The organism is Enterobacter cloacae complex sp. 2021EL-01169 (assembly GCF_020733125.1).
Lineage (GTDB): Bacteria > Pseudomonadota > Gammaproteobacteria > Enterobacterales > Enterobacteriaceae > Enterobacter > Enterobacter roggenkampii.
This window is the reverse complement of the sequence record NZ_JAJFTC010000012.1, coordinates 1-57,671: the sequence shown is the minus strand read 5'-3', so window position 1 is coordinate 57,671 and position 57,671 is coordinate 1. Positions and strand designations below refer to the sequence as shown.

55 protein-coding genes (1 of these 55 running past the window's edge) are annotated in these 57,671 nt (G+C 55.4%); 28 read left to right on the top strand and 27 right to left on the bottom strand.

Annotated features, from left to right (window positions below):
- The 3 genes in view from LLF79_RS21310 to LLF79_RS21300 are tightly spaced (at most 10 nt apart) and all read right to left on the bottom strand, a layout consistent with a single transcriptional unit that may run on beyond the window.
- Nucleotides 1–122 carry the 5' portion of a DUF4761 family protein gene (locus LLF79_RS21310; protein WP_080461359.1) on the bottom strand. Its footprint begins 85 nt before the window's first position, so only the first 122 of its 207 coding nucleotides appear in the window; the start codon lies at nt 120–122; the stop codon falls past the left edge of the window.
- Between the two features lie 10 nt (nt 123–132).
- The gene (locus LLF79_RS21305; RefSeq protein WP_016246742.1) at nt 133–336 is read right to left on the bottom strand and encodes a hypothetical protein; all 204 of its coding nucleotides are present in this window, start codon (nt 334–336) and stop codon (nt 133–135) included.
- Between the two features lie 10 nt (nt 337–346).
- Nucleotides 347–628: a Cox family DNA-binding protein gene (locus LLF79_RS21300; protein ID WP_063217255.1), complete on the bottom strand. Its 282-nt coding sequence runs from the start codon at nt 626–628 to the stop codon at nt 347–349.
- A gap of 134 nt (nt 629–762) precedes the next feature.
- Between LLF79_RS21300 and LLF79_RS21295 the strand changes: the two genes are divergently transcribed.
- Both LLF79_RS21295 and LLF79_RS21290 read left to right on the top strand, forming a co-directional pair.
- Nucleotides 763–1,056, top strand: coding sequence for a helix-turn-helix domain-containing protein (locus LLF79_RS21295; RefSeq protein ID WP_088902886.1), 294 nt, complete (start codon nt 763–765; stop codon nt 1,054–1,056).
- A 66-nt stretch (nt 1,057–1,122) separates the two neighbouring features.
- Nucleotides 1,123–2,103, top strand: coding sequence for a tyrosine-type recombinase/integrase (locus LLF79_RS21290; protein ID WP_063857880.1), 981 nt, complete (start codon nt 1,123–1,125; stop codon nt 2,101–2,103).
- Between the two features lie 165 nt (nt 2,104–2,268).
- On the opposite strand, the gene cpxP is transcribed toward LLF79_RS21290, so the two are convergent.
- Nucleotides 2,269–2,775, bottom strand: a complete 507-nt coding sequence (gene cpxP, locus LLF79_RS21285) for a cell-envelope stress modulator CpxP (RefSeq protein WP_045336228.1) — start codon at nt 2,773–2,775, stop codon at nt 2,269–2,271.
- A 150-nt stretch (nt 2,776–2,925) separates the two neighbouring features.
- Between cpxP and cpxR the strand changes: the two genes are divergently transcribed.
- The gene (gene cpxR / locus LLF79_RS21280) at nt 2,926–3,624 is read left to right on the top strand and encodes an envelope stress response regulator transcription factor CpxR (RefSeq protein WP_006179159.1); all 699 of its coding nucleotides are present in this window, start codon (nt 2,926–2,928) and stop codon (nt 3,622–3,624) included.
- On the top strand, nt 3,621–4,994 hold the full coding sequence (gene cpxA / locus LLF79_RS21275; protein WP_003862003.1) for an envelope stress sensor histidine kinase CpxA: 1,374 nt from the start codon (nt 3,621–3,623) through the stop codon (nt 4,992–4,994). Before cpxR ends, cpxA begins: the two co-directional genes overlap by 4 nt.
- A 53-nt stretch (nt 4,995–5,047) precedes the next feature.
- Here cpxA and yiiM read toward each other — a convergent pair whose 3' ends face one another.
- The 6 genes from yiiM to LLF79_RS21245 form a co-directional block, all read right to left on the bottom strand.
- A complete protein-coding gene (gene yiiM, locus LLF79_RS21270) occupies nt 5,048–5,722 on the bottom strand; it encodes a 6-hydroxyaminopurine reductase (RefSeq protein ID WP_008501820.1) in 675 nt (224 codons plus the stop codon).
- 71 nt (nt 5,723–5,793) lie between these two features.
- Nucleotides 5,794–6,414 carry a superoxide dismutase [Mn] gene (gene sodA / locus LLF79_RS21265; protein ID WP_003861999.1) on the bottom strand — a complete coding sequence of 207 codons (621 nt, stop codon included), beginning with the start codon at nt 6,412–6,414 and terminating at the stop codon, nt 5,794–5,796.
- 162 nt (nt 6,415–6,576) lie between these two features.
- Entirely contained in the window at nt 6,577–7,842 is a 1,266-nt protein-coding gene (locus tag LLF79_RS21260) for an MFS transporter (RefSeq protein WP_021242800.1), read from the bottom strand.
- Nucleotides 7,843–7,886: 44 nt separating this feature from the next.
- Nucleotides 7,887–10,010 carry an alpha-galactosidase gene (locus tag LLF79_RS21255; protein ID WP_227880375.1) on the bottom strand — a complete coding sequence of 708 codons (2,124 nt, stop codon included), beginning with the start codon at nt 10,008–10,010 and terminating at the stop codon, nt 7,887–7,889.
- A gap of 103 nt (nt 10,011–10,113) precedes the next feature.
- On the bottom strand, nt 10,114–11,109 hold the full coding sequence (locus LLF79_RS21250; protein WP_227880373.1) for a LacI family DNA-binding transcriptional regulator: 996 nt from the start codon (nt 11,107–11,109) through the stop codon (nt 10,114–10,116).
- 17 nt (nt 11,110–11,126) lie between these two features.
- Nucleotides 11,127–11,675: a helix-turn-helix domain-containing protein gene (locus LLF79_RS21245; protein ID WP_046092212.1), complete on the bottom strand. Its 549-nt coding sequence runs from the start codon at nt 11,673–11,675 to the stop codon at nt 11,127–11,129.
- A 102-nt stretch (nt 11,676–11,777) separates the two neighbouring features.
- Between LLF79_RS21245 and LLF79_RS21240 the strand changes: the two genes are divergently transcribed.
- On the top strand, nt 11,778–12,437 hold the full coding sequence (locus LLF79_RS21240) for an AzlC family ABC transporter permease (RefSeq protein ID WP_008501825.1): 660 nt from the start codon (nt 11,778–11,780) through the stop codon (nt 12,435–12,437).
- On the top strand, nt 12,437–12,760 hold the full coding sequence (locus LLF79_RS21235; protein ID WP_021242796.1) for an AzlD domain-containing protein: 324 nt from the start codon (nt 12,437–12,439) through the stop codon (nt 12,758–12,760). The genes LLF79_RS21240 and LLF79_RS21235 overlap by 1 nt, the downstream gene beginning before the upstream one ends.
- Nucleotides 12,761–12,800: 40 nt before the next feature.
- Here the strand turns inward: LLF79_RS21235 and LLF79_RS21230 are convergent, their stop codons facing one another.
- Nucleotides 12,801–13,013: a DUF1471 domain-containing protein gene (locus LLF79_RS21230; protein WP_021242795.1), complete on the bottom strand. Its 213-nt coding sequence runs from the start codon at nt 13,011–13,013 to the stop codon at nt 12,801–12,803.
- A gap of 114 nt (nt 13,014–13,127) precedes the next feature.
- Nucleotides 13,128–13,964, bottom strand: coding sequence for a formate dehydrogenase accessory sulfurtransferase FdhD (gene fdhD, locus LLF79_RS21225; protein ID WP_227880371.1), 837 nt, complete (start codon nt 13,962–13,964; stop codon nt 13,128–13,130).
- A 371-nt stretch (nt 13,965–14,335) separates the two neighbouring features.
- Between fdhD and fdnG the strand changes: the two genes are divergently transcribed.
- The 5 genes from fdnG (at nt 14,336) to LLF79_RS21200 (ending at nt 20,999) form a co-directional block, all read left to right on the top strand.
- Nucleotides 14,336–17,386: a formate dehydrogenase-N subunit alpha gene (gene fdnG, locus LLF79_RS21220; protein ID WP_088728449.1), complete on the top strand. Its 3,051-nt coding sequence runs from the start codon at nt 14,336–14,338 to the stop codon at nt 17,384–17,386.
- 12 nt (nt 17,387–17,398) lie between these two features.
- Entirely contained in the window at nt 17,399–18,301 is a 903-nt protein-coding gene (gene fdxH / locus LLF79_RS21215) for a formate dehydrogenase subunit beta (RefSeq protein ID WP_008501831.1), read from the top strand.
- Entirely contained in the window at nt 18,298–18,933 is a 636-nt protein-coding gene (gene fdoI / locus LLF79_RS21210; RefSeq protein ID WP_008501832.1) for a formate dehydrogenase cytochrome b556 subunit, read from the top strand. Before fdxH ends, fdoI begins: the two co-directional genes overlap by 4 nt.
- The gene (gene fdhE / locus LLF79_RS21205) at nt 18,930–19,859 is read left to right on the top strand and encodes a formate dehydrogenase accessory protein FdhE (protein WP_008501833.1); all 930 of its coding nucleotides are present in this window, start codon (nt 18,930–18,932) and stop codon (nt 19,857–19,859) included. The genes fdoI and fdhE overlap by 4 nt, the downstream gene beginning before the upstream one ends.
- 219 nt (nt 19,860–20,078) lie before the next feature.
- The gene (locus tag LLF79_RS21200) at nt 20,079–20,999 is read left to right on the top strand and encodes an alpha/beta hydrolase (protein WP_045352972.1); all 921 of its coding nucleotides are present in this window, start codon (nt 20,079–20,081) and stop codon (nt 20,997–20,999) included.
- Between the two features lie 8 nt (nt 21,000–21,007).
- Here the strand turns inward: LLF79_RS21200 and fabY are convergent, their stop codons facing one another.
- The 6 genes from fabY to LLF79_RS21170 all read right to left on the bottom strand — a co-directional run bounded on the left by fabY (nt 21,008) and on the right by LLF79_RS21170 (nt 25,201).
- Nucleotides 21,008–21,949 (bottom strand): fatty acid biosynthesis protein FabY, encoded by a 942-nt coding sequence (gene fabY / locus LLF79_RS21195; RefSeq protein WP_023326334.1) that lies wholly within the window; start codon nt 21,947–21,949, stop codon nt 21,008–21,010.
- A gap of 44 nt (nt 21,950–21,993) precedes the next feature.
- A complete protein-coding gene (dtd, locus tag LLF79_RS21190; protein ID WP_008501836.1) occupies nt 21,994–22,431 on the bottom strand; it encodes a D-aminoacyl-tRNA deacylase in 438 nt (145 codons plus the stop codon).
- Complete coding sequence (locus LLF79_RS21185; RefSeq protein ID WP_227880370.1) at nt 22,428–23,309, bottom strand: virulence factor BrkB family protein; 882 nt, start codon at nt 23,307–23,309, stop codon at nt 22,428–22,430. Before LLF79_RS21185 ends, dtd begins: the two co-directional genes overlap by 4 nt.
- Nucleotides 23,303–23,902, bottom strand: a complete 600-nt coding sequence (yihX, locus tag LLF79_RS21180; protein WP_008501839.1) for a glucose-1-phosphatase — start codon at nt 23,900–23,902, stop codon at nt 23,303–23,305. The genes LLF79_RS21185 and yihX overlap by 7 nt, the downstream gene beginning before the upstream one ends.
- 88 nt (nt 23,903–23,990) lie before the next feature.
- A complete protein-coding gene (locus tag LLF79_RS21175) occupies nt 23,991–24,494 on the bottom strand; it encodes a hypothetical protein (RefSeq protein ID WP_227880367.1) in 504 nt (167 codons plus the stop codon).
- Nucleotides 24,458–25,201, bottom strand: coding sequence for a winged helix-turn-helix domain-containing protein (locus LLF79_RS21170; RefSeq protein WP_032654221.1), 744 nt, complete (start codon nt 25,199–25,201; stop codon nt 24,458–24,460). Before LLF79_RS21170 ends, LLF79_RS21175 begins: the two co-directional genes overlap by 37 nt.
- Before the next feature lie 547 nt (nt 25,202–25,748).
- On the opposite strand from LLF79_RS21170, the gene LLF79_RS21165 reads away from it, so the two are divergent.
- Together LLF79_RS21165 and LLF79_RS21160 are read left to right on the top strand one after the other, a co-directional pair.
- The gene (locus LLF79_RS21165; protein WP_227880365.1) at nt 25,749–26,366 is read left to right on the top strand and encodes a helix-turn-helix transcriptional regulator; all 618 of its coding nucleotides are present in this window, start codon (nt 25,749–25,751) and stop codon (nt 26,364–26,366) included.
- 71 nt (nt 26,367–26,437) lie between these two features.
- Nucleotides 26,438–29,302, top strand: a complete 2,865-nt coding sequence (locus LLF79_RS21160) for an autotransporter outer membrane beta-barrel domain-containing protein (protein ID WP_227880362.1) — start codon at nt 26,438–26,440, stop codon at nt 29,300–29,302.
- Nucleotides 29,303–29,342: 40 nt separating this feature from the next.
- Here LLF79_RS21160 and LLF79_RS21155 read toward each other — a convergent pair whose 3' ends face one another.
- Nucleotides 29,343–30,137, bottom strand: coding sequence for a DeoR/GlpR family DNA-binding transcription regulator (locus tag LLF79_RS21155; protein WP_021242785.1), 795 nt, complete (start codon nt 30,135–30,137; stop codon nt 29,343–29,345).
- A 34-nt stretch (nt 30,138–30,171) separates the two neighbouring features.
- The gene (locus LLF79_RS21150; protein WP_126289396.1) at nt 30,172–31,068 is read right to left on the bottom strand and encodes a sugar kinase; all 897 of its coding nucleotides are present in this window, start codon (nt 31,066–31,068) and stop codon (nt 30,172–30,174) included.
- Between the two features lie 155 nt (nt 31,069–31,223).
- On the opposite strand from LLF79_RS21150, the gene yihU reads away from it, so the two are divergent.
- The 7 genes from yihU (at nt 31,224) to ompL (ending at nt 39,960) form a co-directional block, all read left to right on the top strand.
- Nucleotides 31,224–32,114, top strand: a complete 891-nt coding sequence (gene yihU, locus LLF79_RS21145; RefSeq protein WP_087450096.1) for a sulfolactaldehyde 3-reductase — start codon at nt 31,224–31,226, stop codon at nt 32,112–32,114.
- A gap of 17 nt (nt 32,115–32,131) precedes the next feature.
- Nucleotides 32,132–33,007: a sulfofructosephosphate aldolase gene (gene yihT / locus LLF79_RS21140; RefSeq protein WP_227880359.1), complete on the top strand. Its 876-nt coding sequence runs from the start codon at nt 32,132–32,134 to the stop codon at nt 33,005–33,007.
- Between the two features lie 14 nt (nt 33,008–33,021).
- The gene (gene yihS / locus LLF79_RS21135; RefSeq protein WP_023295642.1) at nt 33,022–34,263 is read left to right on the top strand and encodes a sulfoquinovose isomerase; all 1,242 of its coding nucleotides are present in this window, start codon (nt 33,022–33,024) and stop codon (nt 34,261–34,263) included.
- A gap of 16 nt (nt 34,264–34,279) precedes the next feature.
- Complete coding sequence (locus LLF79_RS21130; protein ID WP_227880358.1) at nt 34,280–36,304, top strand: alpha-glucosidase; 2,025 nt, start codon at nt 34,280–34,282, stop codon at nt 36,302–36,304.
- Between the two features lie 45 nt (nt 36,305–36,349).
- Nucleotides 36,350–37,732 carry an MFS transporter gene (locus tag LLF79_RS21125; protein WP_227880352.1) on the top strand — a complete coding sequence of 461 codons (1,383 nt, stop codon included), beginning with the start codon at nt 36,350–36,352 and terminating at the stop codon, nt 37,730–37,732.
- A 42-nt stretch (nt 37,733–37,774) separates the two neighbouring features.
- The gene (locus LLF79_RS21120) at nt 37,775–39,199 is read left to right on the top strand and encodes an MFS transporter (protein WP_063435676.1); all 1,425 of its coding nucleotides are present in this window, start codon (nt 37,775–37,777) and stop codon (nt 39,197–39,199) included.
- 74 nt (nt 39,200–39,273) lie between these two features.
- Nucleotides 39,274–39,960: a porin OmpL gene (gene ompL / locus LLF79_RS21115; protein ID WP_032635449.1), complete on the top strand. Its 687-nt coding sequence runs from the start codon at nt 39,274–39,276 to the stop codon at nt 39,958–39,960.
- Between the two features lie 80 nt (nt 39,961–40,040).
- On the opposite strand, the gene typA is transcribed toward ompL, so the two are convergent.
- A complete protein-coding gene (gene typA / locus LLF79_RS21110; protein WP_008501854.1) occupies nt 40,041–41,864 on the bottom strand; it encodes a ribosome-dependent GTPase TypA in 1,824 nt (607 codons plus the stop codon).
- 376 nt (nt 41,865–42,240) lie between these two features.
- Between typA and glnA the strand changes: the two genes are divergently transcribed.
- From glnA to LLF79_RS21090, 4 genes are all read left to right on the top strand, one after another.
- Complete coding sequence (glnA, locus tag LLF79_RS21105; RefSeq protein WP_008501856.1) at nt 42,241–43,650, top strand: glutamate--ammonia ligase; 1,410 nt, start codon at nt 42,241–42,243, stop codon at nt 43,648–43,650.
- Between the two features lie 170 nt (nt 43,651–43,820).
- A complete protein-coding gene (glnL, locus tag LLF79_RS21100) occupies nt 43,821–44,870 on the top strand; it encodes a nitrogen regulation protein NR(II) (RefSeq protein WP_008501857.1) in 1,050 nt (349 codons plus the stop codon).
- Between the two features lie 11 nt (nt 44,871–44,881).
- Complete coding sequence (gene glnG, locus LLF79_RS21095; protein WP_008501858.1) at nt 44,882–46,294, top strand: nitrogen regulation protein NR(I); 1,413 nt, start codon at nt 44,882–44,884, stop codon at nt 46,292–46,294.
- Between the two features lie 110 nt (nt 46,295–46,404).
- A complete protein-coding gene (locus LLF79_RS21090) occupies nt 46,405–46,515 on the top strand; it encodes a YshB family small membrane protein (protein WP_032622955.1) in 111 nt (36 codons plus the stop codon).
- 100 nt (nt 46,516–46,615) lie between these two features.
- Here the strand turns inward: LLF79_RS21090 and hemN are convergent, their stop codons facing one another.
- Nucleotides 46,616–47,989, bottom strand: coding sequence for an oxygen-independent coproporphyrinogen III oxidase (gene hemN, locus LLF79_RS21085; RefSeq protein ID WP_206805295.1), 1,374 nt, complete (start codon nt 47,987–47,989; stop codon nt 46,616–46,618).
- Nucleotides 47,990–48,177: 188 nt separating this feature from the next.
- Nucleotides 48,178–48,693, bottom strand: coding sequence for a Der GTPase-activating protein YihI (gene yihI / locus LLF79_RS21080; RefSeq protein ID WP_008501860.1), 516 nt, complete (start codon nt 48,691–48,693; stop codon nt 48,178–48,180).
- A 580-nt stretch (nt 48,694–49,273) separates the two neighbouring features.
- Here yihI and yihA point away from each other — a divergent pair.
- Nucleotides 49,274–49,903 carry a ribosome biogenesis GTP-binding protein YihA/YsxC gene (yihA, locus tag LLF79_RS21075; RefSeq protein ID WP_008501861.1) on the top strand — a complete coding sequence of 210 codons (630 nt, stop codon included), beginning with the start codon at nt 49,274–49,276 and terminating at the stop codon, nt 49,901–49,903.
- A gap of 312 nt (nt 49,904–50,215) precedes the next feature.
- On the opposite strand, the gene polA is transcribed toward yihA, so the two are convergent.
- A complete protein-coding gene (polA, locus tag LLF79_RS21070; protein WP_227880351.1) occupies nt 50,216–53,008 on the bottom strand; it encodes a DNA polymerase I in 2,793 nt (930 codons plus the stop codon).
- A 440-nt stretch (nt 53,009–53,448) separates the two neighbouring features.
- On the opposite strand from polA, the gene LLF79_RS21065 reads away from it, so the two are divergent.
- The gene (locus LLF79_RS21065; RefSeq protein ID WP_045371977.1) at nt 53,449–54,357 is read left to right on the top strand and encodes an acyltransferase; all 909 of its coding nucleotides are present in this window, start codon (nt 53,449–53,451) and stop codon (nt 54,355–54,357) included.
- 23 nt (nt 54,358–54,380) lie between these two features.
- On the opposite strand, the gene dsbA is transcribed toward LLF79_RS21065, so the two are convergent.
- The 3 genes from dsbA to LLF79_RS21050 all read right to left on the bottom strand — a co-directional run bounded on the left by dsbA (nt 54,381) and on the right by LLF79_RS21050 (nt 56,362).
- Nucleotides 54,381–55,004, bottom strand: coding sequence for a thiol:disulfide interchange protein DsbA (gene dsbA, locus LLF79_RS21060; RefSeq protein WP_008501864.1), 624 nt, complete (start codon nt 55,002–55,004; stop codon nt 54,381–54,383).
- Between the two features lie 26 nt (nt 55,005–55,030).
- Nucleotides 55,031–56,017 (bottom strand): serine/threonine protein kinase, encoded by a 987-nt coding sequence (locus LLF79_RS21055; protein ID WP_023326350.1) that lies wholly within the window; start codon nt 56,015–56,017, stop codon nt 55,031–55,033.
- Between the two features lie 75 nt (nt 56,018–56,092).
- Nucleotides 56,093–56,362, bottom strand: coding sequence for a YihD family protein (locus tag LLF79_RS21050; protein WP_008501866.1), 270 nt, complete (start codon nt 56,360–56,362; stop codon nt 56,093–56,095).
- Nucleotides 56,363–56,430: 68 nt separating this feature from the next.
- On the opposite strand from LLF79_RS21050, the gene mobA reads away from it, so the two are divergent.
- On the top strand, nt 56,431–57,015 hold the full coding sequence (gene mobA, locus LLF79_RS21045) for a molybdenum cofactor guanylyltransferase MobA (protein ID WP_045371974.1): 585 nt from the start codon (nt 56,431–56,433) through the stop codon (nt 57,013–57,015).
- On the top strand, nt 57,012–57,515 hold the full coding sequence (gene mobB / locus LLF79_RS21040) for a molybdopterin-guanine dinucleotide biosynthesis protein MobB (protein ID WP_045371971.1): 504 nt from the start codon (nt 57,012–57,014) through the stop codon (nt 57,513–57,515). Before mobA ends, mobB begins: the two co-directional genes overlap by 4 nt.
- The last annotated feature ends 156 nt before the right edge of the window (nt 57,516–57,671 follow it).

Genomic DNA, 57,671 nt, shown 5'->3' with positions numbered 1-57,671 from the left:
TCGCCATTGCTGGAAATACGATAAGAGTGCTTAGACGTAAAAGGATTACGCGGGCATTTTTGAATAGTGAAGCCACGATATAAATATGAGTGACGACTTAACTGTATTAATTGCACAGCCACAAAAGCCCCCTCACATTCCCAGCTTAAGCAATTCACCATCAACATGGCGGGCCACGTCTTTGGTTATTTTCTTAATCAGCTTTTTATCCCTGATCATAAATTCGCCGCTATTGGTGCGAATCATGAAGCCCGTTTGCATATCTTTTAAATGGGTGTCCAGAATGTCGTTGCATTCACGCACCCGGTTTTCGTGGTTGGCTGTTTTCTGGCTCATCGCGATAACCTCAAAGACCGATCCACAGTAACCAGGCGTCGCGCTGCTCTTTCGGGCGGTTGAAATATGCGTCACGCATAGCGCGGTTAAATTCTGGGATGTAGATCCAGTTTTCTGAACGGCCTGTAAGGGCTTCCGGGTTCTTCATCTGGACAACCGGCAACTTACCGTCGCGTACCATATCGCCCACCGCGTTGGCGGATTTACCGATCATTTCGGCAAATTTTGGAGTTGGCACAGCGTCCACAGGGTGACGCAATTCAATGTAGCCCTCTGGGTATTTGTCTTTCATGTGCAATAATCCTCTTCAATGTTCAGCCGCCTATAGCTGGCTGTAGCCGCTTCTGGCGGCTGTTCATTCGGTCAAGAAGTTCCATATACGAACTTCTTGTGTGTGAAATCTAGTTCGAAAATGGAACCGTGTCAATGAACTTTGAAGAGAAACTAAAGCTGATTCGCAGCGCCGAGGGGCTGAATCAATCACAGCTATCTGATATTTCAGGCATCCCGCTAAGTACCCTCAAGAAGATCGAAGCCGGGTATCAAGACCCTGGCTGGAATGTTCTTAGCAAAATCACCGAACACCCCCGATTTCAGAAATACACGCTTTGGTTAATGACTGGCACCACCGCACCACAGGCCGGGCAAATAGCCCCGACTCTCTCCCCTGATGGGCAAGACAGAACAACATCACGCCAATCAAGGCCGAAGGCTGGCTAAAAATCTGGTTTTTCTTTGCGCTAGAACAATCAGCGCAAAATGACAATTGCACTGGAGGGCTTCGCTATGTCGATTAAGAAGCTCGAAGGTGGTCAATACGAAGTAGACGTTTACCCTCGTGGGCGTAATGGAAAACGCATCCGCAGGCGATTCGATAAGAAACAAGAAGCTGTACTTTTTGAGCGTTATGTATTGGTCAACGCCGACAAAAAAGAATGGCTGGGCGCGAGCGTAGATCGCCGCACCTTAAGCGAGTTGTTAGAAGCTTGGTGGTTGCTGTACGGGCAGACTCTGGAAAATGGCGAAATTGAGAAACGGCACCTGAATAAAACGATCAGGGCGCTGGGAGATCCGGCCGTTAACCGGTTGAGCAAACGCACGATAGCGCAGCACCGCAGCCAGAGGCTGGATGATGGGATCAGCGCGGCTACGATTAACCGCGATATCTACCGGCTTTCCGGCATGTTCAGCGCGTTGATCAAGCTGGAAGAGTTCAGGAAGGAAAACCCCTGCAAGGGTCTGGAACCGCTGAAAGAGACACCGCCCGCCATGACCTATCTAACAAAGTTAGAGATCGGCAGGTTGCTGGAAACTTTGACTGGTGACGATCGGCGCGTAGCTCTGGTATGTCTAAGCACTGGCGCACGATGGGGAGAGGGCAGCACGCTGCGAGGTGAACAGGTTAACCACGGGCGCGTAACGTTCCTCAAAACCAAAAACGGGAAAAAGCGAACGGTTCCAATCTCGGAAGAACTGGAAAAAGAGATCAAGACCAGCGACACGGGGCCACTGTTCAAAGTTGACTATGAAAACTTCTGTGAACGGCTCAGGCAGGTTAAACCAGACTTGCCGCGAGGACAGGCCACGCATGTGCTCCGGCACACGTTCGCAAGCTGGTTCATGATGAACGGGGGGAATATTATTGCGCTACAGCAGATTCTGGGGCACGCCAGCATACAACAGACGATGGTCTATGCTCATCTTGCCCCTGATTATCTTAAGCACGCGGTAACGTTAAACCCACTAGGTGGAGGGTTGGCAATTTGACTACACGTTGACTACGCCGCCAAACACTATAACCCGCTGTAGCCGCTTCTGGCGGTTACAGCATGGATTGATTTATAAGGGTTTTCTTCTAAGTACCTGATAAAAAAAACCCCCACATCATGTGGGGGAAGACAGGGATGGTGTCTATGGCAAGGAAAACAGGGTTTACTGGTTACTACGGGTACTGCTATTGCTACTGAAAAACGAGGTTTCTGAGCTTCGCTGCATCCGTGCAACCTCACGCAGCTGATCCATACGCTGCTGATGTTTGGTGTTCAAAACCGCTTGCTGCTCCGGCGTTAGCAGGTGGAACATCTGGTTGCGGACCTTCGCCATCTCTACCTGGCGAGCAACCTGTTCCTGTGCCATTTTTTCGGCCTGAGCGCGCACAGCGCTTTCGTCAAAATTTTCTGCGGTGACAAGGCGATGCATTGTCTCCATTTCGCTAACATTAACAGGGGGCTGGTCGTGTCTCGCCCTCTGCATCAGATCTCGCATCTGTTGACGCTGATGTTCGGTTAAACTTATGCCGTCAAACATATGGCTTTGGCTACTGTGCTGCGTTGTGTCCTCTTGTGAGGAACCGTTATCGCTGATGATAGCTACAGCAGCCTGGCTAAACGCACTGAACGCCAGCGTTGAGGCCATGACGGCAGCGGTAACTTTGCGCATCACTTGCTCCCAAAATCTTTCGTGTCGCGATTCAACGAGAGACAGTCTACGATTCAGGCTGCAAACATGCGTCAGGGGGTGTAAAACAACGTAAAGTCATGGATTAGACAGCCTTGATGTCGTAATTTCTGCCTCGGAGGTATTTAAACAATGAATAAAATCCTGTTAGTTGATGATGACCGAGAGCTCACATCCCTTTTAAAGGAGTTGCTCGACATGGAAGGTTTCAACGTCCTGGTTGCCCATGATGGCGAGCAGGCGCTGAGTCTCCTTGACGACAGCATCGATTTACTTTTGCTCGACGTGATGATGCCGAAGAAAAACGGCATTGATACGCTGAAAGAGCTTCGCCAGACACACCAGACCCCCGTTATCATGCTGACCGCCCGCGGCAGCGAGCTTGACCGCGTTCTCGGCCTTGAGCTGGGTGCGGATGACTATTTACCGAAGCCGTTCAACGACCGTGAACTGGTGGCCCGTATTCGCGCAATCCTGCGTCGTTCCCACTGGAGCGAGCAGCAGCAGAATACGGACAACAGTTCACCGACCCTTGAAGTCGACTCCCTGAGCCTGAATCCGGGCCGCCAGGAAGCGAGCTTTGATGGCCAGACGCTCGAACTCACCGGCACCGAGTTCACCCTGCTGTATCTGCTGGCACAGCACCTCGGCCAGGTGGTATCGCGTGAACATTTAAGTCAGGAAGTGCTGGGCAAGCGTCTTACCCCGTTTGACCGCGCCATCGACATGCACATCTCTAACCTGCGCCGTAAGCTGCCGGAGCGTAAAGACGGTCACCCATGGTTTAAAACCCTGCGTGGTCGCGGTTATCTGATGGTTTCCGCTTCATGATAGGAAGCTTAACCGCCCGCATCTTCGCCATCTTCTGGTTGACGCTGGCACTGGTTTTAATGCTCGTACTGATGTTGCCAAAACTCGACTCACGCCAGATGACGGAGCTGCTCGACAGCGAGCAACGTCAGGGCGTGATGATCGAGCAGCACGTGGAAGCCGAGCTGGCAAACGATCCGCCAAACGATTTGATGTGGTGGCGCAGGCTATTTCGCGCTATCGACAAGTGGGCGCCGCCCGGACAACGCCTGCTGCTGGTGACCAGCGAAGGCCGCGTGATTGGCGCCGATCGCAATGAAATGCAGATCATCCGCAACTTCATTGGCCAGGCAGATAATGCCGATCACCCCCAGAAGAAAAAATATGGCCGCGTAGAGATGGTGGGGCCGTTCTCCGTCAGAGATGGCGAGGATAACTATCAGCTCTACCTGATTCGCCCCGCGAGCAGCTCCCAGTCCGATTTTATCAACCTGCTGTTTGACCGCCCTCTCCTGCTGCTGATTGTCACGATGCTGGTCAGCTCGCCGCTGCTGTTATGGCTGGCGTGGAGCCTGGCAAAACCCGCACGTAAGCTGAAAAACGCCGCCGACGAAGTGGCGCAGGGCAACCTGAGGCAGCACCCGGAACTGGAGTCCGGACCGCAGGAGTTCCTGGCCGCCGGGACCAGTTTCAACCAGATGGTGAGCGCGCTCGATCGCATGATGACGGCCCAGCAGCGCCTGCTGTCGGATATCTCGCACGAGCTGCGTACCCCGCTCACGCGCTTACAGCTGGGTACCGCCCTGCTGCGTCGCCGCAGCGGAGAAAGCAAAGAGCTAGAGCGCATCGAAACCGAAGCGCATCGTCTGGACAGCATGATCAACGATCTGCTGGTCATGTCGCGCAATCAGCAGAAAAACGCGCTGGTGAGCGAAACGGTGAAAGCCAATCATCTGTGGCATGAAGTGCTGGATAACGCGGCGTTTGAAGCGGAGCAGATGGGCAAATCCTTCACCGTTAACTTCCCGCCGGGTCCATGGCCGCTGTACGGTAACCCCAACGCGCTGGAAAGCGCGCTGGAAAATATCGTGCGTAACGCCCTGCGCTACTCGCACACGAAGATTGAGGTGGCGTTCTCGGTGGATAAAGACGGGATCACCGTCATCGTCGACGACGACGGTCCTGGCGTCAGCCCGGAAGACCGCGAGCAGATCTTCCGTCCGTTCTACCGCACCGACGAGGCACGCGACCGGGAATCGGGCGGTACGGGGCTGGGCCTGGCGATTGTGGAAACCGCCATGCAGCAGCACCGCGGCTGGGTGAAAGCCGACGACAGCCCGCTGGGTGGGCTGCGGTTAACGCTGTGGCTACCGTTGTATAAGCGTTCGTAGCTGTTAGTGCCGGGTGGCGGCTTCGCCTTACCCGGCCTACTTTTTACGGAGGTCTATTTACCCCACAACCTCCGCGAATTATCCTCGATCTTGCTGCTTAAACGCCGTTTCTGCATCGTTCTTGTCCAGCTGGTCGACAGCCCCGCCGCCGACAGCAGGCGATGATACTGCTCGTCATCAAACGGCATATGCCACGCAATGGCGCAGGCGTCGTAAACAGACACCTCACTCAGGCGTGATACCAGCTCAAGCGGCGCATCCGCTGAAACCTGCCCAGCCAGCACCACCCGGTACAGCCAGCCGGTTTTACCCGCGCTTTGCATCTGAGCCGACATGTCATGAATGCCGAAATGGTAGTTGAGCTTGAAGCACGGCGAGCGCGGCTGCGTCACCTGAATCAGGGCATCGCCCCAGCGGTAGATATCACCAATAAACACGTTCTTTTCGGTGAGCCCTTCAGTGGAGAGATTTTCACCAAACGCGGGAGCAACGAAGAGATCCGCCTGCTCGGGGAACTCCGCCTTCCAGTGCTGATAGTGCTCGCGCGGATAGTGGCACAGCGCGCGCTCCGGCCCGCCGTGGATCTTCTTTTCGGCCTGCTCGTCACCCGCAAGCCCGAGGTCGGTTAACGTCAGCTCACCGTCGACCTGAATTTTGGCGATGGCGCTCGGGCGGCTGCCGTCGTACTCCCTTACCTTGCCTGTAAATACATTCACCGGATAATGCATCGCTGCCTCCATTACGCAGATACAAAAAAAGCGAGCCATCAGACTCGCTTCTCACAGGCGTCAATGCAACCTTATTTTTTAGCGGCGAAACGCGCTGCTGCTTCGTCCCAGTTCACCACGTCCCAGAACGCTTTGATGTAGTCCGGACGACGGTTCTGGAATTTCAGGTAGTAAGCGTGTTCCCACACGTCCAGACCCAGGATTGGGAAGCCGGATGCGCCAGAGATCGCTTCACCCATCAGCGGGGAGTCCTGGTTCGCGGTAGAAACCACGGCCAGTTTGTCACCTTTCAGTACCAGCCACGCCCAGCCGGAGCCGAAACGGGTTGCAGCGGCTTTCTCGAACTCCGCTTTGAAGTTATCAACGGAACCGAAGTCGCGCTCGATAGCCGCTTTCAGATCGCCCTGCAGGGTGGTACCGGTTTTCAGGCCTTTCCAGAACAGGCTATGGTTAGCGTGACCGCCCGCGTTGTTGCGCAGCACGGTTTTCTTGTCCGCTGGCAGCTGGTCCAGCTTGGTGATCAGCTCTTCAACAGGCAGGTTAGCGAACTCAGGCAGGCTTTCCAGCGCGGCGTTCGCGTTGTTCACGTAGGTCTGGTGGTGTTTAGTGTGATGGATTTCCATCGTCTGCTTGTCGAAATGCGGTTCCAGTGCGTCGTAGGCATACGGCAGGGATGGCAGTGTATAACTCATAATCCTCTCCATTATTGTCGGGCGGCACAGCTGTTAATGCCGCGTAAGCAGTTGGTTCATTATAGTTAATTAAATGATATTGAAAATGATTATCAATGCCGTAGTTTTTATAAGGTTATTCATTTTTTGACCAACGCCGGAATAGTGAGTGGGTTCAGGGCGTTAATGGACTTCTAGCGCCTTATTGCCTGCCGCAATCTCCTCCCTGCTGCTGAGCGTAAACGCCGACACCACCGTAATCGCCAGCACGAAACAGCCCAGCATCAGGTACGTCTCCTGGAAACCGATCCGGTCATACATATTCCCGGCAAACGCGGAGAGGAAGATTGCCGCCGACTGTTTGGCAAACTGGAAGCCAATCAGATAGATAGTCGCCGAAAGACGCGTATCAAACACCCCGGTGATGTACTTGAAGGCCCCTACCAGCAGGAACGGTACCTCCAGCGCGTGCAGCATCTTCAGGGCAATCACTTCTACGGCGGTGGTGGCAAACGACGAGCCGATAATGCGCGTCGCCATAATCACCCCGGCGATCAGCAGCGTGTTTTTCGCGCCGATGCGGTTAATGATCCACGGTGAACAAAACATGATGATCGCATTGCAGATTTCCCCGGCAGTGGTCGCAAAACCAAAGGCGCGAGTGCCCTCCTGCGGCGTGGCGAAGAACGTTTTGAAGAAGGTAGCAAACTGCTGGTCGAAGACGTCATAGACGCAGGCCACGCCAATCACGTACAGAATAAACATCCACATTCTGCGCTGGCGGAACAGGCTAAAGACCGTTTTCGCGGTGATCTGCGGCTGGTTGGCACCCAGCGCATTCATCACCTGCGCCGTCTGGTTGGGTCTTGGCTTTGCGACCACCAGCAATAGCATCAACAGCAGCGCCGCCCCCGAACCCATCCAGAAAACATACGACGGATCGATGCCGAACAGGATCCCGCCCGTGGAGGCGCACAGCCCCCAGCCGAGGCAGCCAAACATGCGCGCCTTGCCGTACTCAAAGAAACTGTTACGGCTCACGCGTTCAATGTAGGCCTCAATGGCTCCTGAGCCCGCCGAAAAGACAAAGCCGATATAAATGCCGCCGCTCAGCGCGCCCAGCCAGATGTTGGCTTTCAGTAACGGCGCAAAGACGTAGAGGAAGAAAGGGGCAAACAGGAACAGCAGCACGGAGATGATCCACAGCAGGTGTTTTTTCAGCCCCAGTTTATCCGAGATAACCCCAAGCACCGGCTGGAAGGCAATGGCCGAGAGTGAGATGCAGGAGAAGACGATGCCGGTATGGGTTTTATTGAGGCCGATGATATCCGACAGCCAGATCGGCAGGAACGGAAAGCAGGTGGCCATGATGAAAAAGTAGAGAAAGAAGAACAGCCCGAAAATCCAGAAATTAGGGTTGTCTTTGTGGGTACAGGTTGTTGTGTTCATTATTTTTATCCTCAACGGAGGGCCAGTTTCCCGGCCCGTCACCTTTACACGCGTTCCACGCCAATCAGGATGGCGCTTTCCGGATCGAGAATCGGCAGCGCAATGCCCGCCTGCATCAGCCACTCACCGCTCGCCGTTTGCGGGGCCTCCATCCATGCCGGCAGCTTGCGCATGGTATGGCCTCCTTCACCGGTGATGTGAATATCAGGGTGATCGAGCAGCGAAATACGATACTGCGCGCTGGCCTCAAGCCCCGGCATGCGCAGCGGCATCATCAACGTGTAGTCCGGCATGGCGAGCTGGCTGACGATAAACAGTCCCTGCGTTTTATCTTCGCTCACAATACCCTGTGCCAGCGTAGTGGCATCCGGCATATCCACGCGCCAGTGGGTGCCCTGATGGATAACCTCGCGCCACTGCTTATACAGCGCGGCGTAACGGCGATAACCTTCGCGCTCCTGCTCATCAACGGTGAGGGGATCCAGTTCCAGCCCCATATGGCCAAACAGCGCCGTCAGACCGCGAAATTCAATGCTGTGCTGGCGGAAGGTGGCGTGACATTTATGATGACCGATATGCGCCCCCATTACCTCCGGCGGGAAGAAATAGCTCATGCCGCGCTGGATAGCGTTGCGCTCCAGCGCATCGTTGTTGTCCGAGGCCCAGAAGCGGTGGCAGCGCGTCAGCACTTCATAATCAATTCGCCCCCCGCCGGAGGAACAGGATTCAAATTCGACGTGCGGGAAACGCTTGCCCAGCACGTCCAGCAGGCGATAAAACTGGCGGGTTTGCGCGTCGGCGGCGGCCTTTCCGTCGTGCCCCGGCTGTACCAGCTCACGGTTCATGTCCCACTTCACGTAGTCGACCTCATGTTCACCCAGAAGCCAGCTCATGCGCTCCACCAGGTAATCAAACGCCTGCGGAATGTTCAGGTTAAGCACCAGCTGGTGCCGCCCGGTATGTTGCCTGTAGCCGGGCAACGCCAGCACCCAGTCGGGATGCGCACGATAAAGATCGGAATCCGGGTTAATCATCTCCGGCTCAACCCAGATGCCAAACGCCATGCCGAGCTGTTTCACATGGCTGATGACCGGCGTGAGGCCGTTCGGGTACTTCTTCTCGTCCAGATACCAGTCACCCAGCGCGGCGTAGTCGTCGTTGCGACCTTTGAACCAGCCGTCGTCGATGATAAAGCGCTCCACGCCCAGCGCGGCCGCCTCGTCGGCCATGCGCATGATGTAGTCCGGGTCGTGGTTAAAGTAGATGCCTTCCCAGGTATTGAGGTGGACCGGGCGCGGTTTGTTTTCGGGGAAGCGGATAACGTTGTCGCGAAGGTAATGGTGAAACTGCTGGCTCATGCCGTTCAGGCCCTGCGCGGAGTAGCTTGCATACAGGCGCGGCGTCCAGAGCGTGTCGCCCTCCTCAATCGCCATTTCGCCCGGCAGGTAGAGGGCTTCAGCCTGCAGATAGCGGCGGCCGTCGGTTTTGGCTTCCGCACGCAGGCGGTGGTTGCCGCTCCAGCCCAGATGCACGCCCCAGACGTCGCCGTGCATTTCGCTGAACGACGGCGTACCCGAAATCAGCGCCGGGAAGTGTTCATGGGAGGTTTTACCCCGGCGGTTTTCAATCACAAAGCTGTCGTGTTCAAGCGTCACGCGGTGCGGCTGAAATTCCCGGATCCAGCGTCCGTGGAAGGCCATCACCTCCCGCGCGCGTTCGGCCACGGGTAGCGTTATGGCAAAACGGTCCACCTGCCACGCCTGCGCTTTCAGGTTGGTTAAGCCGTGACGCACCGCCAGCACACCGCTGGCGTCCAGCGCCAGCTCGCTGGTCAGCCGCAGGCCCGCATGTTCATCTTCTGCCGTAATCGTCAGGGTTTGCCCCTGCTGCTGGACGTCTGTGGTGCCAAAGACAGGCGAACCGTCCAGGCCCAGACGATGCCCTTCAATACCGGGTGACCCAAACAGGCCGTGCCCCAGCTCGGCCATCAGAGTGACCGGAGAATCCACATCCAGCCTGCCGTTGGCAACTGGCCGGGAAAGGGTTTCAGCATTCTGCGGCGAAAAGTGCTGAAGATGCGGCCCCCAGTAAATAATTTCGCCGAACGGGTACGTTTTTATCACCACATCCACCGTCGCGCTTTCGAGTCGTAAAATGGAATCTTGCATCAGACATCTCCTGTCATGGGATGCCTTGAGTTTTGATCCGAAACGTTTCGGATACAAACCAAAACGTTTCGGATTTGTGATCGGGTTTAGAAAATGGAGAGATTCAGGCCGTCTGGCCGGGAGAGAATTCGGGCTGCCAGAGCACCTGGAGCTGCTCGATCGCCTCGCCGTTGATCAGCTGGCGAACCATATCGGCAATCTGTTTCCCGACGCCCTGACCGGTGGACTGGATCACTGCCGCCACGTCAGCATCGACGATGCTATCCTGCGGAAGCCCGTCATAAACCACCAGCGCAACGGCGTTCTCGCCGGTCAGGCGGCCCAGCTCCGCCAGCGCCATCGCCGCGCCGTCGCCGTGGGTGTTGCAGTCGGTAATGATGGCCGTGGGCGGCTGCGATAGCGAGAGAAGCTCTTTCGTGGTGGCATACCCCACCCGGCGTGAAGGGGGCATGGCGCGCAGCCATTCGCTGGAAAGCCCGGCTTCCCGCAACGCGTCCAGATAGCCCTGACGACGCTGGGTGATGAATGCCTGATTGTTGCTTTCGCCCAGCAGGGCAATGCGCTGATGGCCTTTTCCGATCAGCCAGCGGGTCGCATTGTACGTACCGGCATAGTTGTCGAAGTCGAACCACGCGTACGGCTGCGGCAGCTGGCTGCGACCAAGCGCCAGAAAGGGGAATCCGGCGGCCTGCAGCTGCTCAAGTCGCGGATCGCGATCCAGCGTGTGTGCGACAATCAGCGCATCCACGCGGCGGCTTTGCACCATGCGCATATAGCTGTGTTTATCGGCCAGATCGTCATCGGCAATCAGCAACAAATCGATTTCATGTCGCGCCAGTTCGTGGCTAATTTCGCCGACCATGTCCATAAATACGCTGTTATTGAGCGGAACAGGATGGACCGGGAACACCAGCCCAACGGCGTCAATTTTGCCCATCTTCAGACGACGGGCGAAGGTGTTCGGTCGGTAACCACGGCGCTGGGCCTCTGCTTCCACGCGTGCGCGCGTCTCGTCAGAAACGTCGTCATATCCGTTAAGGGCGCGGCTGACGGTGGTGACCGACAGCCCCAGTTCTTTGGCAATGGCTTTAAGCGACATGAGTTTCCGTATCTCTGTTAGTTTTGTTCCGCCACCAGCAGCGCGTAAGTGTCTGGCTCCAGGGCCTTGAAGATGTGCGGCTGGTCGGCGGGATAACAAATGTAATCCCCTGCGCCGAGCTCTTCCGCCGCGTCGAGCAGGCCGACCAGCGCCCGCCCCTGCGTCACAACAATATGTTCCACCGAGCCCGGCGGATGCGGCTGAGAAAGACGGTCTGCACCCGGTTGGGTCATCAGAAGATAGACATCGCGGCGCGCGCCGGGAGGGCATGCCGCCAGTAAAATGGCTTCATAATTAGCCTCTCCGGCGACCACTTTCGTCCCTTCACCACGGCGTATCACCTGCGTGGTCGGTAGCTGCGGCTCAAGCAAACGGGCGAAAGGAATATCCAGCGCCACGCAGAGCGACCACAGCGTTTCCAGGCTAGGGTTACCGTTGCCGGACTCCAGCTGGGAAAGCGTGGATTTTGCGATCCCGGCACGGCGGGCAATTTCCGCCAGTGAAAGCCCGGTTCGCAGGCGTTCTCGCACCAGACTTTTGGCGATCAGGCTGATCGGCTGCGTCATATAACGGCCTCGCGTTCTATAAAACGAACAAATCGTTCGTCTTGAAAATCAGTTTCATTGCGTTCATTATAATGGATACACGTTCGATATGGCTAAAATTGTATGAAGCATCATCTCTCTTGTCTGAAAGGCGACACCATAAAAGCAATCATTCTGGTCTGCCTCGCGGTGGGCGTGGTCGGGATGTCCTACGGCTCGCTGGCGATGGCCTACGGTTTCCCGGTCTGGGTACCGTTTGTGCTCTCCATTACCGTGCTGGCGGGCGCGTCTGAGTTCATGTTTATCGGCATCGTGGCGAGCGGCGGCAATCCGCTGGCGGCCGCGGCGGCAGGTTTGCTGGTCAACGCGCGCCACGTGCCGTTTGGCGTGACGGTGCGAGAGCTGGTGGGCAAGCGCGGTCTGAGCCTGCTGGGCTGCCACATCATGAACGATGAAAGCGTGGTGTTTGGCCTGTCGCAAAAAACCGCCGAGCAGCGTAAAGCCGCCTACTGGCTGTGCGGCTTAGGCGTCGCCATCGTCTGGCCGCTTGGCGCACTGCTGGGGGCTATGGTCGGCAAGCTGCTGCCGGACCCAGAAACCATCGGGCTGGATGCGGTATTTCCGGCCATTCTGCTGGCATTAGTGGTTCCCGCATTTAAAAACCGTACCACGCTGATCCGCGCCTGCAGCGGCGCCGTGTTATCGCTGGCCGCCGTACCGTTTGCCCCGGTGGGATTACCGGTACTGCTCTCTTTACTCGGTCTTGCCGCGAGGAAAAAATAATGGAAAACATGACGGTCTTTATTCTCGGCATCGCCATTCTTTCTGCCGGAACCTATTTAATGCGCCTTGGCGGCGCCAAACTCGGCAACCGGCTGGCGCTGTCGGAGCGTTCTCAGGCGCTGCTGTCAGATGCGGCAACGGTATTGCTGTTCTCCGTGGCGCTGGCGACCACCTTTTATGAGGGAGACCACTTCGCGGGCATGGCGCGCGTGCTGGGCGTGGCGTTTGCGGTGTTTTTGGCCTGGCGGAAAATGCCGTTAATCGTGGTCATTGTGGCCGCGGCAGTGGTGACGGCATTGCTGCGCGTGGCGGGCATAAACTAAAAAAGCGCCCCGGGGGCGCTCTTTCGACGGTGTGACTCGCTTATTTATTCAGTTCAGCAGTCATGTGTACGCGGTTACCGGAGAATGCCTGGGTAATTTTGTACGATGACGCGCCCGCTTCCTGAGCCTGAGCCGCGATTTTCGCTTCTGCACCATCAATGGTAGAGGCGGTTGCGGTTACGGTCTGCGCAGCGAAAGAACCGAAAGAAGCAGCCAGAGCGATTACAGCGACAAAAGTTTTGATGCTTTTCATAATATAAACCCTTTCATTAAGTTGTTCAGGTAAGGCGCCGTGCCTTGATGAGATAAATACTAGACCTCATCGCGAACAACTAAAAGCGGAAGGATTTGCTATTATCATTCAAAATTACTGATTAACTATTAATCGCTGTGGATGGGTATAGATGGTTGCCCTTCCCGGCTTGCAGAACCCCACCAGCGTCAGGTTGCAGCGCTCGGCCACCTCCACCGCCAGCGTCGTTGCCGCCGACACGGCAAACAGGATCTCCACCCCGCACATCGCCGATTTTTGCACCATCTCATAGCTGGCGCGGCTGGAAACGAGCGCGGCGCCCTGCTGCCAAACCTCACTTTCACGTGCACGACGACCGAGCAGCTTATCCAGCGCCACGTGGCGGCCCACGTCTTCATGCCCACCGGCAATCTCTCCCGACGGCAATACCCACGCCGCCGCGTGCGTGCAGCCGCTGAGCTGGCCGATAGGCTGTACATCGTTGAGGTGCTCAAGCGCAGGATCGAGGTGCGCCAGATTAAAGGTCTGAGTAAACGGCAGTGGTGAAACAGGTTTGCCAATATCGTTGAGCTGCTCAACGCCGCACACGCCGCAGCCGGTACGCCCGGCCAGCGCGCGACGACGCTCTTTCAGCCCCATAAAGCGGCGGCTGGAGAGCTCGATTTGCACTTCCAGGCCGTTGCAGGCCTGCATCACGTCCATGCCATAGATATCTTGCGGATGCTCAATGATGCCTTCCGAGAGGGAAAAACCGATGGCGAACAGCTCAAGATCTTTCGGAGACGCCATCATCACTACATGCGATATGCCGTTGTAAACGAGCGCAACGGGCACTTCTTCGGCCAGAAAATCGGGTATGGCATCGGTTATGTGGGGCGGTCGGTGTACCGGCAGTTCCACAATGCCGGCAGGCAGGAGTGACGAGTGGGGATCACGGTTTTGTTTAGACACAGCGGTATTCCTGAACAACCACGGAAGCGAGCGTGCTATTGCAGCATAAACCACAGGCTGTACGCATAGTATGGATCAACTTTTCGACAACCATTCTCCTACTCATTTAGCAGGGGTGCAACCTGCCACCGGCTACACCGCTTTAACATGCAGAGCTGTTAACGTGATCAATATCACACTTTATAATCAACATGGTGATAATACGTTCACTTTGTATTAACGCCATTAGAACAGCTGTACCGACAATGTGGTATTCTGATGATATCCCTCGTGGAATTGCGGGATTAACGCAAATTTTTTCCTTTGCGGTCATTCTTCAACCGCGAAGTCAAAACTACATATGTAAGCAATGTCGAAACAAGGAGTGACCCATGCAGGTCAGCAGAAGGCAGTTCTTTAAGATCTGCGCTGGCGGTATGGCAGGCACCACGGCAGCGGCACTGGGCTTTGCGCCCGGCGTAGCGCTGGCGGAAACGCGGCAGTATAAACTGCTGCGCACCCGTGAAACCCGTAATACCTGTACGTACTGCTCTGTCGGTTGCGGGCTGTTGATGTATAGCCTCGGCGACGGTGCTAAAAACGCCAAAGCGTCTATTTTCCATATCGAAGGCGACCCGGATCACCCGGTTAACCGCGGCGCATTGTGCCCGAAAGGGGCCGGTCTGGTGGACTTTATCCACTCCGAAAGCCGCCTGAAATTCCCTGAATACCGCGCGCCGGGTTCCGACAAATGGCAGCAAATCAGCTGGGAAGAGGCGTTTGACCGCATCGCTAAACTGATTAAAGAAGACCGCGATGCCAACTTTGTTGAGAAAAACGCCGACGGCGTCACGGTCAACCGCTGGCTCTCCACCGGGATGCTGTGTGCCTCTGCCTCCAGCAACGAAACCGGTTATTTAACCCAGAAATTTACGCGCGCACTCGGTATGCTCGCGGTCGACAACCAGGCGCGTGTCTGACACGGACCAACGGTAGCAAGTCTTGCTCCAACATTTGGTCGCGGTGCGATGACCAACCACTGGGTCGACATCAAGAACGCCAACCTCATTGTGGTGATGGGCGGTAACGCCGCTGAAGCGCACCCTGTCGGGTTCCGCTGGGCGATGGAAGCCAAAATCCACAACGGTGCGAAACTGATTGTGATCGATCCCCGCTTCACGCGTACTGCGTCAGTGGCGGATTTCTACACCCCTATTCGTTCAGGTACTGACATCACTTTCCTGTCAGGCGTACTGCTGTACCTGATGACCAACGAAAAATACAACCGCGAATACACCGAAGCCTATACCAACGCCAGCCTGATCGTGCGTGAGGATTACCACTTCGAAGATGGTCTGTTTAGCGGTTACGACGCCGAAAAACGCAAGTACGACAAAACCAGCTGGAACTACGAGCTGGATGAGAAAGGTTTTGCGAAGCGTGACACCACGTTGCAACACCCGCGCTGCGTGTGGAACTTGCTGAAAGAGCACGTCTCCCGCTACACGCCGGAGGTTGTCGAAAACATCTGCGGTACGCCGAAGGCGGACTTCCTGAAGGTGTGCGAGCTGATCGCCGAAACCAGCGCGAAAGACAAAACCGCGTCGTTCCTGTACGCCCTCGGCTGGACGCAACACTCCATCGGCGCGCAGAACATCCGCACCATGGCGATGGTTCAGCTGCTGCTCGGCAACATGGGGATGGCAGGCGGTGGCGTGAACGCCCTGCGTGGTCACTCCAACATTCAGGGTCTGACCGACCTCGGCCTGCTGTCTCAGAGCCTGCCGGGCTATATGAACCTGCCAAGCGAGAAACAGACCGACCTGCAAACCTACCTGACGGCCAGCACGCCTAAACCGCTGCTTGAAGGCCAGGTGAACTACTGGGGCAACTATCCGAAGTTCTTCGTCTCGATGATGAAAGCGTTCTTCGGTGACAAAGCGACGGCGGAAAACAGCTGGGGCTTTGACTGGCTGCCGAAGTGGGACAAAGGCTACGACGTTCTGCAGTATTTCGAGATGATGCACCAGGGCAAAGTGAACGGCTATCTGTGCCAGGGCTTTAACCCGGTTGCCTCGTTCCCGAACAAGAACAAGGTTGTTGAGTCGCTGTCGAAGCTGAAGTTCCTGGTGACGATTGACCCGCTCAATACCGAAACCTCGACCTTCTGGCAGAACCACGGTGAATCGAACGACGTCGATCCGTCGAAGATTCAGACCGAAGTGTTCCGTCTGCCATCGACCTGCTTTGCGGAAGAGAACGGCTCTATCGTCAACTCCGGGCGCTGGCTGCAGTGGCACTGGAAAGGCGCGGACGCCCCGGGCATCGCCATGAACGACGGCGAGATCCTGGCCGGTATCTTCTTACGCCTGCGTAAGATGTATGCGGCTGAAGGCGGCGCGAACCCTGAGCCTGTGCTGAACATGACCTGGAACTACTCGACGCCGGAAAACCCAGCGCCGGAAGAAGTGGCGATGGAGAGCAACGGTAAGGCGCTGGCGGACGTTATCGACCCGGCCACCGGCACCGTGCTGGCGAAGAAAGGCGATCAGCTCAGTACCTTCGCGCACCTGCGTGACGACGGCACCACCTCCAGCGGCTGCTGGATCTTTGCCGGTAGCTGGACGCCGAAAGGCAACCAGATGGCCAACCGCGATAACGCCGACCCGTCGGGTCTGGGCAATACGCTGGGCTGGGCATGGGCATGGCCGCTCAACCGCCGCATCCTCTATAACCGTGCGTCCGCTGACCCGCAGGGCAACCCGTGGGATCCGAAGCGTCAGCTGCTGAAGTGGGACGGTGCGAAATGGGGCGGCGTGGATATTCCGGACTACAGCACTGCCGCACCAGGCAGCGATGTCGGGCCGTTTATCATGCAGCCTGAAGGGATGGGGCGTCTGTTCGCTATCGATAAGATGGCGGAAGGTCCGTTCCCGGAACACTATGAGCCGTTTGAGACGCCGCTGGGCACCAACCCGCTGCACCCGAACGTGGTCTCTAACCCGGCAGCCCGTATCTTCAAGAGCGATTTTGAAGCGCTGGGTAAAAAGGACAAGTTCCCGTACGTGGGCACCACTTACCGTCTGACCGAGCACTTCCACTACTGGACCAAACACGCGCTGCTTAACGCCATCGCGCAGCCGGAACAGTTTGTGGAGATCGGCGAGAAGCTGGCGAACAAGCTCGGCATTGCCCATGGCGATACCGTGAAGGTCTCCTCTAACCGTGGCTATATCAAAGCCAAGGCGGTGGTGACCAAGCGTATTCGCACGCTGAACGTTCACGGTCAGCAGGTGGATACCATCGGCATCCCAATTCACTGGGGCTATGAGGGCGTGGCGAAGAAAGGGTTCATTGCGAACACCCTGACGCCATTCGTCGGTGATGCGAACACGCAGACGCCGGAGTTTAAGGCCTTCCTCGTGAACGTGGAAAAGGTGTAACGGAGACGACTTATGGCTTATCAATCTCAAGACATTATCCGTCGTTCCGCGACTAACGGTTTCACGCCCGCGCCTCAGGCGCGGGACCACCAGCAGGAAGTGGCGAAGCTTATCGACGTGACCACCTGTATCGGCTGTAAAGCCTGTCAGGTGGCCTGCTCTGAGTGGAACGATCTGCGTGACGAAGTGGGTCACAACGTCGGGGTGTACGACAACCCGGCGGACCTGACCGCCAAGTCCTGGACGGTGATGCGTTTCTCGGAAGTGGAGCAGAACGACAAGCTGGAATGGCTTATCCGCAAAGACGGCTGTATGCACTGTGCGGATCCGGGCTGCCTGAAGGCATGTCCGTCAGAAGGGGCTATCATTCAGTATGCCAACGGCATCGTCGACTTCCAGTCCGAGCAGTGCATTGGCTGCGGCTACTGCATCGCGGGCTGTCCGTTCGACGTACCGCGCCTGAACCCGGAAGACAACCGCGTCTACAAATGCACCCTGTGCGTAGACCGCGTAACCGTCGGCCAGGAGCCTGCATGCGTGAAGACCTGCCCAACCGGCGCCATCCACTTTGGTTCTAAAGAGGATATGAAAACGCTGGCGGCAGAGCGCGTGGGCGAGCTGAAAACCCGTGGTTACGACAATGCGGGCCTGTACGATCCGGCCGGGGTTGGCGGTACGCACGTGATGTACGTGCTGCACCACGCCGACAAGCCGAACCTGTATCACGGCCTGCCGGAGAACCCGGAAATCAGCGCTACCGTGAAATTCTGGAAAGGCATCTGGAAACCGCTGGCAGCGGTGGGCTTTGCTGCCACCTTCGCAGCGAGCATCTTCCACTACGTCGGCGTCGGTCCGAACCGCGCGGAAGAGGAAGACGACAACCTGCATGAAGAGAAAGACGAGGTGCGCAAATGAGAAAACGTGACACCATCGTGCGCTACACCGCGCCGGAACGCATCAACCACTGGGTCACCGCCTTCTGCTTCATGCTGGCGGCGATAAGCGGGCTGGGGTTCTTCTTCCCGTCCTTCAACTGGCTGATGCAGATCATGGGGACACCACAGCTGGCGCGCATCCTGCACCCGTTTGTGGGCGTCATCATGTTCGCGTCGTTCATCATCATGTTTTTCCGCTACTGGCACCATAACCTAATCAATCGGGATGATATCTTTTGGGCGAAGAATATTCGTAAGATCGTCGTCAACGAGGAAGTGGGTGACACCGGGCGTTATAACTTCGGCCAGAAATGCGTATTCTGGGCGGCGATTATCTTCCTGGTCCTGTTGCTGGTCAGCGGCGTGATCATCTGGCGTCCGTACTTTGCGCCTGCTTTCTCAATCCCGGTGATCCGATTCGCGCTGATGCTGCATTCATTTGCCGCAGTGGCGTTAATTGTGGTTATCATGGTGCATATCTACGCCGCCCTCTGGGTGAAAGGCACCATTACCGCGATGGTGGAGGGATGGGTCACCAGCACGTGGGCGAAGAAACATCACCCGCGTTGGTACCGTGAAGTCCGCCAGAAACAGGAAAAGTCATCTGAATGAGTATTCGCATAATCCCGCAAGATGAGCTGGGGTCGAGCGAGAAACGCACGGCGGATTATATTCCGCCGTTGTTATTCCCCAGACTCAAGAACCTCTACAACCGCCGCGCAGAGCGTCTGCGCGAGCTGGCAGAGAACAACCCGCTGGGTGATTTTCTGCGCTTTGCCGCGCTGGTCGCCCACGCGCAGGAAGTGGTGCTGTACGACCACCCGCTGCAAATGGACCTGACCGCGCGGATCAAAGAAGCCAACGCGCAGGGTAAGCCGCCGCTGGACATTCACGTCCTGCCGCGCGACAAGCACTGGCAAAAGCTGCTGCATTCGCTGATTGCCGAGCTGAAGCCGGAGATGAGCGGAACCGCGCTGGCGGTCATTGAGAATCTGGAAAAAGCGTCCGAACAAGAGCTTGAAGAGATGGCGAGCGCGCTGTTCGCGTCCGACTTCTCGCTGGTCAGCAGCGATAAAGCGCCGTTTATCTGGGCAGCCCTGTCGCTCTACTGGGCACAAATGGCCAGCCTGATCCCGGGCAAAGCTCGCGCCGAATACGGCGAGGCGCGCCAGTTCTGCCCGGTCTGCGGCTCTATGCCGGTATCGAGCATGGTGCAAATCGGCACCACTCAGGGGCTGCGCTACCTGCACTGCAACCTGTGTGAAACCGAGTGGCACGTGGTGCGCATTAAGTGCAGCAACTGCGAGCAGACCCGCGATCTGAACTACTGGTCGCTGGAAAACGAAGACGCGGCGGTGAAAGCCGAAAGCTGCGGCGACTGCGGCACCTACCTGAAGATTCTCTATCAGGAAAAGGACCCGAAAGTCGAAGCGGTGGCCGACGATCTCGCCTCGCTGATTCTGGACGCGAAGATGGAGCAGGAGGGCTTTGCCCGCAGCTCGATCAACCCGTTCCTGTTCCCGGGTGAAGGGGAATAATTCCCTGTGACAGTGCCGGGCGGCGCGTGCTTGCCCGGCCTGTAATTCGACAGCAATACCCGCCGCCTTTCATGCCAGATACTCTCCATTCTCGTTGAGAGACGCGTTACCGCCTTTGCGAGCCGCTTTCCAGGTTGTTGCCCTCAATACTATTCTTGTTTTCTTTTGAATCAAACCAGGCTATAAAACTGTTCATCCATACAGTAAAAGGGATTATTCATGGCGCTGGAACAGGGTATTGCACAGCTGGTTCAGGGATTTATCGCTGCAGGGCGGCCCTCGTCACGTCGCCAGAGCATTGAGGTGCGACGAGCAGGCTATATTGCCAGCACAGGGCTTGCCGGGGAGACCGAAACGCGCGTTCAGGTGGAGACGCTTGTTCTTGAGGGTCTTACCATTCGGGTATTTTCACCTCTCAATGCGCCTGAACTATTGCCTGCTGCCATCTACTACCACGGCGGATGCTTTATCAGCGGCGGCTTTGATACCCATGACAACCAGCTCCGTCAGTTAGCCTGCTACGGCAATTGCCGGGTGGTTGCGATTCAATACAGGCTGGCGCCGGAGCATACCTTCCCCGCCGCACATGACGATGCGGAAAGAGGTGCAGATCTGGTCTGGCAATATGCGGACAAACTGGGCGTGGATAAAAACCGGATTACACTTTGTGGAGACAGCGCGGGGGGACATCTGGCGCTGGTAACGGCGCTGCGGCTTAAGGCTAAAGGGCTCTGGCAGCCTGTACAGCTTATTCTTATCTACCCCATGCTCGACGCCACGGCCAGTTTTGAAAGCTATACCCTCAACGGCATGGATTACGTAATTACTCGCGATACCCTGCTGAGCGGCTATGAAATATATCTGGCTGGAGCCGACCGTAAGCATCCTGAGGTTAGCCCGCTGTGGCGAGAAGACTTCAGCGGCCTGCCAGCTGTCCATATCGTTACCGCTGAGTACGATCCGTTATGCGATGAAGGAGAGGCGCTGTTTCAACGCCTCACGGAGCAAGAAGTGACGTGTACCGCTCAGCGATGGCTGGGAGTAATACACGGCTTCTTCCAGCTTGGTGGAATTAGCCAATCAGCGCGAGATGTTATGCGGGATATCGCCGGGCGGATTCAGCACGCCCGGGGAGCGTAAACAGGAGATTACTCCTCCTCGTTCCCGCCCTCTTCATACGCGCCAAAAGGCTTCGCCGGAAGAACAATGTAGGTGCCTTCAAACACCGCGCCCGGCGTTTTATCGCCAAACAGTTCGACCTGCATTTGTACGCGCGCCTTGCGGCCGCGTGCCAGACGGTCAAGATCGCCACCCAGTGATCCCAGATCGGCCACGGCGGTCGGCTTGCCGCTTATCGGCGCGCTATAGCGAATGTGGGCATCGGCCAGAATGATGGTGCCGCCCAGATGGCGCTCGCGCAGCATCAGCCAGATAAGCCCCCAGCCGGTGAGCGTGGCCAGTGAGAAAAGACTTCCGGCAAACAGGGTGTGGTGCGGATTCTGGTTGCCGGTTTCCGGCATGGTGGTAATAAATTTTTGTCCGGTGTACTGCTGAATGCGTACGCCCATTTTTTCGCTGAGCGGAATGTGCTGATACCAGGCCTGCTGCAGCTGTCCGCACCAGTCGGCGCGATGCAGAATATCGTCCAGCGTGGCGATGGGTTTGATCATCAAAAAATGACGAATCGGGGTGGTTTGCGGGGTTGTGATTTCACCCTGATTCACAAAACCGAGTTTAGCGAAGAATTCCACGGCATCTTCGCGGGCGCTACAGGTGACGCGCTTAACGCCTTCCTGGCGGGCGACGGATTCCAGGGTCATCGCCATTAGCGTCCCCAGACCTTTGTCCTGCACGGAGGGATGAACCGCCATAAAGCGAATAGACGCTTCGTTATCGGCGTTGATATACAAACGCCCGACGGCCACAAGGTTGCCCTCTTCGTCCATCACCATCTGATGGTGGGCCATCGCGTCCCAGGCGTCACGCTCAGAGCCTTTTGGCTGATGTAATGGCTTGCGTAGCATTTCCCAGCGGAACTGGTAATAGGCTTCTAACTCTTCTTCCGTTTGCGGTACTCGAAGGTGATACATAGCTGTACTCTCTCTTGTTACCCGCGGCCACGCCGTAAGTATGCTCATACCTGGAGCCAGAATGTGACGGGGCCATCGTTCACCAGCGATACCTGCATATCTGCAGCGAATCGTCCGGTTTGCGTATTCATTTCCTGCTGGCGACAACGCTCAACAAAGTACTCGTAAAGTGCTTCTGCACGATCCGGCGCGGCACCTTTCGAGAAACTCGGGCGCATGCCGCGCTCGGTATCCGCTGCCAGCGTAAACTGGGAAACCACCAGCACGCTGCCGCCCGCCTGCTGGACGTTCAGGTTCATCTTGCCTTCCGCATCGCTGAAAATACGGTAGCCCAGCACGCGCTCACACAAGCGGTTGGCTTTTTGTTCGTCATCATCCTTTTCGACACCTAACAACACCAAAAGTCCTGGGCCAATTTCACCCGTCACCTCTCCCTCCACGGTGACGCTGGCACGGGTTACGCGCTGTATCAATGCAATCATGGTTGGTCTGCTTCTTGTTGTTTTTCAGCTTGTGCTGCTTTTTTAAGTTCGCGGTATACACCGAGAGTGACAGTTATTTCAGCACCAAGCAAGACGATACACCAGGTCCAGTAGACCCAGACAAACAAAATGGGGATCACCGCCAGCACGCCGTAAATCAGCTGATAGGACGGAAACATGGTGATGTAAAGGGCAAACCCTTTCTTACCGAGCTCAAAGAGCAACGCCGCCACCAGCGCCCCCACGACCGCATCGCGGTTGGGCACGCGCGTGGTCGGCACCACGCTATAGAGCAGCCAGAACGAGAGCCACGACAGGATCAACGGAAAGATGCGAAGCACATTATCAATCACGCCGTTTAAATCGCTCGCCCAGCGCAGGGAGAGCAGATACGAACTGATCGCAAGGCTCGCCCCGGCCAGCAGCGGCCCCAGCGTGAGGATCATCCAGTACACGGCAAAGGAATAGACCTTTGGCCGCGCTTTTTTACTCCGCCAGATCGTGTTCAGCGCGTTATCGATGGCGTACATCAACAGCAGCGCGGTGACAATAAGACCGCATGCCCCCACTGCCGTCATCTTGCTGGAGTTAGCAACAAACTGCTCAATGTAGTTCTGGATGACATCCCCGGTTGCCGGAATGAAATTCGCGAAGACAAAATGACGAAGCTGCACGCTGACATCCGCAAACATCGGAAAGGCGGAGAACAGGGCAAAGATGACCGCCACCAGCGGCACCAATGAGAGCAGCGACACGTAGGCGAGGTTACCCGCCAGCGTGGTCATATTATCCTCATCAATCCGGTGCCAGAGCAGTTTCAGCCAGGCCCGCAGCGGGCGAGTATGGTGCGTGGCTTTTTGATGAACGGTTTTTAGCATAGCTGCTTCGCAAAGTAGTCTGGTATCGTCTCTTTTCCGGTAACCAGAATTGACGTAATACCCAACTGGTTAGCTCCCTCTATATTATCGGCGTTATCGTCGAAAAAGACCGCATCGGCCGCGGTGAATCCCTCTGCCTGCAGAACAGCCTGATAAATTCGCGCTTCAGGCTTACGCATCCCCATCTCCTGCGAGAGGTAGATCTTATCCGCCGCCGCCTTAACTTCAGGGTACTCCTCAGGCCAGAACGTGGTGTGCAGACGGTTGGTGTTTGACAGCACAACGACCCGATGCCCCTGCTCGCGCAGTTTGTGCATGATGTCGATCACCTCAGGGCGAACCGCCACAAATACCGCCTGCCAGCCGTGGGAAAACTGTTCATAGCTTAACGAAAGCCCCATCTCCTGGCAGAAACGTTCAGCGAATGCTTCATCGCTGATTTCACCGCGCTCATGCTGGTGGAAGGTCTCGCCCATCGCGAAGTTCTGCTTTAAGGTCGCCAGCGGCACGCGGCTAAAATCACTCCATGCACCCAACACGCGATTAAAATCGATATCGACGATGACGTTTCCTAAATCAAAGATATAAAGCATGTTTATCTCCTGCTCGCCGTGGAGAGGTAACTGTAGCGGGAATAAAGAGATTTGACTATGCATGCGGTCTAAGGTGTGCGATCGATTTTTACGGCGCGTTTTTACGACAGTAAAGCGAAGGGACGTTTGACGCGGCAAAAATCCAGGCCCCCCGATACTCATCGAGCATCAGGCTCAGCTCTCTACCCGGCGTGCGGTAAAAACCCGGTAGCGTTGCGTTGATATCAGCCTCATCCGCATTATCGGCAAAGGTTTTAACAATACGATTGTTATTTAACACGCGCGCGTTCTCATGGTCACTGTAGTGAAAATAGATGGTACGATTAACTTCAGTAACCGTCTGACCAAATAATTTACCGTTAATAACCGTAGCCCCCTCCCGATGCTGCATCCGCCAGGAAACCGTACCCACAAATCGGTTTTTACCAATCGTCCATTCCACATCTCCCGTACAGCGTATCGGCGTACTCGATAAATGCGAATAAGCTAACCAGCCACTGCTGACAGCGGCCGCCAGAAATGCCGCCAGCAAAATGATACGGTTCCGGAGAGTCATCATTTTTCGTGCGCCCAAAAATAATGGGTGGTACATAACGCCGTCGCGTCCCTTCGCGCATCGTTATTACAGACAAACGCCGCGATTCGCTCCGTTTTACTATAGCCGACGAGAAAAACGTATCGTTTTTCGGCACACAGACCGGGATTATTGTTTAGCAAGCGCACGTAATGATCCTGAATATGTTCGTTAGGTGCATAAAAAAGTTGGCAGGCCTGGGTCGTGCTGCCCGTTGAAAGGGGAATGTAGTGACTAAACGGCATGTTCTGGTGCTTTTTATATAATATTCCCCCGTTGATAAGCGCGATCAACAAAAGCGTTGCGGTCGTTATTATCAGCCAGGCTGGCCTCTGCCTTGCGGCGCCCTTGGCAACGAGCACGTCTTTATTGGCTATGACTGGCTCAGCGGTTGGGACAAATAATTCAACCTCGGTAGCCTCGGAAAGCATAAGCCCGCGACGCGAAATCGTTTTTACCGTATCGCGCGGTAAGCCCACCTCAGCGAGGGCATTACGTAATGTCAAAATAGCCTGGTAAAAGGTATTCGGCGTAGTGACGTCATTGCGCTCCCCCCATCCCACCACCATTAACTGGTTTTGCGAAATTATTTCTCCGGGATGGGTGATGAGATAAAGAAAACAGAGGTTGGCAGGAAGCTGCAATTGTATCGAGCGCCCGGTAATATGATTTACCAGGTTTTTGTTTTCTGGATCATACTCGACCAATTTGTTAATAAGATACAATTTTCCTTTCCTCAGCAATAACAACCCTTAACTATATACATCAGAAAGATATACGTATATTTAACAACAGTATAGGACAGAAGGATCAGGACGCGATACCACCCCAACTAAGATTAAAAATAACACATTGTTTTTCAATCAGTTAAAAGGCAGTTTTCTTAGGTTTCTCTCATCTAAAACGACATAATGAGATTTCATTACACTTCGCCCGGCCCACTCATTATATTGAGCCCCAAGTCGCGAAAAGACTGTCGTTACGGCCGATTTAAGAAACGAATCTTTAGCTATTAGTGCTATTTCGTAAATCATCCTCCGGGATTTTTTTTGTCGAATAATCTTAAGGGGCTGAAGAATAGTCCTGGAATACGATGACCAAAGTATGTCATTTCGCTATGGCTACGGCCTGACAAAATAGACATCACCAGGAATTTATATTCTTCATCACTATTTATCATAAACAAGAGAGGGGCACGAGATATGTTTCAAGATTGACACATTTGGATGGCAGTGAAATATTGACAGTGAAAATAAGACAGGAGTGGACTGGATGATGACATCGTCGCATAAGGTTGTCCGCTGTATGAGCTGTGAATTGTCCTGTCAGTTATTTCCAGATAACGCAGTACGTTCACAATATTGTGGAAATGCCTCATTCGCAGTTTGGCCTGGTGGTAACCATTTCCTGCAGATTGCAGTAGAAAATAAAATATTGCAAGGAAACAAGAATCACTTATTACGCGGCTTTATATTTGTAGACTTTTCGTTTTGCAACCTGCGCGTACTTGCCGATCCGCAATGGATTGAACGTCTGGTGAGAACTAACATGAACATCGTGATTATCACAGACCGCAAGCTGGAAGCATTGGCCAATTATTTTTTCATGCAGCGCAGTGAAATAAAGGGAATTATTTATTCGAATGATAACGACATTATATTAAAGGAAAAAATCAGCCATCTTTTCTCCGGGAGACGGTTAAATAGCAGACGCGGCAGCATGTTGAACGCTGTTGAATTTACGTTACTGAACAGATTTTTGTCAGGTGCGTGCCTCCAGGAGATTATAAAATCAGACGGCATTGATGTTAAAAAAATTTATGTTCATAAAATACGACTTGAGAGGAAGTTAGGCACCAGAATTCATAAAATTCTCGTTTCTATTTTGTAATTTCAACCTGTTTACCTACCCACATTTAATGGTGTGGAGGATGTTCTACGCCTGAAAGAAAGGGGGCAGTCATGCCATATTTAATGAAACACTCACCAGTCGCCGCTGCGATTTCGCTGGCGTTAACGTCAGCGCTATTTACCGCACATGCAGCGGTAATAGATTTTGCTAATTTACCTGCCTCCGGAGCGGTAACGGATTTGCCTGCAGAAATACAGGCGCGGATACCCGCAACGGCAAACGCGAACTTTAGCAAAAATACCGGCGATCCTAACTATGTCTACCAGTACAGCCCGGGGAATATCCCGATTTATGGAGATGGGATCACCCTCGAAGGGCCTGGGGCGGAAGCCTTTGAGCATTCCGTTACCGTTATTCAGAACTCCACGTCCGGCAGCCCGGGGGTGATATTTGGTGACGATCTGACTATTCGCACCCAGTCAAAAGTGGCTGCCAATAATGGTAAAGACGTCGACGGTATTCGTACCCACGGGATGAACACGCCGGCCAACCCGGTATTTATCATTACCGGCGACCGCACCCATATCTACGTTAACGGCCAAAGCGGTGACGGTATTAATGCCGGGTACAGCTCCTTCAGTCAGGGTTCTCTCGGCTCCGCCAATATTTATGTGGGTGACGATCTCTATATCGAAACCACGGGCAGCACCGGGCGCGGGATTAGCGCTTATGCACTGAATGATGCCTCAAAGGCAAAAAATAACGTTATCGTCGGCGATCGTGCGCATATTGTGACGCGCGGGACTTACGCTGAGGGCATTCGTACCAACCAGAGCGGCTCATACGTCCGGCTGGGCGATGAGGCGACCATCGAAACGTACGGCACATCGGCCTATGGCCTGTACGCGGGTTCTGCGTCAAAAATTGAGCTAGGCAAAAGCGCGACGATTACCACCGACGCGGCCAGTGCCTCCGGGGTTTATTCCACCGGCTCGTCAACCATCACCCTTGATGAAGGCGCCACCATTATGACCAACGGTGCCAGTGCGCATGGCGTCTACGCTTACACCGGTGCGGTGAATCTGGGAGATAACGTCACCATTGCGGTAAACAGCAGCGAGAAAACCAGCAGCTCCGCGCAGGCGCCGCACGGGATGTATGCCTGGTCGCGCGGCGTGATAGCGCTCGCGGGTGGTGCAACCATTACCACCGCAGGCCAGCGCGACAGCGGTAGCTATGCCCTGAACGCCAGTAACGGCGGGGTGATTGATGCGTCCGCAGGAGGCAAGTTCATCCTCAACGGCGATATCCTTTCCGCAGGCGGCGTCGCGGCCACCAGCACGCTTCCGGCACAAAACAGTACCATTACGCTGACTATGGATGACAACTCCCTGTGGAACGGAGCGTCCTTCATTGAGAGCAACGCCGCGGGTACCGGTACTATCGCACTGACGATGAATGATGCCGTCTGGAATCTGCGCGACAGCTCCACGCTGACCAGCCTGACGCTGAATGCGGGCGGCACGATTAATTTCCAGCATGCAGAGGACGCGGCGTGGCAAACGCTGACCATCAAGGATGATTTTATCGGCAACGGCGGCAAGCTGGTTTTCAATACCGTGCTGTTTGACGACACTTCGGAAACGGACAAACTGATCGTTGAAGGCAACACCTCCGGTCATACCGGGGTGGAAGTGAACAACATTGGCGGTGCCGGCGCGCAAACCGTAGAAGGGATTGAAATTGTCAGCGTTGGCGGCAACTCTGAGGGGACGTTTGAGAAGGCTAGCCGTATCGTGGCGGGGGGCTATGACTATAACGTGGTGCAAAAAGGTAAAAACTGGTTTTTGACCAGCCTGGTCGAGCCCGTTGATCCTGTAGACCCACCGGTCGACCCCGTAGATCCACCTGTTGACCCAGTGGACCCGGTAGATCCGCCCGTTGACCCGGTGATCCCGCCGCAAGAGCCGGTCCCCCCAGCCGCACCACCGAAAAGCGAGCACCAGTATCGCCCGGAATTTGGCAGCTATCTGGCAAACAGCTATGCGTCCAATACGCTGTTTATGACCCGTCTGCACGATCGTCTGGGTGAAACGCAGTACACCGACATGCTTACGGGCGAGCAGAAAGTGACGAGCCTGTGGATGCGTAACGTCGGCGGTCATACGCGTTTTAACGACGGCAGCGGCCAGCTAAAAACGACCGCCAATCGCTACGTGCTGCAGCTGGGTGGCGATGTCGCCCAGTGGAGCACCGATGGCCTGGACCGTTGGCATCTCGGCCTGATGGCGGGCTACGGCAACAACCAGAGCCGGAGCGCTTCCAGCCTGACCGGCTACCGCTCACGCGGTGAAGTGAATGGCTATAGCGTCGGTCTGTATGGTACCTGGTACGCAAACGAGGCGGATAAAAGTGGCACCTACGTTGATAGCTGGGTGCTGTATAACTGGTTCGACAATAAGGTAATGGGGCAGGATCAGGCCACTGAGAGTTATCGTTCCAGCGGCGTGACCGCCTCTGTTGAAGCGGGCTATAGCGTTAAGGTGGGCGAAAGCGACCGCAACAGCTACTGGATCCAGCCGAAAGCGCAGGCCGTTTGGATGGACGTGCAGGCTGACGATCATCGCGAGCGCAACGGCACGCGGGTGAAAGACGAGACTCAGGGCAACCTGATGACACGTCTCGGCGTGAAGGCCTACATCAGCGGACATAACGCGATTGACGACGGTAAATCACGGACCTTCCAGCCGTTTATCGAAGCGAACTGGATCCACAACACCCAGACCACGCGTATCCGCATGGATGACATCAGCAATGACATGCGTGGTACGCGCAATATCGGTGAACTCAAGACCGGCGTAGAGGGGCAGATTACGCCGCAGCTTAGCGTATGGGGCAACGTGGCTCAGCAGATAGGCGATAAAGGCTACAGCGATACGCAGGGGATGTTAGGGGTGAAATACAGCTTCAAATAAAAATATTTAAGCCGCTGTTTGCTCAGCGGCTTTTTTTGCTTCAGGCAATATCATCGCTGGTACTGGCCAGGATGATTTCAACCTTACTGGATTTCAGGTGAGTTTGCAGAGCCGAGCCAGGCATCTCATCGGTGAAGAGTGCCGTGGCCTGCGCCACGTTGCCAATCTCTACCGCCGCGGATGCGGTAAATTTCGTATGATCGGCTGCGAGCAGAATGTGGCGAGCGTGGGCGATCATGGTTTTCACCACGCTGGCTTCATTGACGTCAAACTCCATCATCGCGCCGTCGTGCTCAATTGCCCCCACGCTGGTGACGAGATAATCCGCCCGAAAACCAGACACAAACGCCGTTGCCGCAGGCCCGATAATCCCGCCATTGTGCGGGCGCAGCGTGCCGCCAGGCACCATCACTTCAAAGCGCGGGTTTTTATACAGAATATGCGCCACCCGCAGGCTGTTGGTGATAATGCGCAGGTGGTTATGGTTGAGCAGCGCCCGGGCAACGTGCTCCACGGTCGTGCCGATGGTGATGAAAATAGTCGAGCCATCGGGAATATAGTCCGCAATGGCTTCGGCAATCGCCCGCTTCTCTTCGGTAAGCGAGACTTCACGCTGCTCGAACGCCGTGTTCACCACGCTGGATGCCCTGCCCGCCCCGCCATGATGACGCGTGATCAGCCCCTGCTCGCTGAGCTTACGGATATCCCGGCGCACGGTTTGCGTGGAGACATCCAGCAGCTGCGCCAGTTCATCAATGTTCATATAGCCGCGATCGGCAATCAGCGTCAGCAGCTGATCGTGACGCGGGTTGCCGGTCAGTTCGGTAAGGCTCATGGGCTGTCCTCTGAAAACCATCACGCCCCGCATTTTATACAAAAAGTGACAAAAAAGAGCGGGTTTGATCACAGTCGGGTATACCCGCGCGTCCACCGGGCTTTGTGCATTTCAGCGCTGCGACGGCGCTGGCAAAACGCACGGCGTCTGCGGCGGGCAATTGCTGCCCCAGGCTGACCGCCAGCGCACCGTGGAAAACGTCGCCCGCCCCGGTGGTATCCACCACGTTCACCTCAAAGCCAGGCTGATGACACAATGCACCGTTTTCCAGCCAGAAGCACCCGTCTCGCCCCTGCGTAACATACACATGTCCATTTGTGAGCGTTTGTGCTTTTCTCAGGGCATTTTCTTTTTCGTCCCGCTGCGTAAGGCGCCGCAGCCCTGGCGCGGAGAAGGCCGCGTGATCGCTTAAAGCGATCAGCTCCGCGATGTCCTGCGGGGTGACATCCGCATCCAGCAACGTCGGAACGCCCTGCTGACGGGCCAGGGTAAATGCCTGTTTTGCCCCGTCATGCCAGCGCACATCGGCTAAGACAATATCCCATTGAGAGAAGTCGATTTCATGCAGCCAGTCTGCCGCCGCAGGGAGATCGGGGCTGGGGTAGTTGGCAATCACACGCTCTCCGCTTGCGTCCACCAGCACCGCCGATTGTGACGATCGGGCCCCCTTAAACACGCGCGTGTAGCGGGTCTTCACCCCCAGGGATTCCAGCTCCGCGAGCAGCCGTCTGCCGGTATCGTCATCACCCACCCGGCCAATAAAATCCACTTCCGCGCCCAGTTTCGCCGCCGCCACTGCCGCCGTTGCCGCCGGGCCGCCGCCCACCTCCGTATAGTCTTTTGCGACATATTTCCCACCTTCTTTTGGTAAATCATCGAGATACCAGATGCGATCCAGCACGGTAATGCCGACACAAACGATGCGAGTCATGGTGATTCCTTCTGCGATTTCAGATGTCTTCATTTTAATTTCACCAAATGTTTAAAAAGTGACCCGTGTCAATTTTTTGACTATAAATTACAAATACGATCAAAAACAGACAACATAAACGCGCAAAAATTGACACGATGTGACAGGAGAAAGGCATGTCAGCAATCGCATTTATCGGCTTAGGACAGATGGGCGCGCCAATGGCGAAGAATCTGTTGAAGCAAGGCCACCAGCTTAACGTCTTTGACGTGAACCCGCAGGCGGTTCAGGCGCTGGCAGAGAGCGGCGCTCGGGCGGCGGCAACGCCCGCGCAGGCAGCAACGGACGCGGAATTCGTCATCACCATGCTGCCAAACGGCGACCTGGTACGCAGCGTCCTGTTCGGCGAGCACGGCGTGTGCGAAGGGTTATCCCGCGACGCACTGGTGATTGATATGTCCACCATTCACCCGCTGCAAACCGACGCGCTGATACGCGACATGGCTGAGCAAGGCTTCAGCCTGATGGACGTGCCCGTCGGGCGCACCTCTGACCATGCCATCGCCGGCACGCTGCTCCTGCTGGCAGGCGGCACGGCGCAGCAGGTTGAGCGCGCCGCCCCGGTCTTAATGGCGATGGGCAATGAGCTGATTAACGCCGGCGGGCCAGGCATGGGCATCCGCGTGAAGCTTATCAATAACTACATGAGCATTGCCCTGAACGCCCTTTCCGCCGAGGCCGCCGTGCTGTGCGAAGCGCTTGGCCTCTCCTTTGACGTGGCGCTCAAGGTCATGAGCGGTACGCCTGCGGGTAAAGGCCACTTCACGACATCCTGGCCGAACAAGGTGCTGAAAGGGGATCTTTCTCCCGCCTTCATGATCGACCTTGCGCATAAAGATCTGGGGATCGCCCTCGACGTGGCCAACCAGCTCCACGTTCCGATGCCGCTGGGCGCGGCTTCCCGCGAAGTTTACAACCAGGCACGCGCCGCCGGGCGCGGGCGCGAAGACTGGACGGCCATTCTTGAACAGGTTCGCGCATCTGCCGGGCTGAAAAAATCACACTGATACGAAAGGACTGAGGAATGACGATGTACACCCTGAAAGATATCACCCGACCTTCCGGCGGTTTTGCGATGCTGGCCGTGGATCAGCGCGAAGCGATGCGCCTGATGTTTGCCGCCGCAGGCGCGCCGGTGCCGGTAACCGACCAGCACCTGACCGATTTTAAGGTCAACGCGGCAAAAATTCTGTCGCCGTACGCCTCTGCCATTCTCGTCGACCAGCAGTTCTGCTATCGCCAGATTGTCGAGCAGCAGGCCGTGGCCAACAGCTGCGCGATGATTGTGGCCGCCGACGAGTTTATTCCGGGGAACGGTATTCCGGTCGACAGCGTGGCGATCGACAAGAACGTCGACGCGCAGGCGGTCAAACGCGATGGCGGCAAAGCACTGAAGCTGCTGGTGCTGTGGCGCAGCGATGAAGATCCGCAGCAGCGCCTGGAGATGGTGAAAGCGTTCAATACGCTGTGCCACGATAACGGTCTGCTGAGCATTATCGAGCCGGTGGTGCGTCCGCCACGTCGCGGTACCGCGTTTAACCGCGAACAGGCGATTATCGACGCGGCCAAAGAGCTGGGCGACAGCGGTGCCGACCTCTACAAAGTGGAGATGCCGCTGTTTGGCAAGGGCACGCAGCAGGCGCTGCTGGCGGCCTCGCAAAAGCTTAACGAGAACATCGCCATGCCGTGGGTGATCCTCTCGTCCGGCGTGGACGATAAGCTCTTCCCGCGCGCCGTCAGCGTCGCCATGCAGGCGGGGGCATCGGGCTTTTTAGCCGGTCGCGCCGTCTGGTCCTCTGTGATTGGCCTGCCGGACACCGAGCTGATGCTGCGTGATATCTCCGTCCCCAAACTTCAGCGTCTGGGTGAGATCGTCGACGAAATGATGGCTCGCCGTTAAGAAAGGACCCGAACATGAAATGGTTTAACACCCTGAGCCATAACCGCTGGCTCGAACAAGAGACCGACCGCATTCTCGATTTCGGCAAAAACGCCGCCGTGCCGACCGGCTTTGGCTGGCTGGGCAATAACGGGCAGGTTCGCAGCGATATGGGCACCCATCTGTGGATCACCGCCCGCATGCTGCACGTGTACGCAGTGGCGGCAAACATGGGCCGTCCCGGCGCGTATGCCCTGGTTGAGCACGGCATTAACGCCCTCAACGGTCCGCTGCGCGACAAGCAGCACGGCGGCTGGTACGCCTGCGTAAACGATGAAGGCGTGATTGATGCGTCCAAGCAGGGCTATCAGCATTTCTTCGTTCTGCTGGGCGCGGCGAGCGCCGTGACCACGGGTCACCCGCAGGCACGTAAGCTGCTGGACGATGCCATCGAGGTGATTGAGCGCTACTTCTGGAGCGAACAGGAGCAGATGTGCCTGGAGTCCTGGGATGAAGCCTTCAGCAAAACGGAAGACTATCGCGGCGGTAACGCCAACATGCACGCCGTGGAAGCCTTCCTGATCGTTTATGACGTGACCCACGACCGTAAATGGCTCGACCGCGCCCTGCGCATCGCGTCGGTAATTATTCACGACGTGGCGCGCAAAGGTGAGTACCGCGTTAACGAGCATTTCGACACCAGCTGGAACCCGATCCGCGATTACAACATCGATAACCCTGCTCACCGCTTCCGCGCCTACGGCGGCACGCCGGGGCACTGGATCGAGTGGGGCCGCCTGATGCTGCACCTGCGCGCCGCCCTGGAAGCGCGCTTTGAGACCCCGCCTGAATGGCTGCTGGAAGATGCGAAAGGCCTGTTCCACGCCACCATCCGCGACGCCTGGGCACCCGACGGCGCCGACGGGTTTGTCTATTCCGTGGGCTGGGACGGCAAGCCAATCGTCCGCGAACGCGTGCGCTGGCCAATCGTCGAGGCGATGGGCACGGCCTATGCCCTCTATACCGTCACCGGCGAAGCGCAGTACGAGGCCTGGTATCAGAAGTGGTGGGATTACTGCATCAAGTACCTGATGGATTACGAAAACGGTTCGTGGTGGCAGGAGCTGGACACCAATAACGAAGTGACCACCAAAGTCTGGGACGGCAAGCAGGATATTTACCACCTGCTGCACTGCCTGGTGATCCCCCGCCTGCCGCTGGCCCCGGGCTTAGCCCCTGCCGTCGCCGCCGGATTACTGGATAGCCTGGCCAAATAATAAAGACGGAGTGTTTATGCGTACCCTACACAATATTGACCTGAAAAATAACGAAAGTGGCTTCACCCTGCGCTGGCAGGACCGTCTGATTTTATCCCACACCGCGGATGCCCCTTGCCTGTGGATTGGCGCAGGCGAGGCGGATATCGAGATGTTTCGCGGCAACTTCAGCATCAAAGACAAGCTCAACGAAAAGATTGCCCTGACGGACGCGACCGTCACGCAGCAAAGCGCGGGCTGGGCGATCCGCTTTACCCGCGGCGATGCCGTAAGCGCGACGCTGCTGGTGGGCGTGGATGCGGAAGGCCGTCTCGAGCTGAAGCTGAAAAATGACGCCGCCAGCCATAACCGCATCTGGCTGCGGCTGGCGGCGCAGCCAGACGATCATATTTACGGCTGCGGCGAGCAGTTCTCGTATTTCGATTTGCGCGGCAAGCCGTTCCCGCTGTGGACCAGCGAGCAGGGCGTGGGCCGCAATAAGCAAACCTACGTCACCTGGCAGGCCGACTGCAAAGAGAACGCGGGCGGCGACTACTACTGGACCTTCTTCCCGCAGCCTACCTTCGTGAGCACCCAGAAGTACTACTGCCACGTGGATAACAGCTGTTATATGAACTTCGACTTCAGCGCGCCGGATTTCCACGAGCTGGCGTTCTGGGAAGATAACGCCACGCTGCGCTTCGAATGCGCAGAAACCTACGTCGATCTGCTGGAAAAACTGACCGGCCTGCTGGGGCGTCAGCCGGAGCTGCCGGACTGGGTGTACGACGGCGTGACGCTGGGCATTCAGGGCGGCACCGAGGTGTGCCAGCAGAAGCTCGACGCCATGCGCGAGGGCGGCGTGAAGGTCAACGGCATCTGGGCGCAGGACTGGTCCGGCATTCGCATGACCTCCTTCGGCAAGCGCGTGATGTGGAACTGGAAGTGGAACAGCGCGCTCTATCCGCAGCTTGATGCGCGGATTGCGAAGTGGAAAGAGGAAGGGGTTCAGTTCCTCTCCTATATCAACCCGTACGTCGCCAGCGATAAAGATCTCTGCGAAGAGGCGTCGAAGCGCAGCTATCTGACCAAAAACGCCGACGGCGAGGACTACCACGTCGAGTTCGGCGAGTTCTACGCGGGCGTTATCGACCTGACCAACCCGGCAGCCTACGACTGGTACAAAGAGGTCATTAAAAAGAACCTGATCGAACTGGGCTGCGGCGGCTGGATGGCCGATTTCGGGGAATATCTGCCGACCGACACCTTCCTGCACAACGGCGTGAGCGCGGAGATCATGCATAACGCCTGGCCTGCCCTGTGGGCCAAATGTAACTACGAGGCGCTGGAAGAGACCGGCAAGCTCGGGGAGATCCTGTTCTTCATGCGCGCGGGCTATACCGGCAGCCAGAAGCACTCGGTGATGATGTGGGCGGGAGATCAGAACGTCGACTGGAGCCTGGACGACGGTCTGGCGTCCGTCATCCCTGCGGCGCTGTCGCTGGCGATGACCGGGCACGGCCTGCACCACAGCGACATCGGCGGCTATACGACCCTGTTCGAGATGAAGCGCAGCAAGGAGCTGCTGCTGCGCTGGTGCGACTTCAGCGCCTTTACGCCGATGATGCGTACCCATGAGGGCAACCGTCCAGGCGATAACTGGCAGTTCGACGGCGACGCGGAAACCATCGCGCACTTCGCGCGCATGACCACCGTCTTCACCACCCTGAAGCCGTACATCAAAGCCGCGGTCGCGCAGAACGCGAAAAGCGGCCTGCCGGTGATGCGCCCGCTGTTCCTGCACTATGAACACGACGCGCGCGCCTACACGCTGAAATACCAGTACCTGTTTGGCCGCGATCTGCTGGTAGCGCCGGTTCATGAAGAGGGGCGCCGCGACTGGTCGCTCTATCTGCCGCAGGACAGCTGGGTGAATGCGTGGACCGGGGAAACCTGCCGGGGCGGTGACGTGACCGTAGATGCCCCGCTCGGCAAGCCGCCGGTCTTCTACCGCCAGCACAGCGAATGGGCAGATCTGTTTAGCACCTTACGTCATATCTGATAAGGCTCGCCCGCGGGGCAACCTGCGGGCAGACGGAGAACAATAATGAGTCAACATACTTCCGATCCGGCAACCCTACGCCTGCCGTTTAAAGAAAAACTCGCCTACGGGATGGGCGATCTCGGCTCAAACATCCTGCTGGATATCGGCACGCTGTATCTGCTGAAGTTTTACACCGACGTGCTGGAGCTGCCGGGCACCTACGGCGGAATTATCTTCCTGATTGCGAAGTTCTTTACCGCCTTCACCGATATGGGCACCGGGATCATGCTCGACTCCCGGCGCAAGATCGGCCCGAAAGGGAAATTCCGCCCGTTCGTGCTCTATGCGGCGTTCCCGGTGACCTTACTGGCGATTGCCAACTTCGTCGGCACGCCGTTTGAAATCACCGGTAAAACGGTGATGGCGACGGTGCTGTTCATGCTGTACGGCCTGTTCTTCAGCATGATGAACTGCTCCTACGGCGCGATGGTGCCCGCCATTACCAAAAACCCGGACGAGCGCGCCTCGCTGGCCGCCTGGCGTCAGGGCGGCGCTACGCTGGGCCTGCTGCTCTGTACCGTGGGTTTTGTTCCGGTGATGAACCTGATTGAAGGCAATGACCAGCTTGGCTATATCTTTGCCGCCACCCTCTTCTCGCTGTTCGGACTGTTTTTTATGTGGTGGTGCTACAAGGGGGTGACCGAACGCTACGTCGAGGCGCAGCCCGCTAACCCGGCGCAAAAGCCGGGGCTGCTGCAGTCGTTTCGCGCCATCGCCGGGAACCGTCCGCTGTTTATCCTGTGCATCGCCAACCTGTGCACGCTGGGCGCCTTTAACGTCAAACTCGCCATTCAGGTTTACTACACGCAGTACGTGCTGAACGACCCGATCCTGCTATCGTACATGGGCTTCTTCAGCATGGGCTGCATTTTTATCGGCGTCTTTATGATGCCCGGCGCGGTGCGGCGCTTCGGCAAGAAAAAGGTCTACATCAGCGGGCTGATGATTTGGGTGGCGGGCGATCTGCTCAACTACTTCTTCGGCGGCGGCTCGGTGAGCTTTGTGGCGTTCTCCTGCCTGGCCTTTTTCGGCTCCGCGTTCGTGAACAGCCTGAACTGGGCGCTGGTGTCCGATACCGTGGAGTACGGTGAGTGGCGCACCGGCGTGCGCTCCGAAGGAACGGTCTATACCGGCTTTACCTTCTTCAGGAAGGTCTCCCAGGCGCTGGCGGGCTTCTTCCCGGGGATCATGCTCACGCAGATCGGCTATGTGCCCAACGTGGTGCAATCCAGTGGCACGGTTGAAGGGCTGCGGCAGCTGATATTTATCTACCCGAGCCTGCTGGCAGTTATCACCATCGTGGCGATGGGCTGCTTCTACAACCTCAACGAGAAGATGTATGTGCGCATCGTCGAAGAGATCGAACTGCGCAAACGTACGGCATAATGACGTGATAGAGCGCCCTGCGGGGCGCTTTGAGGATCGACCATGACACATAATACTGATCCGTTAACCCTGAAATTGAGCCTGCGAGAGAAGTGCGCCTACGGGATGGGCGATTTTGGCTCGAACCTGATGCTGTGTATTGGCACGCTGTATCTGCTGAAGTTTTACACCGATGAACTGGGCATGCCCGCGTTCTATGGCGGCATTATTTTCCTGGTGGCAAAGTTTTTTACCGCGTTTACCGACATGCTGACCGGGGTGCTGCTCGACTCACGGCGTAACATCGGCGCGCGGGGGAAGTTCCGGCCGTTTATTCTTTATGCCTCCGTCCCGGTGGCGCTGGTCGCGACGGCGCAGTTTATGGCCAACGACTTTAGCCTGACGGTGAAAACGGCCCTCGCCACCGTGCTCTTCATGATGTTTGGCCTCTGCTATAGCCTGATGAACTGCGCCTACGGTGCGATGGTCCCGGCCATCACCAAAAACCCGAACGAGCGCGCGCAGCTTGCGGCGTGGCGTCAGGGCGGCGCTACGGTGGGGCTGTTGCTCTGCACCGTCGGCTTTATGCCCATTCAGGCGCTGTTCGTCCACCAGCCCTCACTCGGCTATCTGGTGGCCGCGCTGGTGTTCGTTACCGGCGGCCTGTTCTGCATGTGGTGGTGCTACAGCGGGGTGAAAGAACGCTACGTGGAGCTCACACCCGATCACCATAAGCCCGGCATTATGAAATCATTCTGCGCGATTTTCCGCAATCCGCCGCTGCTGGTGCTGTGCATCGCCAACCTGTGTACCCTCGCCGCGTTTAACATCAAGCTGGCGATTCAGGTCTATTACACCCAGTACGTGCTGAACGATCTGCATCTGCTGTCGTGGATGGGCTTTTTCAGCATGGGCTGCATTCTGATTGGCGTGTTTCTGGTGCCCGGCGCGGTAAAGCGCTTTGGCAAGAAACCGGTCTATCTGGGCGGGCTGGCGCTGTGGGCGGTGGGCGACGTGCTGAATTTCTTCTGGGGGACCAGTTCCCTGCTGTTCGTGCTGTTTTCCTGCATGGCCTTCTTCGGCACGGCGTTTGTTAATAGCCTGAACTGGGCGCTGGTGCCGGATACCGTCGATTACGGCGAGTGGAAAACCGGCATTCGCGCCGAAGGGTCGGTGTATACCGGCTATACCTTCTCGCGCAAAATCTCCGCTGCGCTCGCCGGTTTCCTGCCCGGCATTATGCTGACCCAGATTGGCTACGTTCCCCATGCCGTGCAGAGCGCGGGCACGCTGCTTGGGTTGCGTCAGCTTATTTTCCTCTGGCCGTGCGGCCTGGCGATTATTGCTGCCGTGACCATGGGGCTGTTTTATAAACTCAACGAAGCGCGCTTCGCCTTTATTATCGAGGAGATTGGAAAACGGAAGAAACAAACCGCGAATACCCCTGAGATAACCGCCAACAATAAAGCGTCAGCAGTCACTTTATAACAATAAATCCGGCCACTATGTCCTTCCTGTTTATCAGGAGGGAGGCCTTTCTGTACCTGATACATGGACAAATTATGAAAAGAATCATCACTGTACTGATCGTGTCGTCTGTGTCCTGCCCGGTATTTGCCGGAGCCTATGTCGAAACGCGTGAAGCCTACAATACGGCCTCAGAGATGCACGAGGTGATCCTGCGTGCGGGCTATAACTTCGATATGGGCGCGGGACTGATGTTCACCAACGCCTATAACGTGGGTAAATGGGATGAACTTAAGCACAGCTATAACGAAATCGAGGGGTGGTATCCGCTCTTTAAGCCGACCGATAAACTCACCTTCCAGCCCGGCGGGTTGATTAACGACAGCAGCGCAGGTTCGGGTGGCGCGGTCTATTTAGATACCAACTACAAATTTACAGACTGGTTTAATCTGACGTTCCGCTATCGCTATAACCATAACAACTACGATACGCCGGACTATAACGGGCAAATGGATAAGAACGACACGCACGAATTTGCCAACTACTGGAATTTCAAAGTAACGGATGCATTTTTCTACACCTTTGAACCGCACTTTTTCCAGCGGGTGAATGATTATCACAGCAAAAATGGCAAAGACCATCACTGGGAAATTACCAATAAATTCAGTTACAGGATCGACAGAAACTGGCTGCCGTACCTCGAACTGCAGTGGCTGGACCGATGGAATGATTACAACCGGGAGCAGTACCGGATCCGTTTAGGGCTACGGTATTCGTTCTAATAAAAAAAGCCGCTGATCGCTCAGCGGCTTTTTCGTTGCCGGGTGGCGCATGCGCATACCCGGCCTACGGCATAACCGAATTACTCTTCTTTCGCACCGCGCATAGCACGTTTACGATCGTTCTCGGTCAGGTGACGTTTACGGATACGGATAGACAGCGGAGTCACTTCTACCAGTTCGTCGTCATCGATGAATTCCAGAGCCTGCTCCAGGGTCATCTTGATCGGTGGAACCAGAACCGTTGCTTCGTCAGTACCGGACGCACGCATGTTGGTCAGTTTCTTACCGGTCAGGCAGTTTACGGTCAGGTCGTTAGAACGGCTGTGAATACCGATGATCTGGCCTTCGTAAACTTCAGCACCGTGACCCAGGAACAGCTTACCGCGATCCTGCAGACCGAACAGCGCAAACGCAACCGCTTTACCCTGACCGTTGGAGATCAGCACGCCGTTGTTACGCTGGCCCACTTCGCCCGGACGCACGTCGTCGTAGTGGCTGAAGGTGGAGTACAGCAGACCGGTACCAGAGGTCATGGTCATGAACTCAGAACGGAAGCCGATCAGGCCACGGCTTGGGATCACGTAGTCGAGACGTACGCGGCCTTTGCCGTCTGGATTCATGTTTTTCAGGTCGCCTTTACGCTCACCCAGCGCCTGCATCACTGAACCCTGGTGCTGCTCTTCAACGTCCAGCGTCACGTTTTCGAACGGCTCTTGTTTACGGCCGTCGATTTCGCGGAAGATAACTTTCGGACGGGAAACCGCCATCTCGAAACCTTCACGACGCATGTTTTCGATCAGAACAGACAGGTGCAGTTCACCACGACCGGATACGCGGAAGGCATCAGCGTCTTCGGTTTCTTCAACGCGCAGCGCAACGTTGTGCACCAGCTCTTTGTTCAGGCGGTCAAGGATCTGACGAGAGGTAACGAACTTACCTTCTTTACCACAGAACGGAGAGGTGTTGACGTTGAAGAACATGGTAACGGTTGGTTCATCAACAGACAGGGCTGGCAGCGCTTCCACGTTCTGCGGGTCGCAGATGGTGTCAGAGATGTTCAGCTCGCCCAGACCGGTGATCGCGATGATGTCGCCCGCTTCAGCCAGATCGCTGTCGATACGCTCCAGACCCAGGTGAGTCAGCACTTTGCCAACTTTACCGTTGCGGGTTTTGCCTTCGCTATCGATGATAGTAACCTGCTGGTTTGGCTTCACTTTACCGCGTTTGATACGGCCGATACCGATGACGCCAACGTAGTTGTTGTAGTCCAGCTGGGAGATCTGCATCTGCAGTGGACCATCCAGATCAACATCCGGTGCCGGTACGTGATCGACAATCGCCTGATACAGCGGGGTCATGTCTTCCGCCATATCTTCGTGGTCCAGACCCGCGATACCATTCAGCGCCGAAGCGTAAATGATAGGGAAGTCCAGCTGTTCGTCGGTCGCGTCGAGGTTAACGAACAGGTCGAATACCTGATCAACAACCCAGTCAGGACGTGCGCCAGGACGGTCAACCTTGTTGATAACAACAATTGGTTTCAGGCCATGGGCAAATGCTTTTTTGGTCACGAAGCGCGTTTGCGGCATTGGGCCGTCAAATGCGTCAACCACCAGCAGCACGGAATCCACCATGGACATCACGCGCTCAACTTCACCACCGAAGTCGGCGTGCCCTGGGGTATCAACGATGTTGATACGGTAGTCATTCCATTTAATAGCGGTGTTTTTCGCGAGGATAGTAATCCCACGCTCTTTCTCCAAATCGTTGGAGTCCATCACACGCTCTTGAGTTTCGGCACGTGCATCAAACGTACCGGATTGCTGCAGCAGCTTATCAACCAGGGTAGTTTTACCATGGTCAACGTGCGCGATGATGGCGATGTTACGCAAATTTTCGATCACAACTTTGCCTCAGGCATTAGAAATAGCGCGTTATTGTACACGGATTAATCGCACTACAAAACAGGATCACAAACATCCTCCGCAAACAAGTATCGCAGAGATGCTTTGTGATCGCTTTCACGGAGCGAAAAAGGGCACTTTAACGAAAATTGCACCAATATGGTGCTCGGTGTTCACACTGAAGCACTATACTGGTGCAACATTACCATTGTGGTGCAGCCCTTTTGCACTATGGTGCGCATGATAACGCCTTTTTGGGGTGTTTTAAAAGTTGGCACAGATTTCGCTTTATAAAAATTACATGGCAACAGCCAGTACAAACAGAAACTGAAGACCTCGTTACCACGACGACAATGACCAATCTGGAGAGTTAAGTATGTCCGCTGAACACGTTTTGACGATGCTGAACGAACATGAAGTGAAGTTTGTTGATCTCCGCTTCACCGACACCAAAGGCAAAGAACAGCACGTCACAATCCCTGCTCATCAGGTGAACGCCGAATTCTTTGAAGAAGGCAAAATGTTTGACGGCTCCTCCATTGGTGGCTGGAAAGGCATTAACGAATCCGACATGGTTCTGATGCCAGATGCAACCACTGCGGTCATTGATCCGTTCTTCGAAGAACCTACCCTGATCATCCGTTGCGACATCCTCGAGCCAGGCACGCTGCAGGGCTACGACCGCGACCCACGTTCTATCGCGAAACGCGCTGAAGAGTACCTGCGTTCTACCGGCATCGCGGACACCGTTCTGTTCGGGCCAGAGCCAGAGTTTTTCCTGTTCGATGACATCCGTTTTGGTGCCTCTATCTCTGGCTCCCACGTGGCTATCGACGACATCGAAGGCGCATGGAACTCCTCCACCAAATACGAAGGTGGTAACAAAGGTCACCGTCCAGGCGTGAAAGGCGGTTACTTCCCGGTTCCTCCGGTCGACTCTGCACAGGACATTCGTTCCACCATGTGTCTGGTGATGGAAGAGATGGGCCTGGTTGTTGAAGCGCACCACCACGAAGTGGCGACTGCGGGTCAGAACGAAGTGGCTACCCGCTTCAACACCATGACCAAAAAAGCGGACGAAATTCAGATCTACAAATACGTTGTGCACAACGTTGCGCACCGTTTCGGTAAAACTGCGACCTTCATGCCAAAACCAATGTTTGGCGACAACGGTTCCGGTATGCACTGCCACATGTCTCTGTCCAAGAACGGTACCAACCTGTTCTCTGGTGACAAATATGCCGGTCTGTCCGAGCAGGCGCTGTACTACATTGGCGGCGTAATCAAACACGCTAAAGCGATCAACGCCCTGGCGAACCCAACCACCAACTCCTACAAGCGTCTGGTCCCGGGCTACGAAGCGCCAGTGATGCTGGCCTACTCTGCGCGTAACCGTTCTGCTTCTATCCGTATCCCGGTGGTGGCGTCTCCTAAAGCGCGTCGTATCGAAGTTCGCTTCCCGGATCCAGCGGCTAACCCATACCTGTGCTTCGCAGCACTGCTGATGGCCGGTCTGGACGGTATCAAGAACAAGATCCACCCAGGCGAAGCGATGGACAAAAACCTGTACGACCTGCCGCCAGAAGAAGCGAAAGAGATCCCACAGGTTGCTGGCTCTCTGGAAGAAGCCCTGCAGGCGCTGGACGCAGACCGCGAGTTCCTGACCGCAGGTGGCGTATTCACTGACGACGCTATCGATGCCTACATCGCCCTGCGTACTGAAGAGAACGACCGCGTGCGCATGACTCCGCATCCGGTTGAGTTCGAACTGTACTACAGCGTTTAATTAAGTTGTTTTACCCGGCGTGACAAGCGCCGGGAGTAGTTGCCGTGGAAACTTTTAGCCCATCTCCGGATGGGCTTTTTTCTCCACCAACAACCTGATCTCACGCGCTTTTGACGCCGAAAACGCTATACTGCACTAAATTAGTGCAAACGACTCCAGGAGACTGCTGAATGGCAACTGGCACGCTGCCCGATGCTGGGCAGATCCTCAATTCTTTGATTAACAGCATTTTGCTGGTGGATGACGAGCTGGCCGTTCATTACGCCAACCCGGCGGCACAGCAGCTGCTCGCCCAAAGCGCACGCAAACTGTTCGGCACCCCGCTTCCGGAACTTCTGAGCTATTTTTCGCTGAATATTGGCCTGATGCAGGAAAGTTTACAGGCGGGCCAGGGTTTCACCGATAACGAAGTGACGCTGGTGATCGACGGGCGCTCGCACATTCTGTCGCTGACCGCGCAACGTCTTCCCGAAGGCTTGATCCTGCTGGAAATGGCGCCGATGGATAATCAGCGTCGCCTGAGCCAGGAGCAGCTTCAGCATGCGCAGCAAATTGCCGCCCGAGACCTGGTGCGCGGCCTGGCGCATGAAATCAAAAACCCGTTGGGTGGGTTACGCGGCGCGGCGCAGCTTCTGACCAAGGCGCTGCCCGACCCTGCGCTGGCGGAGTATACCAACGTCATCATCGAGCAGGCGGACCGCCTGCGGAATCTGGTTGACCGTCTTCTCGGGCCACAGCAGCCGGGAATGCACGTCACAGAAAGCATCCATAAAGTGGCCGAGCGGGTGGTGAAGCTCGTCTCGATGGAGCTGCCGGAGAACGTCACGCTGGTGCGTGATTACGACCCAAGCCTGCCGGAACTGGCCCATGATCCGGATCAGATTGAGCAGGTCCTGTTGAACATTGTGCGCAATGCCCTGCAGGCGCTGGGACCGGAAGGGGGCGAGATTATTTTACGCACCCGCACCGCCTTCCAGCTCACGTTACACGGCGTGCGCTATCGCCTTGCGGCCCGTATCGACGTCGAGGATAACGGCCCCGGTATTCCATCGCATCTTCAGGACACTCTGTTCTACCCGATGGTCAGCGGCCGCGAAGGCGGAACCGGCCTGGGCTTATCCATTGCCCGCAGTTTGATCGACCAACACTCTGGAAAAATTGAATTTACCAGTTGGCCGGGACATACCGAGTTTTCGGTTTTCCTGCCGATTAAAAAATAAAGGTGACGTTTATGCAACGAGGGATAGTCTGGGTAGTCGATGACGATAGCTCCATCCGTTGGGTGCTTGAACGCGCGCTCACAGGGGCAGGATTAAGCTGCACGACGTTTGAGAGCGGCAGCGAAGTGCTCGACGCACTCACCACTAAAACGCCCGATGTTCTGCTGTCGGATATCCGTATGCCGGGCATGGACGGGCTGGCGCTGTTAAAGCAGATCAAACAACGCCACCCTATGCTTCCGGTCATCATAATGACGGCTCATTCCGATCTGGATGCCGCGGTGAGCGCTTACCAGCAAGGGGCATTCGATTATCTGCCCAAACCGTTTGATATCGACGAAGCGGTGGCGCTGGTTGAGCGCGCGATTAGCCATTACCAGGAGCAGCAACAGCCGCGCCACGCGCCCGATTTTGGGCCAACCACCGACATCATCGGCGAAGCGCCGGCGATGCAGGACGTGTTTCGCATTATTGGCCGTCTGTCCCGCTCGTCCATCAGCGTCTTAATTAACGGCGAATCGGGCACCGGTAAAGAGCTTGTGGCGCATGCGCTGCATCGCCACAGCCCGCGGGCAAAAGCGCCGTTTATCGCCCTGAATATGGCGGCGATCCCGAAGGACTTGATTGAATCCGAACTGTTCGGCCACGAAAAAGGGGCGTTTACCGGCGCAAATACCATTCGCCAGGGGCGCTTCGAACAGGCTGACGGCGGCACGCTGTTCCTGGACGAGATCGGCGATATGCCGCTGGACGTTCAGACCCGTCTGCTGCGCGTGCTGGCCGACGGGCAGTTTTATCGCGTGGGCGGTTATGCGCCGGTGAAGGTGGACGTGCGTATTATCGCGGCGACCCACCAGAACCTGGAGCAGCGCGTGCAGGAAGGCAAATTCCGTGAGGATTTATTCCATCGTCTGAACGTCATTCGCGTTCATCTGCCGCCGCTGCGTGAACGCCGGGAAGATATTCCCCGCCTGGCGCGTCATTTCCTGCAGGTGGCTGCCCGCGAGCTGGGTGTGGAAGCTAAGCAGCTTCATCCCGAAACCGATGCCGCTCTGACGCGTCTGGCGTGGCCGGGCAACGTGCGTCAGCTGGAAAACACCTGCCGCTGGTTAACCGTGATGGCTGCCGGTCAGGAAGTGCTGATTCAGGATTTACCGGCCGAGCTGTTTGAGGCGACCGCGCCGGAAAGCAGTAGCGGACACGCGCTGCCGGACAGCTGGGCGACGCTGCTGGCGCAGTGGGCCGACCGCGCGCTGCGTTCCGGTCATCAAAACCTGCTGTCTGAGGCTCAGCCTGAGATGGAGCGTACGCTGTTGACCACCGCGCTTCGTCATACCCAGGGTCATAAGCAGGAAGCCGCTCGCCTGTTAGGATGGGGACGCAATACCCTGACGCGCAAGCTGAAAGAGCTGGGAATGGAGTAATATCCGCGCTTGTGTAAAGGTTATTAATTGAGCGCAAATTGCCGTTATTTTGCGCTTTACTGTTCCGATGAGTTTTGTATGATCGTGCCCGGAAATTGGGGGTGAACATCATGCTGGAAACATTCGTGAATATGCTCTCTAGCGGAGCCGCTGAAAGCCACACGCCACAAACCGCCGTTGCGGCGGTGCTGTGTGCGGCGCTGGTTGGGCTGTTTAGCTAGCGAGTTGGCGATAAAAAGCCGGGTCACGCTTCGCTTACCCGGCCTACATTTCGCACTTTTGTAGGCCGGGTAAGGCGAAGCCGCCACCCGGCATTACCGTTTAAATCACCCGCGAGAACTGCTGCATACGCGCTTTCTGACGCAGATATGCGTCGAAGCACATGCAGATATTGCGGATCAACAGACGCCCTTTCGGCGTGACCTCAATCCCGCTCTCCGACACGTCCACCAGCCCGTCTTTCGCCAGCGGCGCCAGCAGCTTCAGATCCTCCGCGAAATAATCGCTGAAGTTCAGCGCCCACTGCGCTTCCACGTCCCTGAAATCAAGACGGAAGTTGCAGATAAGCGCCTTAATCACATCGCGACGGATGCAGTCGTCACGGGTTAATGCGATGCCGCGCCACAGCGCGTTGCCGGTTTCATCTACCTGCTGGTAGTAGAGCTTCAGCTCTTTCTGGTTCTGCGCGTAGCAGTCACCAATCATGCTGATGGCAGAGACGCCCATGCCGAGCAGATCGGTATCGCCCTGGGTCGTGTAGCCCTGGAAGTTGCGGTGCAGTACCCCTTCGCGCTGAGCAACGGCCAGCTCGTCATCAGGACGGGCAAAGTGATCCATGCCGATAAACTGATAGCCGGTGTCGGTCAGCGAGGTGATGGTTTCCTGCAGGATATCCAGCTTCTGCTGGGCAGAAGGCAGATCGGCATCTTTGATTTTGCGCTGGGCGGCAAAGAGCGTCGGCAGATGCGCGTAGTTAAAGACGCTCAGGCGGTCCGGACTGAGTTCAGCCACGCGCTTCAACGTAAAGGCGAAGCTTTCCGGCGTCTGCTTTGGCAGGCCGTAAATCAGATCAATATTGGTCGACGTGAAACCGATGTCACGCGCATGGTTGAGTAAGGCAAAGATAAAGTCTTCGTCCTGCTCGCGGTTCACCAGACGCTGAACCTCTTTATTGAAGTCCTGCACGCCCATGCTCAGGCGGTTGAAGCCTTCGGCGCGTAAGTGATCCAGCACATCCAGCTCAATTTCGCGCGGATCGACTTCGATCGAGATTTCAGCGTCGTCGTTAAAACTGAAATTGCCGCGCAGCAGGGTCATCAGGCGGCTTATTTGCGCTTTGTTCAGGTAGGTTGGCGTACCGCCGCCCAAGTGAAGCTGGCTGACGTGACGGCCTTTAAACAGCGGCGCGCGATGCACAATTTCCTGTTCGAGCGCGTCAAGATACTGGTCGGCTTTATGCTGCTGGCGGGTCACGATTTTATTGCAGCCGCAGAAGTAACAAAGCTTGTGGCAGAACGGAATATGGACGTAGAGCGACAGCGGACGCTCAGGATAGCGCGCGACAGCCTGCTGAAAATCCTCCTCGCCGAAGGCATCGGAGAACTCCAGCGCGGTGGGGTATGACGTATAACGCGGCCCGGAATAGTTATATTTCTGGATTAGGGCCAAATCCCAGTCGATAGTTGGTGCTGACATGCTCACTCCTTCCGTTGGTGTCGCGTTCGTATACGGCGGCCCGTTCTGACCCCATTGCGGGCCATCATTCGGGTGCGCAGCCACTTCTGTCGCCGCGACAACCGCCGTAGTTTAACGAATAACCACACCAGATAACATATAACCGGAAGGGTTATAAGCAGGACTATCGAGCCTGCCGGGTGCAAATGTTAGTTTCCACCCTTCAGAAGACGCATCATATCTTCCTGCTTTTCGTCTTCTTCTTCGTCGTCTTCGTCATCGTAAGACAGACCCAGCTTCTGCATCAGCTCGTCGATGCGATCCAGTTTGGCATCCACCCATGACTGCTCTTCGGCGGTCAGGGTTTCACCCTCTTCAAGACGTTCCAGCAGCGCGTCCAGGCGCTCATCGTTCTCCAGCAAATCCAGCTCAGCCTGCGGTGAAAGCATAGGTTTCTCGCTCTTTGGTTTGTGCTGCTTAGTGACCGGGGTGTCTGTCACGCCCAGTGGAATGGGAGTTTTACTGCCGATACGAGGATCTTTCTGCTGCTTGCTTTTTGCAGAAGCGCCCGCTGCACCACCACCGTTGGCACGGCTACCCGCAGCATGACCGCGATGTTTCTTGTCGCGTTTGCGGTCGCGCGCTTCCTGGTTCAGTTCTTCGCGCGTTTTGCGGCGTGCTTTTGCAGGGCGTTTCGCGCCCGCAGCGGAGGTTGGTTTTTTCATGATGTTTTATCTTTAAGTCGTTTTCTTCAGTATAGAATTGCGGCGAAATCTAGCAGAAAGCAAGCAAAGAAAAAAGGCGACAGAGCAATCTGTCGCCTTTTTTCCTGACTCACAACCCTTAACGGGTCAGACATTCCATGTTTGCCAACAACAAACCCTGTTTATCCCTTGGCTAATACCGTCCGTGATACGGTTCCATTTCCTGTTAAAACGCCTCCAGGCGCTGGTCGTCCTGACAATCCTGCGTCTTCGCCTCCTGGCGCTCCTGACCCTTATCCTTAAGTCATTATCCTGTTGGCTTCCTCGCCTTGCCGCATACTTTACCGTGTTCGCTTAAACTAACAAGCAACGAAACGGTACAAAAACGGATTTTCAGATAATTACCTGGAAATAAGATGATGATTTAAAACAGTTTGCCTTTTTCTTGCTCCTGCGATTTCTCTGAAATCTCCCATAGTACGTATAGCCAATCTCTCACAGCGGCCAGGGCTTAAGCCTACAGGCTGAGTGCAATGAAAAAAGTCTTTTGCCCGCTTTCAGGTATAATCCCCCTCAGATTACGATTTTTGGAGACGACCACGTGACTACCTGGAACTACCAACAGACGCATTTTGTCACCAGTGCGCCCGATATTCGCCACCTCCCCTCTGATACCGGTATTGAAGTGGCCTTTGCTGGCCGCTCTAATGCGGGTAAATCCAGCGCCCTGAATACGCTGACCAATCAGAAGAACCTGGCGCGTACCTCAAAAACACCTGGCCGTACCCAGCTGATCAACCTGTTTGAAGTCGCAGAGGGCAAACGCCTGGTCGACTTACCGGGGTACGGTTATGCGCAGGTACCCGAAGAGATGAAAATCAAATGGCAGCGTGCGCTGGGTGAATACCTCGAAAAACGCATGTGCCTGAAAGGTCTGGTGGTATTGATGGATATTCGCCACCCGCTGAAAGATCTCGATCAGCAGATGATCGACTGGGCGGTGGCAAGCGATATCGCCGTGCTGGTGCTGCTGACGAAAGCCGATAAGCTGGCAAGCGGCGCACGTAAAGCGCAGGTGAATATGGTTCGCGAAGCGGTGCTGGCGTTCAACGGCGATGTGCAGGTTGAGCCGTTCTCCTCGCTGAAAAAGCAGGGCGTGGACAAGCTGCGTCAGAAGCTCGACACCTGGTTTAGCGAGCTGGAACCCGCGACGGAAGCGGAAGAAGAGTAATACCGAGCGCGGCAATGGCCGCGCTTTTTTTTGCCTGAACATTTCTTTGCCGCAATAAAAAACGCCCCAGTCATTACTGACTGGGGCGGCTAAAATATTCAGCCAAATCCGATTACGTGAAGTAAAAGGTCTGAAAGATAGAACATCTTACCTCTGTACCCTACGCCGATAACTCTACCCCTTTTTGTGTTGCAGAAAAAGCACTTTTTGTAGTTTTTTTTCATTCTTTACATAGGGAATTCTAATGATCGTCACAAAACCCGCGTTGCCATGTTGCAAACTTACATAAAAAGCGCGTTATGCGAAGAACCCTTAGTGAGCCTGATCCCAGTTTTCACCACTTCCCACTTCCACCAGCAACGGCACGTCCAGCGTCATGCTGCTTTCCATCAGTTCGTGGATCTTCTTCGACACGGCGTCGAGGTCGTCCTTGTGCACTTCAAATACCAGTTCATCGTGTACCTGCATGATCATTTTCACACGCGGTTTCTCTTTCTCGAGCCAGGCATCCACGGCGATCATTGCACGTTTAATAATGTCCGCCGCGGTCCCCTGCATGGGGGCGTTGATCGCGGCACGTTCTGCGCCCGCGCGGCGCGCCGCGTTGCTGGATTTGATGTCCGGTAAGTAGAGACGGCGGCCGTCCAGCGTTTCAACGTAGCCTTTCTCTTTCGCCTGCGCGCGGGTACGTTCCATATATTCCAGCACGCCCGGGTAGCGTTCGAAGTAGAGATCCATATACTTCTGCGACTCTTTACGCGGAATATTGAGCTGGCGTGAAAGGCCGAACGCGCTCATGCCGTAGATCAGACCGAAGTTGATCGCTTTAGCGCTGCGGCGCTGTTCGCTGGTCACGCTGTCCAGCGGCAAGCCGAAGACTTCCGCCGCGGTTGCCCGGTGGATATCCTTCCCTTCGGCAAACGCGGTCAGCAGGCCTTTGTCGCGGGACAGATGCGCCATAATGCGCAGCTCAATTTGCGAGTAGTCAGCAGAGACAATCAGATAATCCTCTGGTGCGATGAAAGCCTGGCGAATACGGCGGCCCTCTTCGTTACGTACCGGGATGTTCTGCAGGTTGGGATCGGTTGACGAGAGACGACCGGTCGCCGCGACAGCCTGATGATATGAGGTGTGCACGCGGCCCGTTTTCGGGTTGATCATCAGCGGAAGCTTATCAGTGTAGGTAGACTTCAGCTTCGCGAGACCACGGTACTGCAGAATCACTTTTGGCAGCGGGTAATCCAGCGCCAGCTCTTCCAGCACCTCTTCAGAGGTTGAAGGCGCACCGCCAGGGGTTTTCTTCAGCGGCTTGATGCCCTGCTTTTCAAACAGAATGGTTTGCAGCTGCTTCGGTGAAGAGAGGTTAAACGGCTCGCCTGCAAGCTCATGCGCTTTTTGCTCCAGCTCGGTCAGGCGCTGCGCCAGCTCCCCGGAGTGGTTATGCAGCACCGTTGGATCGATTTTCACGCCGTTGCGTTCAATGCGGGACAGCACGGGTACCAGCGGCATCTCAATATGCTGGAACACATTCAGCGGACCTTCGTGCTTTTGCAGTTTTGGCCACATCTTCAGGTGCAGCTGCAGCGTAACGTCAGCATCTTCCGCCGCGTAGCGACCTGCTTCTTCAAGAGCGATCTGGTTAAAGGTGAGCTGATTTTTCCCTTTACCGGCAATCTCTTCGAAGGTGATGGTTTTGTGCTTGAGCCAGCGGTCAGATAAGGAATCCATATCATGGCGGCCCGCGACGCTGTCCAGAATGTAAGATTCAAGCATGGTGTCGAAGGCGATCCCGCGCAGTTCAATGCCGTAGTTTTGCAGAATGCCGCGGTCGTACTTGAGGTTTTGCCCAACCTTGAGTGCCTTTTCGTCTTCCAGAATCGGCTTCAGCAGTTCAAGCACGCGTTCACGAGAGATCTGTTCCGGCGCATCCAGGTAATCGTGCGCCACGGGAACATAGGCCGCATGACCTGGCTCTGTCGCAAATGACAGGCCTACCATATTGGCAGAGATGTTATCGAGACTGTCCGTTTCGGTGTCAAAGGCAAAGACCGGCGCCTTTTTCAGTTTCTCGATCCAGGCAATGAGCTGTGACTCTTCAAGAAGAGTTTCATAATTGTCGAAGGAAAGCGCCACGGCTTCTTCTTCCGCCTGCTCTTCTGCATCAACGACAATCGTCTCCTTCGGCTTTGTGGAAGGTTTTGCCCCTTTTGCCTGCAGCCATTTACCGGCTTCCACGTCAGTGGTCCAGCGCTTAAATTCGTATTTCTTAAACAGGCTTAGAAGCTCGTCCGCAGAAGGCTGCTGCACTTCCAGCTGTTCACAGCCCAGTTCGAGCTCGACATCGGTTTTGATTGTGGCCAGCTTATAAGAGAGATAAGCCACCTCTTTGTTCTCTTCCAGCTTCCCAGCCATGGTTTTGGCACCACGGAAGGAGAGACTGGCGATTTTGTCTGATTCCGCGTAGAGCGTATCCAGCCCGCCCAGCCCCTGAAGCAGCGCCTGCGCGGTTTTCTCACCGACGCCAGGGACACCAGGAATGTTATCCGAGGAGTCGCCCATCAACGCGAGGAAGTCGATAATCAGCTCTGGCGGCACGCCATATTTTGCGACCACCTCTTCCGGCCCAAGAATGGTGTTGGTCATGGTGTTAATCAGGGTAATCCCTGGCGTCACCAGCTGCGCCATATCTTTATCACCGGTGCTAATCAGTACCGGACGACCCATCTTTTCGGCTTCACGCGCCAGCGTACCGATGACGTCATCCGCTTCAACCCCAGAAACGGCCAGCAGCGGCAGACCCATCGCTTTCACCATCGCATGCAGCGGCTCTATCTGCGCACGCAGATCGTCAGGCATTGGCGGACGGTGGGATTTGTAATGTTCAAACAACTCGTCGCGGAACGTTTTGCCTTTCGCATCAAACACGACGGCCGCATGGGTTGGCTGATACTGAAGGATCAGGCTGCGCAGCATATTCAGCACGCCATACATTGCGCCGGTAGGTTCCCCTGCGCTGTTGGTCAGAGGAGGAAACGCATGGTACGCCCGATACAGGTAAGAAGAGCCATCGACGAGAATAAGAGGGTTTTCTGGGATCTGAACCATAATGTCCGTGCCTTTAATCAATTTATGCGTAAAGGATGCCACAGAAGGATGAAAACATCAGTTATTCAGGCCCGATACAGGAAAAGATTTTGCGATCGTGAGGATCGCTCGTAAAAATCAAACTGTGGATAAGTTTGTGAGTATTTTCACTTCATATGAATAACAGACGTAAAAAATACATATAAGGCAATATTTAGATCTTAATTATCAGATTGTTATGTTATGAGATCGCCTCTATATGGCCAACTGATGGCAATTTAGTCTATGTGGATATAAGCCTTGATTTACGCAGAACGACAGCGAAATCTTCTGCGCCGGGGTAAAAGCCGCCAAATCACCCTGTGAAAGCGCCATTCATTTGTCTGTTTTCTGGTAAAATCAGCGCCCAGCGTCGACTAGCCGGTCGCTCACTTACAGCTAACTACCTGAAAAAGCTCATCATGTCGAGATTGCTCGCTGCAATAACATTACTGCTAAGCATCATTTTAACTATCCTGGTGACGATCGCCTGTTCCGTACCGATCATTCTCGCCGGGATCATTAAACTGCTGCTGCCTGTATCCGTGGTGTGGCGAGCCGTGTCCGCATTTTGTAATTTCATGATGTATTGCTGGTGCGAAGGACTGGCGATCCTGTTGCGCCTTAACCCGCACCTGAAGTGGGATGTCAAAGGGCTGGAGAACCTTAACAAAAAGAACTGGTACCTGCTGATCTGCAATCACCACAGCTGGGCGGACATCGTGGTGTTATGCGTGCTTTTTCGCAAACACATCCCGATGAACAAATATTTCCTTAAACAGCAGCTCGCCTGGGTGCCTTTTATCGGGCTGGCCTGCTGGGCGCTCGATATGCCGTTTATGAAACGCTATTCGCGCAGCTATTTGATTCGTCATCCGGAACGTCGCGGTAAGGATGTGGAGACCACGCGCCGCTCCTGTGAAAAGTTTCGTGCGCATCCAACGACCATCGTGAACTTTGTTGAAGGCTCCCGGTTTACGGAAGAGAAGCGCCAGCAAACGCGCTCTCCGTATCAGCATCTGTTGCCGCCAAAGGCAGCGGGGATTGCGATGGCGCTTAACGTGCTGGGAGCACAGTTCGATAAACTTCTTAACGTCACGCTCTGCTATCCGGAAAACGATAAGACGCCGTTCTTCGATATGCTCAGCGGCAAACTGACGCGTATTGTCGTGCACGTCGACCTGGTCCCGATTGACGCTGAACTGCACGGTGATTACGTAAACGATAAGAACTTCAAACGTCGTTTCCAGCAGTGGCTTAATACGCTCTGGAAAGAGAAAGACGAACAGATAGACAAGATAAAATCTTCATACAAAGACGCCGGTCAGTGACCGGCGTTTTTACATTAACGAAATTACTTCTTCTCAACCAGGTATTTCACGGTATCTGCATACTGCTGTACGAAAATATCCATGCTGCTGGTGTCCATGCCCTGCATGTTCAGCTGATATTTGCCGTTAACAAACATCGCCGGAACGCCCTGAAGCTGGAGGTCAGCAGCCGCTTTTTCCTGCTGGGCAACCAGTGATTTCACCACGAAGCTGTTCCATGCGGCATCGTACTCTTCACCTTTCACGCCGGCATCAACGAACACTTTACGGATATCCGCAGTGGTCTGAACGGTCTGGGTTTTCTGTACGGCTTCAAACATTGGCGAAGTGATCTTATCTTCTACGCCCAGTGCCATCGCCACCGCCCATGCCTGAGTCAGGTCTTTACCCAATGGGCCCAGGAACTCGACGTGGTACTTGGTCATTTTGGTGCCTTCCGGCAGCTTTTTCTTCACGTTGTCAGAGACATGCAGCACCTGCTCGAACTGGTAACAGTGTGGGCAATAGAACGAGAAGAACTCCAGTACCTGTGGCTCGCCAGCGACCGGCTTCTCCAGCGTGATGTACTGTTTGCCGTCGGTAAACTGTGCAGCAGAAGCGCTAAATGCCAGAATCATACCTGCCAGCGCCAGCCAAATTTTTTTCATGATTAACTCTCTCCTGGGTGTGTCCATTAATACATCGGCGTTAATTGCAGAGGGGGCTCCTGAAGAACCTTAACCTGCTCAGTAAATGTAGATATCTGGCTACGCCAGTAATCCTCTCCGGTAAGCCACGGGAAATTACGAGGAAATGCCGGATCGTCCCAACGCCTGATTAACCATGCGAGATAATAAACAAAACGCATCGCACGTAAAGGCTCAATCAGGGCAATTTCGTCTGAATTAAACGGGCTAAATTCTTCATAAGCTTCAATAATGGTTTCAAGCTGCATGCGCTGCTCGGCTTTGTCGCCATTGAGCAACATCCACAGGTCCTGAACCGCTGGCCCCATACGCGCATCATCAAGATCGACAAACAGCGGGCCGTCACGCCAGAGAATATTCCCGGCGTGACAATCGCCATGCAGGCGCAGGACGGAAATATCATCGCGCCAGCAGGTTTTCACTGCAGCAATAAGCTTATCGGTGGCGTTGAGGAAATCATCCTTTAGCGCTGCGGGGATCATTGCAGACGTTTCGAATAATGTGCGCGGTTCAAGAAGGTATTCCTGAATCCCCATAGTCGGGCGGGCAATAAAGGCTTTTTTGCGTCCCGTCTGGTGTATACGCCCAAGATAGCGGGCAACCCACTCCATCTGATCGATATTATCCGCTTCAAACTGACGGCCACCCAGACTTGGGAATACTGCGTAGTAATACCCTTCGTGCGTAAGGAGCGTTTGGTTATTGAATTTTAGCGGTGCGGCAACGGGGACATCGTCATCCAGCAGATCGTGAGCGAACTGATGCTCTTCCTGAATTTGTTCAGCGGACCAGCGTTCAGGACGATAGAATTTTACGACATAGCGCTGACGATCCTCGTCCTGAAATTGATAGACGCGGTTTTCGTAGCTGTTTAACGGTGTTAGCCCGGAATCCACCCGAATACCCTGTTCAAACAGGGCATCCATAATGGTGTCCGGGTGTAATGTCTGGAAAGTAAAAGCCTGGTCGTTCATCCGATCATCCGGAAATTATACGAATGATTCAGGATATCATCTTGTGGCGATTTCGGTGCCGCCGCTTACAAGCTTTTACTCTTTAATTACGCCTCGGGCGCGCAGCAATGCAGTCTTAAAATCTTCCTCATAATCTTTCTGAATACCAGGAATAACAGCATCTTTGGCAGAGTCGCGCATTTTAAGGTGGTAGATCAGGATGTCGTCAGAAAGGTCTGCCAGATCGCCGTCAAAACCTGACTCTTTTGCCAGTTTCTGTAAAAATTGCATCAGATTGAGCTCTGGCTCTTTTTGCCAGGCGGGCTGGAGGAGTTCAATAACTTCATTCAGACGTTTACATTTCATGGTGGTGCTCCTTTCATTTAGAGTGACACGTTAGCAGGGTCAATCCCACAATAAAAGAGGCGATATTCGTGAATGTTAGCCAGGAAATCATCGGGGTCGTTCTGGCAGGCGGCAGGGCAACGCGAATGGGCGGTAAAGATAAGGGGCTTCAGCTTCTTAATGGAAAACCCTTGTGGCAGCATGTCGCCGATACGCTCGCCGGCCAGGTGACGGCAATGGCCATCAGCGCGAACAGGCATATCGACACTTACCGGCAAAGCGGGTACGCCGTTTATCAGGATAGCCTTGAAAATTACCCGGGACCGCTTGCCGGTATGCTTTCAGTCATGCAACAGTCGCACGGAGAGTGGTTCATCTTCTGCCCCTGCGATACCCCGTTTATTCCGTCCTGTCTTGTCGAGCGTCTGTTCCTGCTTCGTGGTACGGCTCCTGTGGTTTGGGTACATGACGGCGAGCGTGACCATCCTGCTATCGCGTTGATGCATCGATCGCTAGCGCCTGCTCTGCAGGCCTACCTGGCCGCGGGAGAGCGCAGGGTGATGGTCTTTATGCGTGAGTCTGGCGGCCATTCCGTTGATTTTAGCGATGTGAAATCAGCGTTTGTGAACGTGAATACGAGTGAAGATTTGCAGATGATGCAGGAGAAAAAATGATACCCCTTTTAGCCATTTCCGCATGGAGTGGGACCGGGAAAACCACGCTGTTGAAAAAGCTCATTCCTGCGCTTTGTGCCAGAGGGCTTCGCCCTGGTTTGATTAAGCATAGTCATCACAACATGGACATTGATACGCCCGGAAAAGACAGCTATGAGCTGCGTAAGGCCGGAGCAGCACAAACGATGGTAGCAAGTCCTCAGCGCTGGGCGTTAATGACAGAAACGCCGGATGAGGCGCCGCTGAATCTCGCTTATCTGGTTAGCCGGATGGATCACTCCACGCTGGATCTGGTGCTGGTTGAGGGGTTTAAGCATGAGGCCGTGCCTAAGATCCTACTTTTCAGAAGCGATGCCGGGCATGATTTGAGCGAGTTAACGCTGGATGAGCATGTGATTGCGGTGGCCAGCGATGTGGCAGTGGAACTTGAGGTTCCGGTGCTGGATTTAAATGATGTGGACGGGATTGCGCAGTTTATTGTGGCGTGGAGTGCGGTCTGACTTGCCCGGGCTACCGTTTTTTGGCGCATAAACGCAAAAAGGCCATCCTTTCGGATGGCCTCTTCACTTGTTTGATGCCTGGCAGTTCCCTACTCTCACATGGGGAGACCCCACACTACCATCGGCGCTACGGCGTTTCACTTCTGAGTTCGGCAT

Coding starts and splice junctions, on each gene's coding strand:
- yiiM (WP_008501820.1), bottom strand. CDS start 5,722: ATGCATTATCCGGTGAATGTATTTACAGGCAAGGTAAGGGAGTACGAC.
- LLF79_RS21260 (WP_021242800.1), bottom strand. CDS start 7,842: ATGAACACAACAACCTGTACCCACAAAGACAACCCTAATTTCTGGATT.
- yihX (WP_008501839.1), bottom strand. CDS start 23,902: ATGCTTTATATCTTTGATTTAGGAAACGTCATCGTCGATATCGATTTT.
- fabY (WP_023326334.1), bottom strand. CDS start 21,949: ATGTATCACCTTCGAGTACCGCAAACGGAAGAAGAGTTAGAAGCCTAT.
- LLF79_RS21295 (WP_088902886.1), top strand. CDS start 763: ATGAACTTTGAAGAGAAACTAAAGCTGATTCGCAGCGCCGAGGGGCTG.
- LLF79_RS21305 (WP_016246742.1), bottom strand. CDS start 336: ATGAGCCAGAAAACAGCCAACCACGAAAACCGGGTGCGTGAATGCAAC.
- glnA (WP_008501856.1), top strand. CDS start 42,241: ATGTCCGCTGAACACGTTTTGACGATGCTGAACGAACATGAAGTGAAG.
- dsbA (WP_008501864.1), bottom strand. CDS start 55,004: ATGAAAAAAATTTGGCTGGCGCTGGCAGGTATGATTCTGGCATTTAGC.
- cpxP (WP_045336228.1), bottom strand. CDS start 2,775: ATGCGCAAAGTTACCGCTGCCGTCATGGCCTCAACGCTGGCGTTCAGT.
- hemN (WP_206805295.1), bottom strand. CDS start 47,989: ATGTCAGCACCAACTATCGACTGGGATTTGGCCCTAATCCAGAAATAT.
- dtd (WP_008501836.1), bottom strand. CDS start 22,431: ATGATTGCATTGATACAGCGCGTAACCCGTGCCAGCGTCACCGTGGAG.
- ompL (WP_032635449.1), top strand. CDS start 39,274: ATGAAAAGAATCATCACTGTACTGATCGTGTCGTCTGTGTCCTGCCCG.
- LLF79_RS21065 (WP_045371977.1), top strand. CDS start 53,449: ATGTCGAGATTGCTCGCTGCAATAACATTACTGCTAAGCATCATTTTA.
- LLF79_RS21165 (WP_227880365.1), top strand. CDS start 25,749: ATGATGACATCGTCGCATAAGGTTGTCCGCTGTATGAGCTGTGAATTG.
- LLF79_RS21290 (WP_063857880.1), top strand. CDS start 1,123: ATGTCGATTAAGAAGCTCGAAGGTGGTCAATACGAAGTAGACGTTTAC.
- yihI (WP_008501860.1), bottom strand. CDS start 48,693: ATGAAAAAACCAACCTCCGCTGCGGGCGCGAAACGCCCTGCAAAAGCA.
- cpxA (WP_003862003.1), top strand. CDS start 3,621: ATGATAGGAAGCTTAACCGCCCGCATCTTCGCCATCTTCTGGTTGACG.
- mobB (WP_045371971.1), top strand. CDS start 57,012: ATGATACCCCTTTTAGCCATTTCCGCATGGAGTGGGACCGGGAAAACC.
- LLF79_RS21160 (WP_227880362.1), top strand. CDS start 26,438: ATGCCATATTTAATGAAACACTCACCAGTCGCCGCTGCGATTTCGCTG.
- fdoI (WP_008501832.1), top strand. CDS start 18,298: ATGAGAAAACGTGACACCATCGTGCGCTACACCGCGCCGGAACGCATC.
- fdhE (WP_008501833.1), top strand. CDS start 18,930: ATGAGTATTCGCATAATCCCGCAAGATGAGCTGGGGTCGAGCGAGAAA.
- LLF79_RS21155 (WP_021242785.1), bottom strand. CDS start 30,137: ATGAGCCTTACCGAACTGACCGGCAACCCGCGTCACGATCAGCTGCTG.
- cpxR (WP_006179159.1), top strand. CDS start 2,926: ATGAATAAAATCCTGTTAGTTGATGATGACCGAGAGCTCACATCCCTT.
- yihT (WP_227880359.1), top strand. CDS start 32,132: ATGACGATGTACACCCTGAAAGATATCACCCGACCTTCCGGCGGTTTT.
- LLF79_RS21120 (WP_063435676.1), top strand. CDS start 37,775: ATGACACATAATACTGATCCGTTAACCCTGAAATTGAGCCTGCGAGAG.
- LLF79_RS21300 (WP_063217255.1), bottom strand. CDS start 628: ATGAAAGACAAATACCCAGAGGGCTACATTGAATTGCGTCACCCTGTG.
- yihU (WP_087450096.1), top strand. CDS start 31,224: ATGTCAGCAATCGCATTTATCGGCTTAGGACAGATGGGCGCGCCAATG.
- LLF79_RS21185 (WP_227880370.1), bottom strand. CDS start 23,309: ATGCTAAAAACCGTTCATCAAAAAGCCACGCACCATACTCGCCCGCTG.
- LLF79_RS21200 (WP_045352972.1), top strand. CDS start 20,079: ATGGCGCTGGAACAGGGTATTGCACAGCTGGTTCAGGGATTTATCGCT.
- fdxH (WP_008501831.1), top strand. CDS start 17,399: ATGGCTTATCAATCTCAAGACATTATCCGTCGTTCCGCGACTAACGGT.
- glnL (WP_008501857.1), top strand. CDS start 43,821: ATGGCAACTGGCACGCTGCCCGATGCTGGGCAGATCCTCAATTCTTTG.
- LLF79_RS21175 (WP_227880367.1), bottom strand. CDS start 24,494: ATGTACCACCCATTATTTTTGGGCGCACGAAAAATGATGACTCTCCGG.
- LLF79_RS21245 (WP_046092212.1), bottom strand. CDS start 11,675: ATGACGCAGCCGATCAGCCTGATCGCCAAAAGTCTGGTGCGAGAACGC.
- sodA (WP_003861999.1), bottom strand. CDS start 6,414: ATGAGTTATACACTGCCATCCCTGCCGTATGCCTACGACGCACTGGAA.
- LLF79_RS21255 (WP_227880375.1), bottom strand. CDS start 10,010: ATGCAAGATTCCATTTTACGACTCGAAAGCGCGACGGTGGATGTGGTG.
- LLF79_RS21240 (WP_008501825.1), top strand. CDS start 11,778: ATGAAGCATCATCTCTCTTGTCTGAAAGGCGACACCATAAAAGCAATC.
- LLF79_RS21250 (WP_227880373.1), bottom strand. CDS start 11,109: ATGTCGCTTAAAGCCATTGCCAAAGAACTGGGGCTGTCGGTCACCACC.
- LLF79_RS21150 (WP_126289396.1), bottom strand. CDS start 31,068: ATGACTCGCATCGTTTGTGTCGGCATTACCGTGCTGGATCGCATCTGG.
- LLF79_RS21230 (WP_021242795.1), bottom strand. CDS start 13,013: ATGAAAAGCATCAAAACTTTTGTCGCTGTAATCGCTCTGGCTGCTTCT.
- glnG (WP_008501858.1), top strand. CDS start 44,882: ATGCAACGAGGGATAGTCTGGGTAGTCGATGACGATAGCTCCATCCGT.
- LLF79_RS21130 (WP_227880358.1), top strand. CDS start 34,280: ATGCGTACCCTACACAATATTGACCTGAAAAATAACGAAAGTGGCTTC.
- polA (WP_227880351.1), bottom strand. CDS start 53,008: ATGGTTCAGATCCCAGAAAACCCTCTTATTCTCGTCGATGGCTCTTCT.
- LLF79_RS21125 (WP_227880352.1), top strand. CDS start 36,350: ATGAGTCAACATACTTCCGATCCGGCAACCCTACGCCTGCCGTTTAAA.
- LLF79_RS21090 (WP_032622955.1), top strand. CDS start 46,405: ATGCTGGAAACATTCGTGAATATGCTCTCTAGCGGAGCCGCTGAAAGC.
- LLF79_RS21050 (WP_008501866.1), bottom strand. CDS start 56,362: ATGAAATGTAAACGTCTGAATGAAGTTATTGAACTCCTCCAGCCCGCC.
- yihS (WP_023295642.1), top strand. CDS start 33,022: ATGAAATGGTTTAACACCCTGAGCCATAACCGCTGGCTCGAACAAGAG.
- LLF79_RS21235 (WP_021242796.1), top strand. CDS start 12,437: ATGGAAAACATGACGGTCTTTATTCTCGGCATCGCCATTCTTTCTGCC.
- LLF79_RS21055 (WP_023326350.1), bottom strand. CDS start 56,017: ATGAACGACCAGGCTTTTACTTTCCAGACATTACACCCGGACACCATT.